Here is a 41,992-nt window from a genome sequence, read left to right on the forward strand (position 1 = left end):
CTCGTCAGTCAGCTCCTGCGACGGCCATCCGGGAACCCCAGGCGCCCGACTTGCAAGGAGCTGAGCTACTCAGCCGCCTTGGCTCCATTTTGCCAGCATTACCGCCAGCAGCAGTCAGCCCTGTATCTGATGCACTGAAGCAGCCGCAACTGCATCGCACTGGAGCACAGGCAGGGGAGGGAAGAGGGCCAGAGACTCCTGCTGCAGCTACCAAGTCTCTGGAACCCGTCTGTCCGTTTGTATTACGACTGAGTCCCACTGCTATGCAGGCCCTCGAAACGCGAGCTGCCGCTGACGGACGCACTATCACTAGCCTGATCGCTGAGGCCCTTCAGAGTGCTGGGTACGCCGTCGAAGGTTATGATTTGCGGGACCGTAGGAAGCGCCGAAACTACCAAGCAATGGCAGCAAGCCTCGGTGGCTGACGCGTATCATGTGCGAGGAGGAATTGCTTCCAACGCAAACTCCACAGCTTGACGTCAACAGATAGCTTAGATATCTGATACCTTAGTTAGCTTTGCTGAGAGCTAGAGTACTCCTGTACATGGCGCAGTGTTGCTGTCCTGCCGAAGGCAGTGATCCAGAATAGTGCTCTCAACTAACAAAGCTGATGCGGAGTGAATCAGACGGCCTTGCACTCGCATCGGGCCACGGCATGTCCTTTCCGTGCTGAACAGGATCGACGGGAGAAATCGAAGTGACCGGATCAGGTGTGCAGCCGGCTCGGAAGCGTACGCTGTGGGATTCGATGTCGGAGCAGCTGGATCAGATGTACCAACAGGGGAAGCTCGGCGAGCGAGGTCGGAACGGTGAATTCTACTCTGCCGTCTACCTGGACTCCCAGACGCTTGGTGCGCTGGATGCGATCGGAGGAGGGTCGAGCCGGAGTGAAACGGCCCGTGAGGTTGTCACCCGCTACACTGCTATGGCCACGGCGCTTCTGCCGGACCTCACGCCTGAAGAGTGGCTAGTCGTGCTGCACGCAACGGCGGGGCCGGTCAGAAGCTACGCCGGGCCGCGGGCAGCACTGCTTGGCTATTTCTACGACGAAGACGAGGAGCCCGGCCCGATTGTCCTGGCACTGGTGCGCAAGCTGTCGCGTCTCGGCGACGCTGAGGCAGCTGCAGTATTGCATTTCAATGACCGTTACTGGGCTGGCGATAAAGCGGCACGAGCCATAGTCCACCCGGTACCAACCGGGCTTCCTGAGGTCGTGGGCACCCTAGTAACCAACTGCGGGTACGACGCACTCATAATCACGGACATGGGCGGCTCGCGGCTACACACGATCAACAGCCCTGAGGCGTTCCGTGCCGCCCTTATGGTCGGAACCGAGCAGGACCTTGGTCGCTGGGACGGCAGGCTGATGAATGAGGCCTTCGATCCTCAACACGCCGGCAACGTTCTGGCCGTTAACGACGGAACCAAGCTAACCGTCGTCGATGAGGAGAAGCTGGCTGCTCGCCAAGCATTCTGGCGAGACTGGTGACAGCGTACATTGGGGGCGGCAGGAATCGAACCTGCGATGAGAGTGTTATGAGCACCCGGCCTTACCGCTTGGCGACACCCCCGTAGTCGTGCGGGTCAGCTTCTCCTGACCCGCAGCGTGTATCGATCCTTCACTATGCGGCCCTGCTTCCTTCACCGTCGACGTTCGGTGTCCGGGCCGACAGGGAAGGGGAAATTTCGAATTGGCGAGCCTGGTGCTCGAGTACCGCTTCGATGCGCCCAATCCCATCGCAGATCTGAGTGAGGAGGTCGTGGCAGGCGGCGTTCCTCGCCGCCGGCGAGGCATCAGCTCGTGTGCCGGGCCGCGGCAGCAGACCGGCAATCCCCTCCACAAGCGAACCCATCGCGAGCACCAGTTCGGAGACCGACTGACTTTGCTGAGCCTGCTCAGCGAGCAAGCGGTCGAGCTTGGCATGCACAGATATCATTGCGGCCTCACTGATGTTGAGCACCCTGAGAGGGCGGTGGAACCGCTACACGATAGCTACACTGCCACTTCATGTCGCGAGAAAACTTACACACATCGGTTATGTTTTCCTGCTACAATGAGTCTGTGCCAGGATCATCCCTGGATTCTGGGAGACGACGGTGGCCACACCGAAAGATGAGGAGCTGATCGAGCGAATAGCCAGGGCATCAGCCCAAGGGAAAGGCAGATCGCCGCTCTATCGATGGATGCGGGAGCACTACGATCGCCTGGTGCCGCTGCTGGATAGACCCGACTGGGAGGCCGTCGCCGCCGAGTTTCAGGCTGCCGGCATTACACACGGGGGATCTGGTGCGACGTTGAGCGCTACAACGACACGGCAAACATGGTGGAAAGTTAAGCGGGACCTGCGCAAGCTGGATGCGAGTGACAATGAAGGAGGAGGATCGTGATGGCGCGGCTGTGGACGATGTTGAGGTGGCTGGATGTCAGCTTCTTGCCGGTGGCAGCGCTGCTCTGGACCCTGATCGCTATGGCTGAGGCAGTTGGCCTAGCCGCGGTCGGGAGCGCCGTTCTGCCGCCTGCAGCTTCTCTGCCCTTGGCCCTTGCGGCCTTCGCTCTGACTGCAAGCGACGCACAAGGGCGCCTGGCGCGCCACAGCTGAGGAGACTGATCGTGGATCCAGTTACGCTTGGGCAGCACGCAGGCCCAATGATCATCACAGTCGGCCTGGCCATGCTCGCTGTAACGTTCGCCTGTGGCCTACGAGCAGCCGGTGCTGTGGCCACCCTGGTACTAGGGGGAGCCCTCGTCCGCGAAGCGCGGACCAACGCTCTGCGTGTCCTGGGCCAGTGCGTCCTCGCTTGGAGCATCTTTGCGGCGCTCGGCGTTGTGGCGATTTACGCTAGCGCCTAGGTCGTCTGCCCGCTGCCTGAGAAAACTGGCCCATAACTCTACGGGCGAAACTAAAAGTTACGGGTGCCCGGAGCACAATAGCTGCGGTTCCTCGTCGTCGGGCGAGAACCTCCGACGAGGAGGGGCGGCATGTTCAACAATATCCCTGGACTGCCGGCCTATGATCCGGCCAATCCTGAGCCGTTTTTGCTCTTCATCCGGGGACTGTTCAACTTCCCCTTGATCGGGCAGCTGGCCCTCTACCTGAATGCCGCCGCGCTCATGGCTTTCTCTCTCCTTGCCGTATACGCAACGGTAAGCGGTGTGATCTCCAGCGCGTCAAAAGGGCAGGTCCTTGGCGAGCAGGGGAGGGTGGCTTGGGTTCCAGTGCGCCTCCTGTTTGCGGCCGTGCTCCTCGTTCCCACTGGCAACGGGTGGTCGGTCGGCCAGGTGGCCGTGATCCAGGTCGCGGAGGAGGGAGTGCAGCTGGCTTCCCGTATTTGGGCAAAGCTCCAAATGCAGGTTCCTCGGCAGGTCGCCGCCAGTGCAGTCGGGCGGCTTTCAGATGACCAGGCGCGCCAGGTCGTGTGGGATGACCTCGAAAACGCAATCTGCCGGTACGAGTACGTCAAAATGACGCGGCGGTCGCTGCAGCTACAGACCACCGATCGCCGCTCCGCTTACTACTACCAGGAGCCCGGCGGCTGGTTTGCGTCCGGCACTACACGGTATCCGTGCGGCGAAGTGAATTTCCCCGTCGCTGATGCCACAACCGCACCGGGCCTACAGGTGCTCATAAATGCCCAGCGAGACACCTATTTTCGGTCTGTGGCAGGCCAGATCGACGCGATCGCCAAGGCGAGGGTCACGGGCGGAGATCCTGACAATCTGTTTAGCGCTGGTCCGCTCGACTACGCTGCCGTGGAGCAGGTCGTCCAAACTTACGCCGCAGCTTTGCGAGACCTAGTCCGGCTGGTGCCCGACAGCTCGCCCGTAACGACATCATGGACCCTGGCTGGGTCGCGCTGGAATGAGATGGCCCGATCCGCTGCGGCAATCCGCAATGGAGCCCTCTCCCTGCCGACGCATCGGCTCGTATCGTGGGACAAGCTAGCTGCGGAAACAGAGGCGCGCACGGCGGTGCGGGCGCCACTAATTTCGCGAGTTGAGGGACATCGCAAAGCTCTCGCGGATGGGCGTGCGATGGGTGCCGGAGCAACCGGCCAGGCCTCCACGATCATCATGTCCAGCCCGAGCTCGGCTGCGTCCGCTCCTGCTCAGCAGACAGAAACCGCAGAAGGCCTTCTGGACAAGGTGTTGGGCTGGGCCGCAGATCAGGTGAAAGCGGTGACCGACGTGTACCTGTCAATTCGGGCAAGCCTCCCTGACATGGCGCTGTCTGTCGTGGGTGCTGGTACGCCTGGCGCCAGCCCAGTTCAGGTCCTCGTTAACACCGGCCACACAATGCTGTTCGTTGGCCTGACAGGCGTAGCCCTCGCCGACGGCAGCGAGCACGGGCTGCTCTCATCCATTCCGGGCGTGGGCAATGCAATCGGCGCAATCTCCGGCGTCCTGAAACCCCTGATGTGGGCGATGACCACCACCGGGTTTACACTGGCGTACATTCTGCCGCTGACTCCATTCTCGGTCTGGATTACCTCTGTCGTCAGCTACCTGGTGCTAGTCTGGACAACGATTCTGGCCGTCCCTGTCGTCGCTCTCTCGCATGTAAAGCTCGAAGGGGATGGATGGATTCCAAGCGCTGCGGCCGCGGGATGGGTAGCAGTCCTGCGGATCGGCCTAACGCCAGTTATGATGCTGGTCTCCCTAATCGTGGGGTACACGGTCGTGGAGTTCTCTGCAGCGATTTTGCTTCAGGGCTTCATCCCGGTTTTCACGGATGTCAGTGCCGGGCAGCGGTTCGTTTTCATCGGCTGGATCATCGCCGGCATCGTGCTTACGTTTCTGCTGCTAAGCATTTTCTGGATGTGCTTCAGCCTGATCTCCTCGCTTAGTGAGAGCGTGCTGATGCTGGCCCTGGGCTCAGCAGGTAACATTAGGCCTGAGGGTCACGGGCAGAACACGCATTTGAGGCTGCCTAACTTGCCCGCCGTTGGCAGGCCTCTCACCAGGCCCGCTGGTAACTTCCCCAAGCGGCCCTCAATCTCCCCAGGTATTTCGCCTTCCGGCGGTGCTCCTGGCGCTTCTCAGCAGCGGCGGTAGGCCATGGCCCAGACTTCCTCTCTCACCATACCAGACCGCCTGCTGCCCTGGCGGGTGGCCCGGCGCCGGGTGCGTCAGCTCAGAGACGATGTTGCCGTTCTCGGTAGCGCTGTGCGCTCCATTGGCTCGCCCGGAACCTCTGGTGCTCCGATCATCGAGTCCGAAGAGTCGTTCGAGGCGGCCGTGGAGCGCCTCGGCTGGACGGACGCTGCTCTGGCCACCCGGGCTCGTACCCTCTGTCAGGCAGCGACGCTGATGCTCGGCGTATCGGTCGCGTTGGGCGTCTACACCGCTTGGCTGGCGCTCTCCGCAGTCGACGGCATTGGACTGCTGTCTGCAGCCGGCGCGGCCGTCCTGACCGTCTTGCTGGCTTGCAGAGGCCTGAAAGCGGGCTGGCAGCACCGCCAGCTGCGCGAGCGTCGTTGGATCCGGTTTCAGGACTACTTGAAGGAGTGGCGCGACATCGTCCCGTCGGGTTAGGGCGAGCTCGAGCCTTCCAGCCAAGCACCGCGGAGGTGCGCCCACTTGGCGCGCCACGTTTGGAGTAGGGGGTGCAGATCCTCGCGCCCGTGCTCGTGCACCGTCACTTCCAGGTCCTCGAGCGCAGAGAATGGATCCTGCTCTGGGTCGACGGACAGCTGCAGATGCAGGTCCCATTCCTCGGCTGTCATTTGTGTCCCCCTACCAGATCCTCGGGTGGCTAATTGCCGCGAGGAGCAAAGCACGCAAGTGGTCTCGGCAGTCGAGCACTTTGTGTTTCTGGTGATATTGACGCTTTCGGTGTTTCTGGTGCTTTTTATTTAACCGCGTAAAAATCTGAAGTTCAGCACCGAACGGCGTTGACGATATAGGGCCAACGGCCTTATATAACTATTACCAGCAAGGGCATCTTGCCCGGCCGGAGAGATAACAACCATGACCGACAAGACCCCGACGATGACGCTGGAAGAGGCTGCGGCCTTCATCGCGGCCGATGCCGACGCCTATTATGCGGACGGCCCCACAAACGGGGCGGAGGCGTGCGACGACGCGAAAGAGTTCGCGGAGTACTGGCTGGACGGTGTTGCCGGAGAGCTGGTGGAGAAGCTGGCGCGCGAACACGAGCTGGACGAAGACGAGTTGTCCGACGCGACCAAGGCCGCTTTGCGGGACGTTTACGACAGCGACCGCCACGGCCCGCGGATGACGCTGGAAGAGGCTGCGGCCTTCATTGTGGCCGAAGTGGATGCTGAGTATGCCGACGGCCCCCCGGACGACGCGGAGGATTGCGCCGACGCGGAGGAGTTTGCGGACCACTGGCTGGAAGGTTCTGCCGGAGAGCTGGTGGAGGAACTCGCCTGCAAGAACGACCTGGACGAAGACGAGCTGTCCGCCGCGACCAAGGCCGCTCTGCTCGAAATCTACGACCGTGACCGCCACGGCCTGCCGATGACGCTGGAGGAGGCTGCAGCGGTCATCGCCGCGCAGGTGGACGCCGGTTATGAGGACGGCCCAACGGAGGACGCAGAGGCTTGCGACGACGCGGAGGAGTTTGCGGACTACCACCTGGAGGGGTCTGCCGGGCAACTCGTGGAGAAGTTGGCACGCGAAAACGGGCTGAACGAAGACGAATTGTCCGACGCGACCGAGGTCGCTCTGCGAGACATTTACGACACCGACCGCCACGGCCCCCGCTGATTCCACGAAAACGCCGGAATATGACGACGCTGCATCGTGGGTGGATCTCACGCTGCAGCGGCACTTCCCTGCTAGCCGGCGGCGTTTGCGGAAAACCTCTTGATGGATTAGGGCCAATGGCCCTATATGATGCCTACCGACAAGGGCAATCACGCCCGGCCAGGAAGATACCGATCATGGTCGAACTCAAATTCCCCGATGTCACCGCCCCGGATGCGGTTTGCCTCCAGCGCGCCTCGTATTCTGAAGTATTGGCGCAGGCGTTCGCGGATGAAGCCAGGATTGCCGAACTCAACCGCCGCAGCTGTTACGCGGAGGATGAGGGCGATCCTGAGCAAGTGAATAAGGCCGCGTCCCAGCGCGATTGCATGGAGCTCGATGCACGGCGCGCCCACGCCAGCCAGGTCGCGCATGCCAAGCTGGCGGCGGCCTACCGCAATCTTGTGGCGGCGAGAGAGGGCGGCGACGCAGACCTGATCCGGACAGCCGAGGAGCGGGTGAAGGAGGCTCAGCAGGCCGTCGATCTCTCGAACGGCGCAACATGACACCCCAGGAGCTCAAGGCTGCGCGGAATGCCGTCGGCCTGAGTGCCGAAGGATTCGCGCGCTTGGTCCGCGTAGAGAGTGGCCGGACTGTCCGAAGGTGGGAGTCCGGGGAGCGTGAAATCCCCGGCCCCGTCGTCGTGCTCGTCGAGGCGCTGATGGCGAGCCGTGCGGTGCGGCAGTTTTTCGGCCTCGTCGTAGAGGGCGATCTCACACTGGCCGCCCCAGTCCATTCAGAAAAGAAAGGGATCTGACCATGCGCGTCACTTACGAAGTACCCTCCTACAACACCCGCCGGTACGGCCGCCCGTGGCTCGCCAAGGTCATGGCATGGCCTATCGGCGGTCATCTCCCACCTCGCGGCTGCCACCGCTCCCACCTTCGATAGCCATGCATTTTAGCCTGTGAAGATTGGAGGCGGACGACCTAGAGGGAAGGAGTGGATGGTGACACTGCAGGCGCCGAACGACGAGCCGAGGCCAGCAATCATGGCCTACGCTGAACGAAAGAGCGGAGGAGCAGTGCCACCAACCTCATCATCGCAGCGAATACTGAACAACTCCCGACTAGGTGCGTCAGCCTACACCTCAGCTCCTGTCGCCGCATTCCCACGCAATGTCGCGGGCCCGCTCCCGATCTTCCTCTTCTCTGACTCTCTGCACGGTGAGGCGGCACAATATGGGGAGTGGTCCTGGGGATCAACGTAGGTTCTAGACAATGAGCCGCATAACCCCGACATTTCGCGGGCGGGCTCTGCCATCTCGGCCTGGAAAACCGAGGACATGGCGGACAACCCGCACGAGGCGTGCCTTGATGTCGCGAGGGCGTGCGGAGGGCGGGCGGTGCCCGTAATCCGGTTAGTTTGGCCGCCGCCGGGTCGTTAGCGAATAGAGGTTCCACACGCTACTCAGGGGTGACGAAGGCCAAGAAGCCTCTGGGGCCGATAAGTCCTGCTAACGGCGGCAAATCCGTTCGTGGGGGCCAACACCGCAAACCCTCACCGGTGCGCGGCGCGTCGCGGCCGTGGAGACGACCCCAATGCGGGTAAATCTACGGGTTACGCTCAAGATCGACGTGGCGGCCGTGATCCTTGCGATCGCAGGTCTCATCAAGATCCTGACTTAACGGAGGCGGGGGCTGCTTCGGCAGCCCCCGTTTTTCTGGCGAAGCTAACCTCAGACGCCTGCCAGAACCGACATGGCCCTCTCTTCCATGTTCCCGAATCGTTCACGTCGGGCGTAGGCTGTCCCGCTTCTCCCAATGAAGCGTCAGTGAGGATTCGCGCGTGAGTTACGACCACCTGTACAAGCCCGCCCCCAGGGCCCCAGTTCGCGACCATCTCGACTGGTGGCTCATGATCCAGTGCGGGTGCGGATACCGAGTGGACTACCCTATCCGACTGCTCGCGAAGGAACGTGGACCGGACACCGATCTGAGCCGCATTGATGCACGGTTGCGCTGTGGCCGGTGCCGGCAGCGCCCTGCCTCTGTTTCTCTAGTAAACAGGCCTGACCGCGTGACTGGGGGATTCGGCGGAGGCCGGGGCGCGACAATCAAGCCCTTGCCGACATAGCTCGTCCGGTCAGCACATGAGGCCACAAACAAATGTCTGACACGTCTGCCACTCACAAACTACGTACGCTGAAGGCTGTCACCTCTGAAGGTGGCGGTCTCTACGAGTATCGTGGAGCCCAGCTCAGATCGAATGAAAAGCAGACCGTCTGGGGCTTTAGCCTCGAGGGATTTCCCCATGGACCTCAAGCGCATTGGGGCGGTATCGGAAATGTCGGGGAGATTATCCGTATCGTCGATAGCTGGCTTGACCACGGCAAGCTCCCGCCGCCCTACGTCCACAAACCCTCTTCAGACAACACGAGGTAGGATGCACCAGATCTCAACGTTTAACACGTCGACGGCATTCCCCTTGAGCGGGTGGTGAGTGGGGTGGGGGGAAGAAGGCGTGGACGAAGACGAAAGGCACGAGCAGTGGGTCGATAAACTGGTGGCCCTGCACCAGCACTGGACCACTGCTGAGGCGATCGGCGACCATCTGCGACGCTCGATGCTCCACAAGATCCGACATGGCCCCAGGGAGCTGACGCCCGAGGAATACTGGGCGGACACGACCTACCAGCGCTCTGTCATGCTCGCGGTCTGCGTCCATCACTCGCTGCTCTACGTGGTCATCGAGGGCTGGCGCGAGCTCGGCTGCGTGGATACCCGCGTGGACGAACTGTTGGCTCGGGAGGACATGACCTCCGCATTGAGGCTCTTCCGCAATAGCGTCTTTCACTTCCAGCCCGAGGTACACAGCCCGAAACAGGAGGCTTTTATGAAATCGGGCGGGTCGTACGAGTGGGTCCGCGCGCTGCGGGCTGCGCTGCGAGACTACTTCGATGCTCGCCTCAAGGTCACGATCGCCCCTAGACCGGGGACCGAGCCGCCGACGCGGCATTAGAGCACTTCAGTACGGCCCCGGGTCGCGACGCGCTCCAAGTCTCGGATCTGCCGACTCAGATTCTCAATGGTTACGGGCTCTCCAAGCCAGAGCTCATCGCGTGGCGTTGGGTGTCCTCCGTGAGCAAGGTGATGGTACAGCCGCCGCAGAGATGCCAAGCGCGCCAGAAGCGGATTGCCCAAGGATTCGGTAGGCGGCACTCGTACGTTCCTCTCCTGCTCAGGCTTTCGTCGTTTTGGTTCGCCTTGCAGAGGCAGCTAAACGCATTGCGCCAGTGGTGCCACCTGACCGCCTAATCCCAGTGACTTTCTCTTCTCCAGCCTTCTTTATGGCGCTGCGCTGCCCTAACGAGCGCTTCTTCACAACAGTCGCGGCCGATTTAGCAGGGGCTACGCTGCGTGATTTCGGCTCAGTTGTCGCATAGGGCACCGTTAGTAGGTCAAATGGTACGCGAAGCAATGCTGCCAGTGCGCGGAGCTGGTCCACATCCCGGATGCGGCGGCGAGCATTGAGCAGGTCTGCAACACGGGACGCTCCGCCGACGATCTCACCAATCTGTACGCGGGTAATGCCGTGCCGCTCCATTGCATACGCGATGGTCTCCGGTGGGCTCAGTGGCTCAATGGAGTAATGCTCTCGCTCAAACTCAGCCGCGATCCTAGCGAGCAGTCGAAGGCGCACACCGTTCGGAGAATCCCGGTTTGGCTCGTGGTCCATAAGAGCATCGATTTCAGCGAGGACTGCGTCATGCTCCAGATCGTTGGTGATGACGGGGATCACACGAAGAGCAGTGCGGTACTCGCTCACGGCTGTCGCGGTCATTTTCCCTGCCTCCTCTGCTTCTCGTTCCAAGCGTCGTACTCTGTGTGATCGAGGACTTCCTCGATTCGAACAATTTGGTTCTGGTATTCGATGCGAGCAACTATCCGGAACTTGTTACCGCCGATATCGAAGATCGCTCGACCTCTTGGCTGAAAATCTGTTTGCGGAAACGTGTTCTTGACCTCGATAGTTGTCTTCCACTCAGAGTGTTCAGCAATCCCAAACCAATCTCGAAGCGGCTTCTCAGCCTTCTCGTTGCCTTTTCGCTTCCAGTACTTCTCGAGCAGCTTGAACGAGAGGACTTCCACAACACTCGATTCCCAGATTGGGAATCTGAATATTCCCAATCTGGGAAGCAGTCAAGGGGATTCAAGCCCAAGCTCCCTAGGAGGGAAATTTTTATCGTGCCTAAGCATGACTGAGAGGGCGATTGCCATCCTAGGGCTGGCGCCCACCCGCCATCAACTGCTGTCAGCCGGCGGTCTGTCCCAATCTTTCAAACGTTCCTTTCAGATTGTGAATTTTGGCTTAACGGGGTATGGCGGCGGCATGAATGCGGCTGCATCCCCTCACTTCGTCGGCTACTACCGTGTCTCCACCGACAAGCAGGGACGCTCTGGCCTTGGCTTGGACGCTCAGCGCGAAGCCGTCGCCCAACACGCATCAAGGCACGGCGGCATCGTCGTCGCGACGTTCGAGGAGGTGGAGAGCGGCCGTCGAGGCGACCGCCCCCAATTGCGGCTGGCGCTCGCCGAGTGTCGACTTCGCCGATGCGTGTTGCTGATTGCCAAGCTTGACCGCCTCGCGCGCGACGCACACTTCCTCCTCGGGCTGGAGAAGGCTGGCGTCGAGTTCCTGGCCGCCGACATGCCCCACGCCAACCGTCTCACCATTGGCGTCATGGCGCTCGTTGCCGAGGAAGAGGCCCGCGCCACTTCGGCACGGACCAAGGCTGCCCTCGCCGCCGCCAAGGCACGCGGCGTGAAACTCGGTAACCCTCATTTACAGCCGGGAAGCAGCGCAACCGCGGCTGACGCTCGCAGCGCCTGGTCGGCCATTGCTAACCAACGCGCAGTCGAGGTGCGTCCCTATCTCGATGCAGCTCGCCGAGCCGGCGCCTCCACCCTACGGGACTTGGCTGGTGCACTCACTGCCCGCGGCGTGCCGCTTCCGAGCGGTCGTGTGGCTCCCTGGCATGCCGAGACTGTGCGCCGCGTCCTTGCCCGAATAGCAGCGTGACGTTCGCGCCTTATCTGGCACCTATCGAACTACGCAAGCACATCGAGGAAGGTCGAAATCATGCCGGGGCTCCAGCCACCACCTAGTACAGGCGCCATCCGCACTTGGCTCGCACAAGACAACAAACCGACGCGGGGTAGGGGAGGGCGAGGCCGTTTGGGCGACATCGCGCGCTTCTTGCGGCGCGAGGCTGTCGACGTGGACCACGGCCGCCGGGAGGAGGGGCTGACGTGGGACGATATTGCCCTGGCAGCATCCAGGGTGGGCGTCGCCCGGGAAGACGGTAGTCCGTACCCGGGAGCCTCCTTCAGCAAGCTGTGGCTGAGGCTGATTGAGCGTAAGCAGATCGTCTTAGCGGCAGCTGCTGCCGGCGACCTAGCCCCTCAACTGCCACAGCCGCAAGAGGCCGCCACTAGCATCCCAATTGGTGAAGTGGTGGAGCCTGCAGTGCAGGTAAGCGCACCTGCGCGCCGCTCTCGACGGTCAAATTCGTCGGAGAAGGTAATCTTTGGCATGAACGTGAGGAAAGCGCGGGAAGGGCGCGGGCTCACGCAAATAGAGTTGGCACGCCTAACCGGCATCGCTCAGTCGGATCTAAGTGCGGTCGAGCGAGGTGTCGCCAACAGCACCATCGATACAATGGCGCGGATCGCAGCGGCCGTTAGAGAACCTCTGCATCGCCTCCTGACTGAGTGATCCGCACTTCGGCAAGGCGCCCGCCGCTTCCTCAGCTCTCGCCAACAGGGACGCCTGCCTAAGCCAGTGACGTGATCGAGCCAAAAAGGGGCACCGGGCAGCGCCTAAGGGCCGCCCTGCAGGCGCGTCTTCGGGAAGGTATGCGGGGGTAATGCTGGGCACGCACGGCCATTTCTCCTTCCTACGGCCCTCCGGCGCCGTGCAGCACGAGCGAACGACATCTAGGCAGTTGCACAAGCGCCGCCGGGCGCCATATCTTGTAGTGCAAAATCTTGCGTGGGGATCAGAGTGACGATGGTGATCGAGAGGCCGCGGCGCCGGCGGGCGGAGCCCAGCCGCCCTCTGCAGCTTGAGGCGCAGATCTCATTCCGTGTTCCGGCGGACGTGCGTGACGCGGTTGAGCGGCGGTTCGCTGACAGGGGGCTTGGTTTGAGCGCCGGTTTGCGGCTGCTGCTCGCGGATGTGGTGGCGGGCCGCCTTAATTGGCCGCCCTCGGGCGAGGGTAAAAGGAAGTAGCTGTGGCTGATCCGGAACTCGAATCCTTTAAACGGGAAATTTGCTGCACGCGCGTTCTCGAACAGCACGGATACATCCGAGATGTCGGTGAAAGCACCGATGCGAGTGCCAAGTACCGGAAGGCTGATGATATCGTCGTAGTCCAGCTTGCCGACGGTCATGGGACTGGATGGATGTCCGTGCGAGGGGATGGTGGTCGGGGCGGGCGGTGCGGTGACGTCATTTCCCTCTGGCAGGATCTGACTGGCGACAGTCTCGGTCGTGCCCGTGTGGCACTGCGCCGCTGGACTGGCGGTGGTGCCGCGGTGAACCGCATCCGCCGGCCAGCCTCACCGCCGCGCCTGCGCCCAACGCCGACCGCCTTTGATCGTGGAGTCTGGGGCCGCCAAGCAAGGCTTTGCGAAGGATCCCTCGGATGGGCATACCTGACCGAAGCGCGAGGCCTTAATGAGGCGCTGATCAAGCGAGCTATAGAGCGGCTACGAGAGGGTCCCTATGGTACTGTGTGGTTCCTCCATGCCGACCCTCGCACTCCTGGTGTTCCGACCGGTTGGGAAAGGCGTGGCCCGAGTTTCGACGGGTATGCAAAGGGCGGTGGGAAAGCTCTCTTCTTCCCTTGGCAATCTTTAGGAGCTGGGCGCCTGGTACTTTGTGAGAGCGCGATCGACGCGCTGAGCTACGCTCAGGTGGACGGGTGCCGTGGGGATACCCTTTATGCCAGTCACGCGGGCGCAATTGCGGAGGAGACGTGGGGCATCCTGACCGATTTAGCCTCGGGTCTCGATCTCGTCTTGGCGTCAGACCGAGATGTCGCTGGCGACAACTTCGTCGCATCTCTAAGTGAACGTCTCGGATCAATCGCCCGCAGCATCACCGAAGATCGCGTTCCACCCTATGCTGGTTTTAAGGATTGGAACGAGTTCGTGAAAAACCAACGATTGCAGCAAATGCATGGGGAGCAACGAGATGCTCAGTGATCAGCACCCCGCTTCCGGCACCGATCCGTCTGAAACCACTGAGAAGGCTGGCCCGGCAGCGGTGGCCCGTCCCCGCGCCCGGCCGATCAGTTCGTATGCGCTCCTTGACAGACCTTTGAGCGGTCGAGGCGTATTCCGGATCGTTGACCCGCGCTTGAGACACAAGGACCAACTCGAAAGCTTGGTAACCGCACTGCGTGAAGGTGCATCAATCAGCAACCTAGAAGGCAAGGCGACCGGCACGACCAGCGTCGTCGAGATGAACGGATTCCGTTACTTCATTGAGCCGACCTACGCTCTTGGCGTTGAGGAGCTAACAACGCTCCTGGCACTGAGCGCCATCGCTAAGATGAATCATCGGAATGGCTACAAGTACGAGGCTACTAGGGCAGCCTCGGTGAGGCGGCTGCCCCAGCGCAGAATGCAGGCATCTCTGCTGAAAGAGATTTCCCGTGATGTGCTGCGCTCACGCCTGCAAGCCAAGGGGCCTGCATGGCAGTCGGGAGAATATCTGGAGGCGCGCGGGTCGATCTACGCGCTTATGACGGAATGCGGGCTAAGTCGCGGGCAGAAAAACTATGTGAGGACACTGGCGTCCCTACTGCGGCTTTCACGAGTTGGATACACAAATCTCGGCCGTAGCGGCAGTAACTCAATAAACCTGCAATCAGGAGAAAACCTGATTTATTTTGAGTATGATGGAGCAACCAATGACTTCATCGTTTGGCTGAATGCTAGGCTGACGTCCGCACTGATCAGCAGCCGTTTGTCGCTGGATGCTGGGGTCAGTGTCGATCTCGCAGAGTACCGGCAGCTCCGTGATGGCGCCAGGATCATTCACTGCCACCTCTCAGAAGCCCTACGGGCGTCATCGGACCCGCGGAAAGGGCCTACCAGATACTCACCAGAGGATCTGGCTGAAATGCTGTACGGGCCAGCGGCCGACGTAAAACCCGACACACGGGCTAGGCAGCGAAACCGCGCGATCACCGCTGCACTTCAACTCAACGTCCTCAAGCCTGCCTGGGAGGTGCTTGAGGTCCGCGACAAAGTTGCGGGACACAGAGAACCAGTTGTGGTGGCGGTCGACCTATACCACCGGGACGTCCGCAGCCCGGAAGCCAAGGGCAGCCCGGACAGGTAGTACACAAGTAAGGAATTCATTCGTAGGACAAGTAGCAATTTGGCTGGATGAGGCGTCTGAACAAGGCTTCCGTTTCAAGCCAAGACAGCTAGTACGAACAGCAACTCGTACTAGCTGTCTTAGAAAGTTTGCTGAAGTCGTACTACCTGTCCGGGCGAGTCGTACTAGCTGTCCATGGTTACTCGTAGGAGCTGTCCTGGAGTGACATGCATGACTCGTACTAGCTGTCCTTGCGTTTCGTACTAGCTGTCCGTGCAAACGGCAGCTAGGACAGCTAGTACGATGTGATACTCGTACTAGCTGTCCTGGAAGTTGGTAGAATGTTGTTTCTTAACAGCGGGGTAGCGGACGAAAGAGGCCCTAAAACTGCCTACTATAATTACAACTATATATATAAGAAAGAAAAGGCCCGTCCTGATCCGATGAAAAGCGGAGCGGCCTGCGGCCGCAATCTCTCTAGCGGCGCCGCAAGCGGCGCAAAGGGCCGTAGGAAGAGGCAAAGGCTGCAGCGCCCATCTCCCTGTGGCTATCATAGGCACACGTCTTGGGGGAGGTATCCGGGGTATGGCTGGGGCCGAAACGACGAAGGCTGCCCGAACGAAGGGGCGGCCTTCTCACCGTCTCAGGAGGCCCGCATCAGGCGCTCCAGGGTCTCGGTTATGATGTCGGCATAGGTTGGCAGGTTGCCCTCCTGGTGCCTCCGCTGCATGTGGGCCAGCACAGCCCGCGGGGGAGGGTGCTGGCCGTCTGCCGCAGACGACTGGCCCCAGGTGATGGCCTCCCTGAGCAGGGCCTCGATGCTGGCGACGGCGGCCAGGAGCTCCGCCTGCCGATCGGCGGCCTTCCTCTCGGCAGCGGCCTTCCGAGCGCGCCGCGCGGCTTGCTTGGCCTCGGCGTCCTGCGCCCGGAGAGCGGCAACGGGATCCCGCCCCTCCGGCTGCTCCCCGCGATGCTGGCGCAGGTGCGCATGCACCCGTGAGGCCGACGGCGTCACGCCCGAGTATTCCTTGAGCACGGCGGTGACGCCTCGGATCGTCAGCCGGTTGCCCTTGCGCTTCATGCTCTCGATCGTGGCGGTGATCTCATCGTCATTGAGCGGGCCGGGAGAGTGGTCGGCGCGCCGGACGATCTCGAGCTCGCGGTGCCGGCCGACGTCGCGACCCCACGCCAACACCGCGCCGCCCTCAATGCCGGTCACGTAGTCCTGCTCAAAATTGTTGGCCCACTCGTGCGTCGCGTCGCCCGTGGGATCGATGCGGCCGATCACATCCAGCAGGAAGTCCGCCCTGAGTTCGTCATCGGCCTCCTCCCAGCGAGCGATCAGATCCTCGGCCTCTTCCATGGTCAGCATGATGTTCGGTGTCCTGTCTCAGTGGGGGCGGCTTGCTTGCTGCCTCCGATGTCCAGACAGTATATGATACGGACATCCGTATCAAATGCAGGAACGATTAACGAAGATCACGTTTTCGGGTTGCTGAGGGTGAACCGGTGCAGCCAGCGGGGGGCCAGCGCGGGCACTCCGTGTGCCCATGGCGTGTGCATTCCGTGTGCCCATGGAAGGCCTACGGGAGGCCCACACTCGGGAGCTTGATCGCTCCACTCTCGGTCTTCTCGACCTTCGAAAATTCGGTTTCCCGAGAGGCAGAAAACCTGCCCGCTTCACCTGGAGGTCATTTCTTTTTGGCATCATGGCCTTAGCCAGCCGTGACCGTATCCGCGCGCCTCCGGCACGCTCCACGGTCAGCTGGCCAGGGGCTTCGCCCCGTGGACCCCAGCAGGTGGGGGGAACCCCCTCCTGCACCACCCCAGCCGCCGCTCTGCGCCGGCCTAAGAAGGAGTCCCGAACGTGCCGCGGCGACAGGGCACCGAGACGCGCAGGATGGCCGGCCAAGTGTTGGTACGGCTGCCGACCGGCACGGCTACCGCCCTCTCGGCCGCCGCGGCCTCCGTGGGCCTCTCCGACGCGGCCTGGGTCCGTGTGCTCCTGGTGGATGCCCTGGGCGCCGAGGCGGCCGACGCGGCCCCCGTGTCCAGGCGCGCACGCTCGCACGCCGCTCCCTCCGAGCTGGTCCAGGCGATTGCCGGCCTGCGCGAGGCCCTCGGCGAGGCGACCGGAGCCCTGACCAAATCGGCCGTATTCGCGCGCCTGGCCGGCTCCCAGGCTGAGACCCTCGCTCTCCTGGATGCGCTCGCGCTGAGGTACCGCGTCCACGCCCTTGAGATCGATGAGATCAAGGTGGCCCTGCTAGCCCTCGAGCGGGGCGCCCAATGATCGGCGGAGCGGTACGCGGCGCTGGTGGCCCTGCGCTTGCGCGCCACTTGCTCAATCCGCGGGACAACGATGAGGTGCGTGCCGGAGCGACCCGTGGCGTCGTCGCAGATACCCCCGCCGCGCAGATCCGCGAGCTGGAGCGCCTGGCATCCCATGCGATCAGCAAGCGGCCCCTCTATCACGTCCATGCGGACCCAGACTGTGCTTCTACATGGACCGAGGAGCAATGGGCTGACTACTGGGACCGCTTCGAGGCTGAGTACCACCTTGGAAGACAACCTTTTTTCGAGGTCATCCACGTCAAGCACAACCGCGAGCACAGGCATCGCGTCTACTCCCTGGCACTGACCTCAGGAGCATGCGTACGCCTCGGAAATGAACGCCGGAGGCGGGAGAAAATCCACCGCATTACCGAGGTACAGACCGGCGCGGCGATCACGAAAGGCGCGCACAACCTAGCGGTTCGGAACGCCCTGATCCGCGAGGCCCGGCACGACGTGGTCGCAGCAATGCAAGCCGCCGGCGCCCTAGATGGGAAGCGCGCCAGATCTCCACTCACCCCGCCTGAGCGCGCCCAGCAGGAGCGTACCGGCGTCAACCGCCGTGCCCTCGGTCTGGCGGCGCTAACCGGTTGGCGGGCGGCGGACAGCGGACCCGCCTTCGTGGCGGCCGTAGAGAGCCACGGCTTCAGCGTGGCGCATGGAACCGACGGCCTTGTCCTGATCGACTCATCCGGAGCGCCGCATGGCCTCCGGCGGCTCCTGGCTAATGCCGCCCGCGACGCCGGGGGAGAGCCGATCCGGGAGGCCGATGTGCGCGCGCGTCTAGGCGGGCTTAGCCTGCCCCAGGCAGCCGAAGCCGCAGCAGCGATGCGGCAGCGCGACCCAGCCGCCGCAGAGCCGCTGCCGGTCCTTGGCCCGGCAACCGACGCCCCGCGCTCGGCCGCTTCGGTGCCTATGGGTGAGCGGCAGCGGCGCCGGGCGATGCGCCGAGCCCAAAAGATTTTGCTGCGTGCGGATCCTCAGCACCTGGCGCAGGTCGCGGCCAAGGTAACAGCTGACCTCCAAGCCGCGGAGGCGATCGCCGCCTCGCCGACGCCCCCTCCATCTATACCTGCGGCTGGCGTGCCTACTGCGACCAATCCCGGGAGGGCAGGCCGCCTCTCAGGTCGCCGCGCTGAGCGCATCCTGGCAGGAGTCAACCCAGCCCGCCTTGCCGCTTTTGCAGAGCAAGCCGCCGAACGCCGAGGTTTGGCCAATGCGGCGTTGACGCCACCCGCAGCCGCTTCTGCTGACCTCGACGCCATGGGTGAGCGGCGTCGCCGCCAGGCGATGCGCCGGACAAAGAAAAGTCTGCTGCGCGCGGATCCCAAGCACGTGGCGCGGCTCACGGCTCAAGCTGGGGATGGCCGCCAGGCAGTCGAGGCGGCACGGACCGCCCCTGATCCTGGACGCCTCGCATCGCTGGTCGCCGATGCCGTGGACGCCCGCCGGCTGGCGAGCGCACCGCTGACGGCGACAGCCGTCCCCATGGCGCCACCTGCCGCACCCGAAACCCGGAGCCTCGCCCTGCGCGGGGCTGCGATCCAGCTCCGGGACCGCCTGTCTCACCCCAGCCGCGCGGCTCGTCTAGGCGCGTGGCTCAACACTGCGAAGGACGCAGCCGATGCCGCACGATCAGTCACCAGACCTGGACACGGTGGACCAGCTCAGGGGCAAGGAGCCCGAAGCCCAGTTCGAGACGCCGGAGCCATGGGAAACAGGGATCCCCGCGGAGGAGCCAGTAAATCAACTGCTACCGCCGGAGGATTCGATCATCCTCCGGCGAGCGGCCGAGGGCGTCGATCGCCTGCAGGCGTTGCTGGACGAGGAGGAGGGGGAGGGAGAGAGCCCCATCGACACGATGCTGCGGCTGCTCGAAGAGATGCTGGCCACACAGAAGGTGATCGTGGAAATAGCCCGGCTGCACCGAGAGGAGACCGCGGCGCTCGGGCTGAGACTCTCCGCACTCGAAGCGCGCTTGCCAAGCAAGACCGCCGCCGCACCCTCGACCGCCTCCAAGGCCTTGCCCGCAACGCCCGAGGAGCTGCCGTCGGACAGCTCAGAGGTCCACTAGCGGCACGCGCTGCATGGGTCGGCGTCGCCGTTGTGCGCTCAGCCGCGCCCACCGGCCGCCAGGCCTACAAGGTTGCCTTGCTCTCCGAGTTCTATGTGGGGCAGCTCGAGGGCGGCATCGCCACCGATCTGGCCCGGGTTCGTACCGCGGCAGACCATGTCGAGGCGACGTTGCATGATGGCACGTGCATTCGAGACAATGGAGCGCTGATCGAGGCATCCGACATGTCGGATGCCGCTGCCCGGACGATGATCGCGATGGCAGCCGCCCACGGATGGACGCGCATCGAGATCGCCGGCGACGAGGGGGCTAAGGCGGCGATGTGGTTGGCCGCCCAGAGGCGCGGGATCGAGGTAACTAACTGGCAGCCTCCAGATGCCGTCCAGGCGGCCTGGGAACGAGAAGAGGTAAAACGGAAGCGCAAGATCGACGGAGAAGTGGCCGTCAGAGACAAGCCGCGCCTTTCCCTGCGGCAGATATTGACGCGCGCACCCGTAGTGGAACGGCTAGATCCTCGCAACAGCGCGTCATCGGTTGCGCTTCCTGTAGCGCCGGTGCCGGGTGCATCACTCGACCAGCGCGATCCGAAGAGCAGCGACACTGGCCACAGCGAGCGACCGCACCACCTGCCGGTTATCGACGTGAGAGCTTTGGAGGTACTCGGACAGGCGCGCGCCGAGGAGCTGGCGCGACGGCGGAAGGGGCCCAGCACTCGCCGGATCCCATCTGCTCCAGGTAGGGACGCGGCACCGGCAGATCAGGCGGCGTGGGTCGGCGCGATGAACCGGCAGATCCGTGATGCTCGCGGACGTCTTGCGAAAATTGGGGCAGATGCCCCGCTGCAGACTCTGGAAGATGCGCGTGAGCGCTTAATCGCCGATGCCGATGCGACACTTGCGCAGGCAAAACACGAGGCGCGAGCAGCGTCGAGAACGCTTACAGAGCACCAGACTGCCCGCCCTGGGCGGATATTCAAGTGGCTCAGCTTGGCTGGTGCGGCTCAATGGCAACTGGAGGCCGAGGTACTCGCCCAACAGCACGGTACGGCGGCGGCTGCTCTGAATGATGCCACTTTGGCGCGTCGCGACCGGGCGCGGTACTTGGCGTCGCCGGCCGGCAAGGTGGAGATCCAGGCGGCACTCGATCGATCGCGCCTCACAACCGAACTCACCCAGCTTCGGAAGCGTGACCTTGCAACTGAAATCCGCGAGCTCGAGCACCGGGTCCAAGCGGCGCAACAGGATTGGGGAGCGCCCTCGCTCGATCTAAAACCGACGTCGCGTACGCCGCCGCGCGTACGGTGAACACTCATCGCTGCTGAGCGCCCTCACTTGGTACGGCGCTTAATACTTGCACCGCCGACCAGCGAAGCTCCAGGCACTAGAAAAAACTCGACTCCGGCACCTTCTAGAGCCTGAACGATACGCGCCATCTGTTCGGTTTTTAGGTTGGGCAGGGCAGGTCCTGCGCCCTCGGCCCTCTCGACGGTCGGTTTGCTGACGCCCGCGACCTCCGCAAAAGCTTTCTGCGAGTTGAAGCCCGCAAGGCGTCGCGCCGCAGCGATTTGATTTCCGGTCAGCATCGGGCCGCAGCCTTGGGCTGCCAAGGCCTTTCTGACAATGCCGTGCATCTTTGGAGATGTTCCTGCCATCTTCGGAGATTGCAAGATAAGCTCGGGAGAACTAACTTGTCCATCGCGAGCCACCTTTGGATCCGAACAGAATGTCGGAGCGCACTACCCCACCTCTCCCCATCAGCGAGCTCAGCCGGTGAGTGCGCTGACTGTTACGGCGTTCCTCGCCCTGGCCCCCGCCTGCGGGGTCGCCCCGGCCGAGGTGCCGATGCTGGCGGCCATCGTTGCGACCGAAAGCAGCTTTCATCCCTATTCGGTGCATGTGAATGAGGCGGGGCGCTCCGTCGCGTCCCGGCGCTTCGGCTCGGTGCAGGAGGCAACGGCCTACGTCGACGCGCTGATCGCCCAGGGCGTGACCAACATCGACATGGGCGCGACGCAGCTGAACTTGCGCGCCGGGCACCTTCAAAAGCGCGGCCTGCCGCCCAGCGCCGCCTTCGACCCGTGCACCGCGGCACGCATCGGCATCGAGGTCCTGGCCGAGTGCTTCGGCCGGGCGCCCGCCGTGCTGCCCGAGCAGGACCGGCTCGACGCCTCCCTGCATTGCTACAATTCCGGCCGCTTCACCCCGAACGGCTACGCCGACCGCGTGCGCGTCAACTTCGAGCGCCGGATCCTGCCCGCGCTCCGCGCCCGCAACACCCTCGCGACGGAGGAGGCCCCTAGCCTCCCCTCGCCCCCAGCCGCCACGGCGACCCCTACGCAGCGTCCGACAGCGACGGTTCTGCGCCCGGGCACCGGACGGGAACTCACCTTCAACCGCTAAGGAACAGTCCCCCCATGGGCCTTCTCACTGCCATCTCCACCTTCCTGCTCGGCCCCTTCGGAGTCGCGCTGATCGTCTGCGGCGTGGCTGCCTGCTTCCTCCTGGCTGCCGCGCAGATGCTGCCGCCGCGTGCGGGTTTCGTCAGCATGGCGTGTGGCGGCGGCGCCTTCATCGGCGCCTATCTCGTCCGCACCTACATCTCGCTCGGAATGAGCTGATCCATGTCCGGCGGGTTTGCGGGCGACACGCTCTACCTGGCCTGCACGCGGCCCGCCATGAAGAGGGGCGTGCCGATGGAGGGCTACTACACTAACTTCTTCGGCTCGTTCTTCTTCGGCCTTGTCATGAGCAGCCCCTTCTACTGGCTGATCTTCCTGCTGTTCCACCCGATCATGCGGGCGCTCGCCAACAAGAACCCGAACTTTTTCCGCGAGTGGCGCATGTGGCTCGACACCAAGGCGCGCGTCATCGGCCCGTGTCTCTACGCCCTGCCGCCCCAGAACGCCCGCAAGCCCGAGGACATGCCCAGCTATGTTTGACCGCCTGCGGATCAAAGCCGTCCCGCTGCTGAGCGATTGGGTGCCCTACGAGGACTTTCTGGCCGACAACGCCATGCTGCTCTCGGACGGCAGCGCCTACGCGATCTATGAGGTCGCGGGCATCCCGTCCGAGACGGGCGAGCCGGTCGATCTCGTCGGCAGCATGGACGAGATCAACGCCGTCATGCGGAACATCCACACGGATCGTCTCGTCCATGGCGTGCGCCTGTGCCGGGGCATCGTGGACCCTTCAACCATTCCCTTCGGGCAGACCGATCTCCCCTTCGTAGCGCCGATGCTCGCGCGCTACGAGGACGGGTTGGTGCACCAGAACCTCTACTTCAACCGCCTCTATATCACCCTGCAGTTCCGCCCGGCCCAGCCTGCCGGCGAGTGGATCGGCGACAAGGTGAACGAGGCCGCGGCGAAGACGGCGAAAGGCGAGGACAGCGCCGCCACCCGCCTGCACAACCTCAACCGGGCCTGCGCCCTGGTCGAGCAGCAGCTGCGCGGCTACGGCCTGCGGCGGCTCGGCGTGACCCTCCGCACGGTCCCCGGCTCCCTCCCACGCGTGAATGCGCCCTTCAACGAGATGGTGGAGGCGGAGGTCTTCGCATTGACCGGCGTGTGGCGGCCCGTGCCGATGACGACCGGCCGGATCGGCAACACCGCCTTCTGCGAGGATGTCGTCTTCCATCATGAGCACATCGAGATCAGGGGGCCGGGCTGGACGACCTTCGCCGCCCATCTCGGCTTCCGCGAGTACCCGGCCATCACCTATCCCGGCGTGCTGAACACGCTGCTCGCCGCCCCCTTCCGGTTCACGCTTCATCAAACCTTCCGCTACATGGAGCAGTCCGAAGGACAGGACGTCATCACCCGGAAACAGAACCGGATGGTGTGGGCCAATGACCGCGCCTTTAAGCAGCTAGCGGGCCTGGACGAGTTCGCGGCCGACCTTCAGGCCGGACGCTTCGTCATGGGCGACCACTACTTGACCCTTTGCGTCTTCGCGGATCGGGCGGTGGGTGGCGGCGCCATGTATGAGCGCTTGGCGCGGGCCTTCGGGCGCGTCGGCCTACCGACGGCCGTTACCAACGTCATCCGCGAGGTCCTGGATACCGTCGTCGGCCGGCCCGGCACCAACGCGCTGAACGATGTGGTGGACGACGCCTGGAAGCGCCTGGCGTCCTCGGCTGCCACCGTCGCGCGCGAGAACAAGGCCCTCATGGCAGCGTGGCTCTCCATGATGGGGGGCAACACGAAGTACCGGGTGCGCCCGGGCGCGATCAGCTCGCGGAACTTTGCGGGCCTCGCCCCGCTGCATAACTACGCTGGGGGCGCCGAGACGAGCCGCTGGGGCGGTCCGATCGCCATCCTCCGCAGCAGCGGCGGCACCCCTTACAAGTTCCACTGGCACGACGGCGAGGGGGACGCCGCGGTCGGCTCCACCTTCGTCTCGGGGGTGATGGGCTCGGGCAAGTCGGCAGGCGTCGGCTTCTTGATCGCCTGCACCCGCGCCCGCATGGCAAAGCTCGGGGGCCGGATCTTCGCCCTCGACCATAAGCGGGGTTGGCAGGCGCTTTGGTATGCTATGGGCGAACGGTACCGCGTGCTTGAGCAGGGCGAGCCCTGCTTCGCACCGATGAAGACCCTGCCCAACACCTCTGACGCCCGCACCATGATCTTCACCCTTCTTCACGGCTGCATCCTCTCGGATGGCCAAGGGCCGATCACGGCCGAGGAAGAGAACCGGCTGGCGCTAGGGATCGAGACGACGATGGAGAACGAGCCGGGCGACCGCTGGCTTGGCTCCGTCCTCGCCTTCCTGGGAGCCGGAGAGAACGGCGCCGGCGCCCGCTTCCGCAAGTGGTGCTGGGGCGAGGAACTCGGCTGGGTGCTGGACGCCCCGGAATGCGCGGTCGATCTCGGTCACGCCTGCCAAGCCTTCGACACGACCAAGCTACTCGACCATCCCCGCGCCCGCGGCCCGGCCATGACCTTCCTGTTCTTCGTGGCCGAGATGATGCTGGACGGACGCCCCCTGTTGATGCCGGTAGACGAAGGCTGGCGGGCGCTGGCCGATGAGGTGTTCCGAGCGAATATCATCACGTCCGGCCGCACGATCCGCTCCAAGAACGGGGCACTGATCTTCATCAGCCAGTCGCCGTCCGACGTCATCGCTGCCGGGGTGGTCGCCTCTCTGGTAGAGCAATGCCCGAACCAGATGCACTTCGCGAACCCCAGCGTGAGCCGGTCGGATTTCGTGGAAGGGCTAAAGCGGAGCGATGGCGAGTTCGAGGCACTGAAGACTATCGGTAAGGGCTCGGGCCGCTTCCTGCTGTGCAAGGGAAGCGAGAGCAGCATCCAGCAGCTTCCCCTAGCCGGGATGGGCGACGATCTCGCGATCCTCTCCACGTCCAACCACACGCTGCGGATCATCGACGCGATCCCCGACGATGTGCGCCGCGACCCTGTCCGGTTCGTCGCGGAGTACCACCGCCTGCGCAGCCTCGTTGCGGCGAAGCGCCAGGCGGATGCCCAGGAGCCGGCCTTTGGAGAAATGACGTCATGATGAGGCGAGCACTCGCCGTCACTGTGGTGGGGATGGGGCTGCTGACCAGCAGCGGCACTCAGCGGCCGGCGGCGGCCATCTTCTGCGCGAACTGCGCGCAGGAGATCACCCAGCAACTGAACTGGGGGCAGAACTGGATCGAGATGGGCAAGCAGCTTGAGCAGGCCCGCTCGATCTACACCGAGGTCCAGGGCACCTACACCCAGGCGCGGACGGTGTGGGAGGCGGCCACGCGGATCACCGATCTCGGGTCGGCGGTCAGCGCGCTCGGCGCCGTGGGGATCCAGAACCCGCTTCCGGTGAACCCCTACGTCCTGCAATCCCTGCTCAACGGCACGGGGGGCCTCCAGGGCTCCCTCGCATCCCTTGGCGGGCTGGTGAGCAGCACGGCGACCACCAATCAGGTCTATCGCGTCCAGGGCGGGAACTTCGCCCAGGACGAGATGATCCGGCGAGCGTCGTCCCTCTCCGGGGCGCAGGGCGTCGCGCTGCAGCTGCATGAAAGCGCCGCCCAGCGGTCGCCGCTTCTCGCGCAGTTGCAGGCGCGGCTCTCCACGGCGCGCGATCCGACGGAGCGGGAGGCGCTGATGGTGCGCCTTCAGGCCGAGACGGCGCAGATCCAGAACCAGCAGGTCCAGGCGCAGGCCGCCGCCAGCTATCAGGCGGCGCAGGCCCAGGTGGATCAACTGCGCCAGGAAGAGCGCCTTCAGAAGTCCATCGACGAGGCCCTGACCGTCCTCGACGGCCGGGCCGGGGCACCGGCTCAGGCGCCCGCAACCGCCGGCGTAGGGAGCTGATCATGCGTCGCGTTGGCCGCTTCATCCTCAGCGAGCTTTATCCCAGTCCCAGCATCTTCGGGGGCTTCCGCCTGCTGTTCCTGGTGGTGGTCCTCCTGATGATCCTAGGCGCGATCAAGGGGCACTCGGAGACGATGCCCCCGAGCGCGGAGTGGTATGCCGACCACCCCGCCGTTCGGGAGCGTGTCGTGGCCGCGTGCCGGGATAATCCGGGGGCGGCGCGGCGCAATGATCACTGTGCGGCGGCGAGCCAGGGCAACTTGATCGCCGCCGCGCGGGAGGCGTCCGCCCGGGCGCCTCTCGACCCCTTCGACAACACCCCGCCGTCCTCGCCGCGCTATTGGGCCGCGCGGCCCGAGGCCCGGCGCGAGTTCATGGAAATCTGCAGACGCGCCGAGCCGTCCTGGCGGGCACGCAATAACTGCCGTGCTGCAGGATACACCTAATGCCGACCTGGGCCCTCTTCGCCACGATCTACGACAACTTCGCGATCCCGCTGATTGCCCTGACCAATGGGCTCGTCAGCGCCCTGTCCGCGTGGACCCTGACGTGGATGCGGGACGCCATGATCGTGCTGCTCGTCGGCACAATGCTGTGGTCCGCGATCAAGGGCGGCGAAGACCCCATCTCCATCCTTCTGACCTCGCTGGTAAAGTTTTGGTTCGTCGGCCTGCTGCTCACGTCCACGCTCAACTTGGGGCCGCAACTGCGCGACCTGCTGCTGACCGGGATTGAGCGCGATGTCGGTGGCGCCCTTTCCGGCGCCAGCGGAGCCCGCATGGTAACGGGTGCGCTCTACGACTCTCTTTGGAACCGCGCCTTCGCGGGCGGGCTGCGCGTGATGCGCCAGCTTCCGTGGTCGGTCGCGGGCGTGATCCTGGGATGCGGCGTGCTGCTTTACTGGTTCGTGGCACTCGCCGCCTGCGTGATGGGCTTCCTGATCTGGATGAAGGCTTTCATCATGGTCGCCCTGCTCGTCGGCCTGTGGCCGCTCTTTGTCGCGATGTGGCTGTTCCCCTGGTTCCGCTTCCTGTTTTGGGGCTGGCTGCATAGCGTCTTCGCCAACGTCATCCTGAAGCTGCTCACCACCGTCCTGCTCTCGCTCGTCCTCAACGGCCTGGACCGGATGATCGTGACGCTGCTGGCGCAGACATCCAACGGCGGCAACGAATGGCTCGCGCTGCAAACCCTGCTCGGCGGCGCCGCCATGTTCGTCTCTGCGGCGTGGCTCACCTACCAGCTTCCCGGCACCGCCGCTGCCATCTCTGGTGGCTTCTCCGGCTATGGGCATCTGCCGGGCTTCCGCAATCCCTTCCAGAAGCGAGAGCAAGCTGGCGGGGCCGGTGGAAGCGGCGGACGCAGTGATTACAACCGTAACTACTCCGGGCCGGGCTCGGATGGGTCGCCTGCAAACGACTCAATCCCCGTGGTGCGAAACGCACCGCCTGGTCAGTCCCTCTCCAACCCCTGAGTAAGGACGCATTCTCCTCATGCGATCGCTTGCCCTCCTGCTGCTCTTAACCATCGCGGCCTGCGCCAGCGGCGGAAAGGAACTGCCGAAGCCTGACGGCCATGTTTTCCGCCTGAACCCGGAGCGTTGGGCTGAACGCGTCAGCGATGTGCGGGAGGCCCGCAAGTGAGGTCCCCGCTGCAGCTTGCCTCCCCGGCACGGCCGGCCGAAGCGCTCGATGGTGCCGCCGCCCGGCAGCATCTCGCGGCCGCGTCGACGCGCGCCGATCAGGTCATCACGCTCGGCCGCTCCTTTCGCACCGCCGGGTGGATCGTCGGCGGTACCGGCCTCTGCGTGGGACTTGTCGGCCTTGGCGTTGCCGCCCTGGTGATCGTTCGCGACGCGCCCGCCGTCCCGGTGTTCAACACGATCTCTTCCGAGGGGCGCATCGAGCGCGCCGTCACGGTGGAGGACGTGCCAATGAAGTTCACCGAGGTCACGTCGCGCCAGTACCTCCAACTGGCCGTGGAATACTGCGAGAGCTACCACTACCAGACGCGCGAGACGGACGCCCCGCGCTGCGGGCTCTTCCTGACCCCGGCGCAGCGGGCGCGCTTCGCGGAGTACTACGAGGGCGCGGAGGGGCCGCCCCGGCGTCTTGGCCAGCGCGGCGCGCTCGACGTAGTGCGCCCGACCTTCACGCCGACCGGGAAGGGCACCCAGAACACGGAGGCGTGGACCGTGCGCTTCACGAAGCGCGAGACGCCGCCGACCGGCGGTGCGGTGTGCGTGCCCTGGCAGCTCACCATCCAATTCCAGTGGCGCCCCGAACTGCGGATGACGCCCAGTGACCGAAACATCAACGCGGCCGGGATGCAGGCCTTCGTGTGGGAAGGCCAGCCCGACCCATCAGGCCGCCCGGGGAGCTGCTGACATGCGCCAGATCACCCTCGCCCTCTCCCTGCTCGCCTCGACGGCGTTGGCCGCCCCTGCGCTCGCCCAGGGCGCTCCTGCGCCCGTCTCCGAAGCGGCCTCCCCCGTCGCGCAGGCGAACATCCCCCGCCCCGATCTCGAAGACCAGAACATGCGGAGCCAGGATTACCGCCCCGGCGCCCGCACGCGCCTGGTGGTTGCCGTGGGTCGGTCCTTCGTCCTGACCTTCGGGCCGACGGAGCAGATCGTCCACATCATCATCGGCGACGGGAACAAGACGATCTCCCCGCCCGGCGCCGCCGTCGCGACCGACGGCCAGGCCGCCGCGCCCCAGGCGCCGCTCCGCAACAACCTCCCGATGTGGGTGGAGGCGCCGGGCTACACGACGCTTCAGGTGATTACCCAGGTCGCCGGGGGCCAGCAGCCGGATCGCGCCTATCAGTTCACGGTGCAGGCGAGGAACCTCCCCGCCTCCTGCGCCGACGAGGCGGTCTGCGAGGATAGCCAGTTCACCTATGGTTTGATCTTCCGCTACCCCGACGAGGACCGCCGCAAGCGGGAGGCCGAGGCCGCGGCCCGCCGCGAGGAAGCCTGGGCACGGGCCGCGGCCGCCGCGCCGCTGCGTGAGGAATCCCGCCGGCAGGCCCGCACGCAGATGGCCGCCGCGCGCCTTGCGGTCGATTACTTCGGAGCCGGGGCGGCCTGCCGGAACTGGCTCTACGAGGGCGAGGCGAACGAGGCGGGTCGCGTCTTCATTCCCGAGAAGGTGACGGACAACGGGCAGGAAACCGCATTCCTCTACCCCGGCGACCGCCCCCTCCCCGCCTTCTTCACAGTTAACCCGGACGGCTCCGAGGCAGCTGTCTTTCCGGTCATGAAGGCTCCCGACACGGCGGTGCTGCCCACCACAGCGCGCGAGATCCGGCTGCGCGCGGGTGACGCTGTGGTCCACATCTACAACCGCAACCCCGACTTCGGCCGAAACTGCGACCCCGGCACGGGGACCACCAGCCCCGACGTGGTGAGGGTTGTCCGGCGCATGGCGAGGCGCTCATGAGCGACCGTGAAGAGCCAGCCGTTGCTAAGAAGCCGGGTGGGCTGAGCGGTCCGCAGAAGACGACGCTCCTGGTCCTGGGGACGGCCGGCGTCCTAGCCTTCGTCTTCTGGCGGAACCCGCCGGGCCAGGAAGAGCCCCGCCCGACGGGCGGGCCGTCGGCCATCGAGGCAGCGATGATCAACTTCCGCAGCCCCGTCCCGGAGACGTCGGTGCCACCCCGTCCGCAGCCTGAGCAGGCGCAGGCGCAGATCCCGGCCGCACGTCCACAGCCAGGAAATCAGGGCAGTGGTCCGGCCGCTCCGCGCGGTCGGATGACCTCCTACGCGCCTGTTGAACCGTATGCCTACGCCAAGCCCGCCACCCCGGCAGCGGCGGCGCAGGCGGGGGTGAGCGGGATGCCCGTCTCCGCAGGCGTCGGGACACCGCAAGAGACCAGGGTGGCGTTCGCAGGGTCCACGATCCCTGGACGGCGTGTCGGCGCAGCAATGGATATGACCTTCGTACTCCGGCCCGGGGTTTATACCTGCGAACTGCAGACCGCCCTCAACAGCGAGAGGCCGGGGCCGTTCTTCTGCCTCACGGACAAGCCAATCCGCAGCCAAGCGGGCGTCCTCCTGATGGAGAAGGGGACGACGATCACCGGCACCTATGACAGCCAAGTCGGCCAAGGCCAGGAACGCATCAACGGCCTCAATGCCTTCGCCATCACCCCTTCGGGCATCCCTGTCCCGCTCGGCGCCCAGGCGGGCGACAGCCTCGGTCGCACCGGTATGGCGGGCAACGTGAACACCCATTGGAGAGAGCGGTTTGGGTCGGCCGCGCTGCTGCTGCTCTCACAGGGGGCAGTCAACATTGCCCAGGACGCTGTCCGCTCCGGACTCTCCGGCAGCGGGTCCACCAGCATCAACATCCAGGGCGCCGGACTGGATCGCGCCATCACTGATGCGCTCGGCGCCGGACGCACCATCCAGAACACGGTCACGAAGAACCAGGGAGAGCAAATCTCCTTCCTGGTTGTCGAGCCCGTGGACTTCTCCCCTGCGCTGTCTCTGGACGTTCGCTGATGCAGCCCGCCGAAATCACCCTGAATCGCCTCTTGGCGCCGCTCGCTAACGCTCTGGACGACCCAGACACCCGCGAGGTCGTTGTCCTCCGCCCCGGCGAGTTCGGGGTCGAGAATAGCAAGGGGTGGCATTGGTACGATGACCCCGCGCTGACCTACCCGCGCTGCCTCTCCCTCGCGATCCTGGCGGCGCACCGCACCGGGCAGCACTTCGGGGAGAACACGCTTGGCGTGAGCTCGCGCCTGCCCGGACGGCACCGGATCACGATGGCAGGCCCGCCCTCCACCCCGGCCGGCACGATCAACCTGACGATCCGCAAGCGCGCCACGTCCTTCACCCCCACCCCCGAGTGGCTGGCCGAGCGCGGCTACTTCGACTTTCTGCCCAAGGGGACCGACTGGGTGGCGTGGTGCCGCGAGCGCGTGCTGGCGAAGCGCACCTTCCTCCTGACCGGGGAGACTGGCAGCAGCAAAACGACCTTCGCCGAGGCGCTGATCCGCGAGATCCCGATGGATCAGCGCATCGTCACCATGGAGAGCGTGCCCGAGTGGGATCTGCCCCACCGGAACTGGGTGCCCATCGTCTATGCCCAGGCGGGTTCGGAGGCGCACGGCCTCCCCACGGCCACCCAGGCGCTCGAACTGGCGCTGCGCCAGCGGCCCGATCGGATCCTGTTCGGCGAGATGCGGACGGCCGAGTGCTGGGCCTACCTCCGCGCGCTGCAATCGGGCCACCCCGGCGGGATCACCACCGCCCACGCCATGCCCGGCGTGCGGCAGGCCCTGGCCGCACTGATGCTGATGATCCGGGAGAACCCGTCGGCCGCCAGCGCGACCGAGGACCTGATAACGCAGCTTCTCCGCACCAGCATCAACGTCGTCGCGCACTGCGAGAAGGTGCCCGGCGCCACCGTCCCCTATCGCGTCACCCATCTCGAAGAGATCGAGGCATGAAGAAACTCGCCAAGCCCGCCCTGCTGCTGGGCTATCTAGCGGCGATGCCCTTCCTCTGGGTCGGCCTAGCCTCCCTCGCCTTCCTGGCGGGCACGCAACTGTGGGGACATCCGGCGATCCCGCGCAACACCTACCTGTGGCAATGGCTCGAATACCGGCATGACTTCGGACGGAACATCGTCACAAGCCTTTGGTTGGCGATCAGCGCCGTGCTGGTCGCCCTGCTGCTGCTCGTCCCCTTCATCAGCATGTGGATGTCGCGAAGCTCCAAAAAAAAACTTTTCGGGATCACGTCCTGGCTGACGCGCGCTGAAGGGACGGCCGACGGCCTGCTCTGGTCGAAGGACCCGCCGGGGGATGCGGTGATCCTGGGGAAGGACGGGAGTGAATACGTCTGCCTGCCGGGCGAGGAACACGTCGCGTTGCAAGCGCGTACCCGCCGCGGCAAGGGCGTGTCGTTCGTTGTCCCGAACTGCCGGCGGTGGGGCGGCTCGCTGCTGTGCTTCAGCGTGAAGGATGACGTCGCCCGCACCGCAGCCGCCGAGCGCCGCGCACTCGGGGACGAGGTTTTCCTGTTCCACATCGGCTCCCCCAGTGGGAAGAGCCATCGTTGGAACCCGTTCAGTTTTGTGCGTGCGAACTCTCCCCTTGCCTTCTCCGACATCCAAAAGGTGATGTTTTCGGTCGTGCCTCCGACGAAATCCCCGAACCCGTTCTGGGACAATGCCGCGCGGCGCATGGGCACGGCCGTCGCAACCATCCTCTACGAGACGCCGGGCATCACGCTCAACATGAGCGCGGTGCTGCGGACGCTCGGGCGTCCCGACTGGCGCAAGCACATCTCAGAGCTGATCGACACGGCCCGCCGGGAGAAGCGCCCCTACCCCGCTTTCGCGGTCAACAACCTCATGGGCTGGATCGAGCACAAGGACGCCGAAACTGCCGACGGCGTGCAAGTGACGCTCACAACGTCCCTTTCGCTGTGGGACCTCCCTGAGATCGCTGCGATAACCGAGAGCAGCGACTTCGACCTCCGCGCGATCCGGCAGCGGCGCATGTCGATCTTCATCGTCGCGCAGCCGAGCGACATCGAGCGATACCAGCGTCTCTACCATATGTTCTTCGAGCAGTTCATCTCGATCAACATGCGGGAGGAATACCCCGTCACGCGGAAGGTGGTCGGGCACCTCAACCGCTTCTGGACCTGGTACTGCGGCCGTCCCTCGGAGACAGCGCCCGCGAGCACGCTAAAGCACAAGACGCTCGTGATGCTGGACGAGTTCTGGGCTCTTGGCAGCATCAAGGCGCTGTCCAACGCCGTCTCCTATACGGCCAGCTACGGTTTCCGCCTCGCCTACGTCGTCCAGTCGAAGGCCCAGACGGTCGAAGCCTTCGGCAAGGACGCCGCCGCGAACCTCTTCCTGAACCTTGGCGCCGAACTCGTCTTCAGCGGCACGGACGCGGAGACGGCCAAGGAAATTTCCGAGCGGATGGGCAACAACACGGAGACGGAGAAGACCAAGAACGCCCCGCGCTTCCTCGCTTGGTTCAAGCCGTCCCGGCAGACGGAGAGCGAAGCCCTTCGGCAGCGCGCCCTCATGCTGCCGCAGGAGATCACGCGCATGAACTCCCAGGAGATGATCATCCTCCGGCCGGGGCTCATGCCGGCGAAGTGCAACCGAATCCTCTGGTACGAGGACCCTCTGTTTGCCGATAGCGGGATGCCCGCCCCTTCCTGGCCGACCCTGGACATTGTGGTCGAGCGCGACGCCAAGGAGGCGAGCAAGGCGGCCGAGGACCTGCGGGAGCAGGCCGAGGCGCTGAGCGGCGCCCTTGCCGGGGCCGTGGCGCAAGCCGAGGCCGAAACCGCCGCACTCGAGGACGAGGCCAAGGCCGCTGCCGCCCGTGCGGCAGCGGCGGCCGAGGTCGTCACCATGGCCGAGCTCGACGCCACCGAGGCGGCGCAGGAGGCAGCCGAAGCCGCCGAAGCCCTGCGGGTCGCCAAGCAGGACGCCAACGAGGCCCGCGCCGCGGCGAAGGCCAAGGACCTGGCACCGGACGCGCAGGAGGTGGCCAACGCGGCGGCCGACACCACCGCCATCCGGGCAAAGGACGCGGCACGTGAGGCGGCTGCAGCGCAGCAGAAGGCCTCGAATGCCAAGGCGGAGCTGAGCCGAGCCCGGCGTGAGGCGCAGCGGCTCGGCCGCCGCGCGGAGGCATTGGAGCGCGCCGTTGCACGCCGGAAGGGGACGGATAAGTGAGCGAGAACATGACACCGAAGCCGGGCAGCGTGGCGGCCTTCAAGCAGCGCGCCGAGGCCTACCGCATGACGCGCGAGCTTCCCGGCGGCCAGGAGTATGCCGGGATGATGTGGAGCGTCGGCCGTCCGAGGGACGCGGCCGAAGAGATCGGCGCCCATGTGGACAGCATCCGCGCGAACCCCGTGGCAGTCGCCATGGTCGAGAAGGCCCATCCGGGCCTGCTCGCCTTGGCCGAGGCGGATCGGAAGCAATACGCGACCGAGGCCAAGGAGCAGATCGACATCGTGAAGATGGGTCAGTGGTCGTCCACGATGGATGGCTCCTACGAAACCCGGATCCTGGTGGGGAAGTCAGACCGCGGCTTTCACCCTGCCGTGGAGAAGTCCTTCCAGGGCGGCGACAGCAACGGCGTCGCCTGGGGGAAGCCGATGCCGTCGCAGCAAAGCGCCGAGATGATGGCGACCCGCGCCGAGACCATCTGGCACAACCGGTATGAGGGGATCGCCTTCAGCATGAAGGCCGGGAAGGAAGAAGCCTTGGTGGCGCGGCCCCTCGCCATGGCGCAGGCGAAGGCACCGCGCCAGCGCCTCTAGCGGCGCATCCGGGGCCCCTGGCGGCCCTGGGTTCTGGGGAGGGCATTGGGAGGCGGCGTCCGAGAGGGCGCCGCCTTTTGCGTGCGCGCCGCGGGAGCAGAGGACGGCGCGCGGCCGACGATCTCGGCCGGGCGGGACGGCTCGGAGAGCCCCATGCGCTGCGTCACGGTTGCCCGGGTGACGTCGGCCCCATACTTCACCCGGAAATCGTTCCAATCCGTCCCCTTGTCGCGCGCATGGCGCTCCTGATCGAGCGGCGGCGCGATGACCGTGGCCCGGCCGACGGCATCGGCGGCGTCATTGGCCTTGGTCAGCCCTGCATTCGGCAGCGGCGGGGTGCGGTCGGGGAGATGGTGGTCGTTGTCCGCGAAGAAGACGATGGGACGCTCGGGGCTGGCCGTGCGGATCGCCGTCGCCACCGCCTTCAGGTTGGACGTGTCCAGCGCCATCGCCACTGGCAGGCCGCTCGCGCGGCGCGCGTCCCAGGCCGTCGCGAGCCCTTCCGCGATGCCGATCGGACCCTCGCCAGCGGACGAGCCGATCATGAAGAAGACCCCGTTCTTGCGGGCGCCGGCCAGGTAGAGCTTCGTCCCGTCGGGCTTGATCGTTTGCAGGTTCAGCAGCGCGCCATCGAGCGAGCGCAGCGGGACGAGCAGATTGCCCCGCGCGTCCTCGCGCAGCCCGTCGGGGACTTCGGTGATCCCCTTGGCTGCGAGATAGGCGTTCTGCGCCGTCGCGGGGCGGCCCCTCCCGTAGAGGTCGGCCGCCTTCTGCGCCCCGGCCTTCTCGCTCTGCTGCTGCGCGAACTGGTTGGCGGCCTGGGTCGCGGCCGACCGCTCTGCCAGGCGGCGGGCTTCCTCCGCGCTCATCGGGACGTAGGTGCCGGTCGCCTTCCACGTTGAGCGCGTGCCCGCCTTGTAGTTCCAGATGATCCCGTTCGGCACGCCTTCGTCATAGAACGCCTTGTAGGCACCCGACTTGCGAGCGCCCTTGTCGCCATCGACCTTTGACGGGTGCCGCACGCCATCCATGATCGGCAGACCCTCGACCAGAAGACCCGCCTGCTGCATGGCGTCGGCGAACTGCTGCTGCGCCTCGACCTGGGACACCTGAACGCGCATCCGGGGGCCGCGCGCCGCCGGACGGGGCGCCTGTCGGGGGCGCGCGGGGGCAGGGGGCGGCGAGGCAGGAGGCGTCAGCCCGGCCGCCTCGATCACGTCGCCCTGCCGGTGCAGGGTGATTTGAAGCTGCTCGACCACCGGCTCCAAGGCGCGTTCCTGGCGGGTGATCTCCTGCTGCTGGCGCACCGTCGTCTCGGCGAGCCCGCCGTGCTTGCGGGCCTGCCGGCGGATCATGCCTCCCTGGAAAGCCTCGCGCGCCTTGTTGAAGGTCGCGGTCGCGCCCGCCATCAGCTTCAGCACGGACGCCTTGATCGGCTCGCGCTTCAGATTGGCGACAAGGTTCTTCCACACAGCGGCTTCCAGCTCCTGCGCGGTCAATTCGGGGGCATTCAGCGGGCGCTTGGCCGACACTTGTTCGACCTCCGCGCCGAAGCTGCCAATCAGGTCGGCGCTGACGGTTTGGCGCGAGAGGCCGACGTGCAGCATGAAAAGGTTCACACCCCGCGAGCCCGAGGGCATCGACATGATGGTGTGATCGCGGGTCGCGCCCTGGTCGGAGTTGATGGTGCGGACGTCGCCATAGGTCAGCTTGATCCGGCCCGTGTCCTCGTCCGTCAGTTGGCCCCACGGGATGAAGGCGGCCTTGTTGCCGGGCGTCTCCACCACGATCCCGCTGCGGCCGGGAAGCTCGGATTGGCGCACTTCCAGGACCGTCAGGACGCTCCCGTTGTCTCCCACGAAGGCTTCGATGCTGCGGCCGTTCTTCGTCTCGAACTGCCCGCGCGTGCGCTCGAAGAGGCGCACCCGGTCGCCGGGCGCCAGGTTCAGCGTCCACTCGCCGCCGCGCCCATCGGTCCCGTCTAGGCTGATCGCGTCCCGGCCGACCTCGCCGCGGCTCTGCCTGATCTCCCGGATCGCCCTGCTGATCGCCAGCGCGTTCGCGTTCGTGTCAGTCGCCACGCCGACCCGAAAGCCCGGCTGATCCTTGTATTGCTCGACCTTCTCGGCCCACCGCTGGGCCGTGGCCTTCACCACGTCTTCATACTCGCCGTGGACCAGCCAGGCCTCGCCCTTGTCGCGCTTGATGTCGAGCGCGCCCTGGACGTCGCCGTGGCGGATCATCGCCACCAGCTTCTGCTCTTCCTCCGACTTCTGCCGGATCGCCTTGAGGACCTGGGGGATGTGATCGGCGCCAAGAGCCGCTTCGAGGACGTCCATGACGTTCCCTGCGGCTATGCTCTGGCATTGGCGGGCATCGCCGACCATGACGATCTTGAAGCCGATCTTCTCGCGCAGCTCCATCAGCTGCAGCATCTGCCGCGTGCCGATCAGCGCGAACTCGTCCAGCACCACCACCGAGCGGCGGTTGAGCAGGCCGGGGTTCTCGGTGACGCGGGAGAGGAAGGGGTCGAGCGCCCACACGCGCTGCCCCTTCACGCCGGCATCGAGCAGGGCGTTCGCCTGCCGCCATGCCTGCGCGACGCCCCAAACCTCCTGCTTGTTCTCCGTCCAGGCGGCGACCATCGGGGTCAGCAGCGTCGTCTTCCCGACCCCGGCGCCGCCAATCGCCACCGCCACCCGGCCCTCGCCGCCGAGCTTGTAATAGGCCGCGGTCTGGCCCTCGTTGAGCGCGGCGGGGCCGGGGCGCCCGAGCAGCTTCCCCAGGCGCGCGGGTTCGAGCATCGCGTCCAGGCGGTCGCGGGAGAGCCCGCCGCCCATCTCGGGCCGGGCGGCGTTGCGGATCAGGGCGACAAGGCGCTGCTCCTGATCGCGGTGCAGGGCCGTCGTGACCATGGTGTTTTGCGGGCGCAGGCGGTCGCCGCCGAGGGGCATCAGGAGCCGCGTGCGCTGCCCGTCCTGATCCACGCCGTCGCGGACGAGCATCTTGGCGACCACGCTCACGTCGTCGGTGTGGGTGAGGGCGCCGGCGGCCATGAGGCCCTGCGCCGCCGCCATGCGGACCTGCGAGCCGGTGAGAACGGCATCCGTCTCGAACATGGCCGCGAGGATCGGCCGCGCCGCCTCCGCGCCCGCCAGCTGCCGTTCCTCATGGGAGAGGGAAGGGGCGGGGGGCTCCATCGTCATCAGGCTCGACGGCTTCCACCCCATCGCTTCGGCCTGGCGCAGCCAGTCCTCGACCGAGGCGAGGTCGTCGCCCTTGCCCTCCCGGCCTTCCTTGATCGCGGCCTTGAGGATGGCGACGCGCTGGTCCCCGCCGAGGGCCTGCCAGTCCAAGCCGAGGGTGCGAGCGTAGGAGCGCGCGGCCTCCTGGCCGTTCATCGTGCGCTTGGAGAACTCCTTGGCGACCGCATCGGGGATGCCCGGCAGATCCACGGTCAGGGTGTCGGGGTCCATGCGGGTCGGGACGCCGAGGCCCCGAAGCTCGCGCTCGAGGACGGCTTGATAGACCGCCCCGAACTCCTTCACCCGCTTGGCGAAGCGCGTCGTGTCGATGGACACCACCCGCCCGCTCTCCGTCAGCATGACGTTCATGAGCAGGCTGTGGGTGTGAACCTGGGGGTCCCCGCGCGTCAGGGGGACCGTGTAAATCTCGTCCGTGACAACCCCCGTGGTGGGGTCGCGCCGCGTCACGCGGGCGGTTGGGCGGGCCGTGAAGTGGTCGATCTGGACGAAGCCGAGGCGGCCCTTTTCCAGCCCGTTCCCCTCGTCCTTGCCGTGCCCGAAGGTCGCGAAAGCGATCTCCTTCTCGACGTAGGCCAGCATCTCGGCCGTCGCCGTGCGGTGCGCCTGTAGGTAGGCGTTCCTTTCCGCGTCGGTCGCCGCGGTGAACCACGCGAGCGATACCTTCTTCGGCACCGACGTCGTGAGGTCCATCCAGGCCGTGCGGAAACGCTCGCCGCCGTCCTTGTGCTTGTAGGTGCGGACGTCGCGCTGGGAGCCGGGGAGGGGGGTGCCGTCGGCCCGCAGCCCGCCGAGCAGGTTGCCCAATTCCTCCCGCGTGAGGGGGCGCGAAGTATCCACCGCGAGAATAGCGGCGATGTCCGGCGGCATTCCCTCGATGGCGCGCGGGATCGAGCCCATGCCGCTGTTGAGGGCGTCGTCTGTCCCCGAGCGGCGGGCGTAGTAGTCCGCGACCCGCATCTGATCGGGGGTCAGGGTTTGCTCCAACAGGTGTCGGACGTAGGCCTTAGCCTGCTCCACACCGCCGGGCGTCCCCTGCCGGAAGGTCAGCATGGGGAGGCTACTTCCGCGCCGCCATCAGCTTCGCCACGTCGGCCAGGACCGCCGTGTTCTGGGCGAGCCCGTCGGCGATCCGGCGCAGCTCGGCGGCGATGTCGGACGGCGGCGGCTCGGCGCTGACGGCTGCGGAAAGGGCCTTCATCTCTTCGATCAGGGTCAGCAGCGCCTCCTGCCACTTCGTCATTGCCCCCGTCTGGGCCTCCACCGCCTCGATGATGTCCTGATCCCGCTGCGCCGATTCGAGCGTCAGGGCGAGCAGGCGATCCAGTTTGCTGCCGTCTTCCATGAGTGTCCCCGTTGTCTCCTCTTGTGACCCTCTTATCACCCGAAGGGTGGAATGGTCTGTAGAAATCTGGCCATCGCGATACCCCGTCAGGATAGTGCTTGACTGACCCCGCAAAGGAAACGCAAATGACCCCGATAAAGGCAGCGTGAGAGAGTGCGGCCGCGCCCCCGGTCTAGCGTGCCCCTGGAGACGATGCAGAGAGGCCTTGGATGGCATGACGGTGGAGAACAAAGGACCTCAGGATCCGCTCCGGGCTGACCTTGCCCGGGCGGTGGGAGCCTCACGGGCGAGGTCGAAGCTGGGCGCTTGGTTTCGGGACCCCGAGAACCAGGCCTTTTTCGCGGAGCTATCCCAACGTGGCCTGGGGTGGCGGCGCGTCTCCTCGGTCCTGGTGAAGCACGGCCTCATCACAGTGAAGCCTGCGTTCCACGAGCCGGGGCCGGAGGGGGAGAAGGAGCGCGACCGCGTGGCGGCCTATGCCAAGCGCTTGTGGTTTCGGGTGCGGCCGAGGGACGCCGTGCCCCAGCAACTCCCCGCGCCGGCCGAGCTGGCCGCCAGCGCGGTGAGGCAACCGAGGGTGCGCCCGGTGGTCGCGGAAAACCCGCCCCCCGCCGCCCAGGGTGAAGCCGACCCGAGCAACGCACTTGCGCGCCTCGATAGGCAGTTGAGGCAACGAAGCGGAAGAGGGAAAGCCTGATGGCTCGAGCGAAAGACGAACAGGATCCGGCGACCGTCGTGCCGGCGGAGGCATGGCCGCGCCTAGTGGTGCGCCGCGGGCGCGGCAGGCTAGGCGGCACCACCGCCCTGGATGCGTCGATCCAGCTTGCGCTAGCAGCGGGGCGGAATCCGATCATCGCGGACAGCGCGCGCAATCCGACGCTCTCCTCCCTCTACGGGGCGGCCGCCACCAAGCCGGCATCGGACAGCATCACCGACGTCAACGAATGGCTGATGCGGGACGTGCTTAACACGGCCGTGGAGGAGCGGCGCCCCGTCGCGCTCGACATGGGCGGCGGCCAGGATCAGACCCTAGATGACTTCACCCAGCACCTCGACCTGGTGGCCTTCTGCAAGGATGCCCAGCTCGATCCGGTGGCACTCTACCCACTGGGCCCGGATATGGACGACTTCGAGCACGCCTTGAAGCTCCGCGATGCCGGCTATTTCTCGCCGGAGAAGGTGCTCCTGGTGATGAATGAGGGGGTGCTCCGCCGCGGCGAGGATCCGCATGGCGCCTTTGGCCAGATCCGCCAGCATCCGGAGTTCCTGAGCTGGGTGAAGGCCGGCGCCAAGCCGATTTACATGCGGTCCCTGGCGGCGCTGCCCGATATCCGGAAGCTGGGTCTTTCGCTCAATGAGGCGGCGAAGGACCAGCCCGCGCCCGACGGCCGCAAGCTGGGTTACGCCAAGGCCTGGATGACGCGCGCATGGCTCCGCGACTTCGAGGCGGGCATTGCCGAGGCCGGAGCGGTGGATTGGCTTCTGTGAGCCCAGCGAAGGCAGAGGAGGGCCCGGCCGCCGGACGGGCGGGCCCTGCGGAGACGGAGATGCGCCGGTATTGCGATGACGTCTTGAAGATGGAGGCTGACGAGCCGCTCCGATACGGCTTCCTGATGCAGGGCCGGAGCATCGATCAGCTTAATGAGGTGATCGCGGACCTCAAGCGGGAGATGGGCGACCGCGCCGCTGCGACCATGGCCCAGGTGCTCCGCGAGAAGCACGGCATCACCCTGGCATCCATCGGCCGCACCCGCCTGGCGCTCCTCGCCCTGGGCGCCCTCCTCCTCATGGGCGTGACGTGGGAGATCCGCAGCGCCATGCCGATGTCCACTGCGGTGGGCGCGATCCCGCCAGCACTGGCTACGGCTCTGGCCGCCACTGACTTGAAAGCAGCTTGGGAGCGGCGACTGCCTCAGCCGGCGGTGAACGGAAGGTCATGGTCCCTTGTGCCATTGTTCGATGAAGCTGGAGCACCGCGCCCGCGCCAGTAGAAGGACGTTGGTTGGGCAGTGCCGACAAGCCCTTCGATGAGGTCATTAGATATCTAAGACATCTTGGCTAAATAGGGTATCTGATAGCCTGGACATACATGATAGTACAAAGTGGTTGTACGGCTTGGCAGCAGAGATGAGGATGGTTTGCATGGGTACCATCGTGACTGTCGCCAGTGGCAAGGGTGGCGTTGGGAAGACGACCGTGGTGATCCTTTTGGCAACCACCCTTGCCAAGCGGATGCGGGTCGCTGTGATCGACGCCGACCCAAACCGTAGGTTCACAGAGTGGGCTGGTCTGTATGAGGGCCCCGCGATAACCGTCCGGCCTGAAACTGACACCGCGCGGCTTGCGAGCCTCCCCCGCAAACTTGCTGCCGAACACGACGTCGTCCTGCTCGACATCGCCGGCTTCGGCTCGCAAGCCTTGGTGGTCGCGGTCGCTGCCGCAAATGGCGTTCTGATACCAACCAAGTCCGACCGTGGATCCGTTCTGGAAGCAGCCGCGACGGCGGAACTGACGGGCGGCATGGCCTCCACAATTGGCCGAGAGATTCCATGCCGGATCATTACAGTCGCGTTCGACGAGCGACTAAGGGCCGACGCGTATGCCTTGGACCAGATTAGGGATCTTGGGCTCACTCGTGCACAGAGCGGCTTGCGGAACCGGACTGGCTATAAAGGCGTGACTTGGTCAGGTTCCGTCCCCAGTCTGGGGCCTATTGCAGTTGAAGGCGAAAGCCTTGCTGACGAGTTGATCTCGTTGGGCTGGGTTCCCGCGCGCTCTGGGACAGACTATCAACCCGTCCTTCAACAGCCGATATCGTAGATATCTAAGGTATATGATATCCTCAATTCTTACGCCGTAGCACTCTAAGCACCGTGATGCCGGCGAGTTTAGACATCAGATATCTAGGATACCTGGAAGGATCATCATGAGTAAGGCTCCTGCCTTCAAACCGGCTCGTCAGTCAGCTCCTGCGACGGCCATCCGGGAACCCCAGGCGCCCGACTTGCAAGGAGCTGAGCTACTCAGCCGCCTTGGCTCCATTTTGCCAGCATTACCGCCAGCAGCAGTCAGCCCTGTATCTGATGCACTGAAGCAGCCGCAACTGCATCGCACTGGAGCACAGGCAGGGGAGGGAAGAGGGCCAGAGACTCCTGCTGCAGCTACCAAGTCTCTGGAACCCGTCTGTCCGTTTGTATTACGACTGAGTCCCACTGCTATGCAGGCCCTCGAAACGCGAGCTGCCGCTGACGG

40 protein-coding genes and 1 tRNA gene are annotated in these 41,992 nt (G+C 65.1%); 32 read left to right on the forward strand and 9 right to left on the reverse strand.

The features are described from left to right. Positions 1-748: 748 nt before the first annotated feature. Complete coding sequence (locus tag EAH89_RS25595; RefSeq protein WP_140886538.1) at positions 749-1,489, forward strand: hypothetical protein; 741 nt, start codon at positions 749-751, stop codon at positions 1,487-1,489. Positions 1,490-1,499: 10 nt separating this feature from the next. Here EAH89_RS25595 and EAH89_RS25600 read toward each other — a convergent pair. Both EAH89_RS25600 and EAH89_RS25605 read right to left on the reverse strand, forming a co-directional pair. After that, positions 1,500-1,571: transfer RNA gene (locus EAH89_RS25600), tRNA-Ile, on the reverse strand. Between the two features lie 51 nt (positions 1,572-1,622). Beyond that, complete coding sequence (locus EAH89_RS25605) at positions 1,623-1,928, reverse strand: hypothetical protein (RefSeq protein ID WP_140886539.1); 306 nt, start codon at positions 1,926-1,928, stop codon at positions 1,623-1,625. A 169-nt stretch (positions 1,929-2,097) separates the two neighbouring features. Between EAH89_RS25605 and EAH89_RS25610 the strand changes: the two genes are divergently transcribed. The 7 genes from EAH89_RS25610 to EAH89_RS25640 all read left to right on the forward strand — a co-directional run bounded on the left by EAH89_RS25610 (position 2,098) and on the right by EAH89_RS25640 (position 9,730). Next, positions 2,098-2,388: a hypothetical protein gene (locus EAH89_RS25610; RefSeq protein WP_140886540.1), complete on the forward strand. Its 291-nt coding sequence runs from the start codon at positions 2,098-2,100 to the stop codon at positions 2,386-2,388. 592 nt (positions 2,389-2,980) lie between these two features. Beyond that, positions 2,981-5,053, forward strand: coding sequence for a DotA/TraY family protein (locus tag EAH89_RS25615; RefSeq protein ID WP_140886541.1), 2,073 nt, complete (start codon positions 2,981-2,983; stop codon positions 5,051-5,053). 3 nt (positions 5,054-5,056) lie between these two features. Further along, a complete protein-coding gene (locus EAH89_RS25620; RefSeq protein ID WP_140886542.1) occupies positions 5,057-5,533 on the forward strand; it encodes a hypothetical protein in 477 nt (158 codons plus the stop codon). A 435-nt stretch (positions 5,534-5,968) separates the two neighbouring features. Next, positions 5,969-6,730: a hypothetical protein gene (locus tag EAH89_RS25625; protein ID WP_140886543.1), complete on the forward strand. Its 762-nt coding sequence runs from the start codon at positions 5,969-5,971 to the stop codon at positions 6,728-6,730. A 176-nt stretch (positions 6,731-6,906) separates the two neighbouring features. After that, entirely contained in the window at positions 6,907-7,275 is a 369-nt protein-coding gene (locus EAH89_RS25630) for a hypothetical protein (RefSeq protein ID WP_140886544.1), read from the forward strand. Beyond that, the gene (locus EAH89_RS25635) at positions 7,272-7,526 is read left to right on the forward strand and encodes a helix-turn-helix domain-containing protein (RefSeq protein ID WP_140886545.1); all 255 of its coding nucleotides are present in this window, start codon (positions 7,272-7,274) and stop codon (positions 7,524-7,526) included. Before EAH89_RS25630 ends, EAH89_RS25635 begins: the two co-directional genes overlap by 4 nt. Before the next feature lie 1,706 nt (positions 7,527-9,232). Further along, on the forward strand, positions 9,233-9,730 hold the full coding sequence (locus EAH89_RS25640) for a hypothetical protein (protein WP_140886546.1): 498 nt from the start codon (positions 9,233-9,235) through the stop codon (positions 9,728-9,730). A gap of 219 nt (positions 9,731-9,949) precedes the next feature. On the opposite strand, the gene EAH89_RS25645 is transcribed toward EAH89_RS25640, so the two are convergent. Together EAH89_RS25645 and EAH89_RS25650 are read right to left on the reverse strand one after the other, a co-directional pair. Then, positions 9,950-10,552, reverse strand: a complete 603-nt coding sequence (locus EAH89_RS25645; RefSeq protein ID WP_140886547.1) for a helix-turn-helix domain-containing protein — start codon at positions 10,550-10,552, stop codon at positions 9,950-9,952. Next, a complete protein-coding gene (locus EAH89_RS25650) occupies positions 10,549-10,860 on the reverse strand; it encodes a type II toxin-antitoxin system HigB family toxin (protein ID WP_161993755.1) in 312 nt (103 codons plus the stop codon). The genes EAH89_RS25645 and EAH89_RS25650 overlap by 4 nt, the downstream gene beginning before the upstream one ends. Before the next feature lie 106 nt (positions 10,861-10,966). Between EAH89_RS25650 and EAH89_RS25655 the strand changes: the two genes are divergently transcribed. The 4 genes from EAH89_RS25655 to EAH89_RS25670 all read left to right on the forward strand — a co-directional run bounded on the left by EAH89_RS25655 (position 10,967) and on the right by EAH89_RS25670 (position 15,124). Beyond that, entirely contained in the window at positions 10,967-11,791 is an 825-nt protein-coding gene (locus EAH89_RS25655; RefSeq protein ID WP_241667211.1) for a recombinase family protein, read from the forward strand. Positions 11,792-11,947: 156 nt separating this feature from the next. After that, entirely contained in the window at positions 11,948-12,487 is a 540-nt protein-coding gene (locus EAH89_RS25660) for a helix-turn-helix domain-containing protein (RefSeq protein ID WP_206667681.1), read from the forward strand. Between the two features lie 518 nt (positions 12,488-13,005). After that, positions 13,006-13,980 carry a DUF3991 and TOPRIM domain-containing protein gene (locus EAH89_RS25665; protein ID WP_140886550.1) on the forward strand — a complete coding sequence of 325 codons (975 nt, stop codon included), beginning with the start codon at positions 13,006-13,008 and terminating at the stop codon, positions 13,978-13,980. Further along, entirely contained in the window at positions 13,970-15,124 is a 1,155-nt protein-coding gene (locus tag EAH89_RS25670; RefSeq protein ID WP_161993756.1) for a replication protein C, IncQ-type, read from the forward strand. Before EAH89_RS25665 ends, EAH89_RS25670 begins: the two co-directional genes overlap by 11 nt. A 622-nt stretch (positions 15,125-15,746) precedes the next feature. On the opposite strand, the gene EAH89_RS25675 is transcribed toward EAH89_RS25670, so the two are convergent. Then, positions 15,747-16,475, reverse strand: coding sequence for a hypothetical protein (locus EAH89_RS25675; protein ID WP_140886552.1), 729 nt, complete (start codon positions 16,473-16,475; stop codon positions 15,747-15,749). Positions 16,476-16,970: 495 nt separating this feature from the next. Here EAH89_RS25675 and EAH89_RS25680 point away from each other — a divergent pair, with 495 nt between their 5' ends. Continuing rightward, positions 16,971-17,396, forward strand: a complete 426-nt coding sequence (locus EAH89_RS25680) for a hypothetical protein (protein WP_140886553.1) — start codon at positions 16,971-16,973, stop codon at positions 17,394-17,396. Between the two features lie 1,163 nt (positions 17,397-18,559). Here EAH89_RS25680 and EAH89_RS25685 read toward each other — a convergent pair. Then, complete coding sequence (locus EAH89_RS25685) at positions 18,560-18,772, reverse strand: hypothetical protein (RefSeq protein ID WP_140886554.1); 213 nt, start codon at positions 18,770-18,772, stop codon at positions 18,560-18,562. Between the two features lie 289 nt (positions 18,773-19,061). Between EAH89_RS25685 and EAH89_RS25690 the strand changes: the two genes are divergently transcribed. Together EAH89_RS25690 and EAH89_RS25695 are read left to right on the forward strand one after the other, a co-directional pair. Continuing rightward, complete coding sequence (locus EAH89_RS25690; protein WP_140886555.1) at positions 19,062-19,511, forward strand: hypothetical protein; 450 nt, start codon at positions 19,062-19,064, stop codon at positions 19,509-19,511. Positions 19,512-19,588: 77 nt separating this feature from the next. Further along, positions 19,589-20,815, forward strand: a complete 1,227-nt coding sequence (locus EAH89_RS25695) for an LPD7 domain-containing protein (protein WP_140886556.1) — start codon at positions 19,589-19,591, stop codon at positions 20,813-20,815. A gap of 23 nt (positions 20,816-20,838) precedes the next feature. On the opposite strand, the gene EAH89_RS25700 is transcribed toward EAH89_RS25695, so the two are convergent. Continuing rightward, complete coding sequence (locus EAH89_RS25700; protein ID WP_140886557.1) at positions 20,839-21,141, reverse strand: helix-turn-helix domain-containing protein; 303 nt, start codon at positions 21,139-21,141, stop codon at positions 20,839-20,841. A 139-nt stretch (positions 21,142-21,280) separates the two neighbouring features. On the opposite strand from EAH89_RS25700, the gene EAH89_RS25705 reads away from it, so the two are divergent. The 14 genes from EAH89_RS25705 to EAH89_RS25765 are packed head-to-tail and all read left to right on the forward strand — an operon-like array spanning position 21,281 to position 34,132. Continuing rightward, complete coding sequence (locus tag EAH89_RS25705) at positions 21,281-21,910, forward strand: transglycosylase SLT domain-containing protein (RefSeq protein WP_161993757.1); 630 nt, start codon at positions 21,281-21,283, stop codon at positions 21,908-21,910. A 14-nt stretch (positions 21,911-21,924) separates the two neighbouring features. Continuing rightward, positions 21,925-22,128, forward strand: a complete 204-nt coding sequence (locus EAH89_RS25710; protein WP_140886559.1) for a hypothetical protein — start codon at positions 21,925-21,927, stop codon at positions 22,126-22,128. 3 nt (positions 22,129-22,131) lie between these two features. After that, on the forward strand, positions 22,132-22,449 hold the full coding sequence (locus EAH89_RS25715; protein WP_140886560.1) for a VirB3 family type IV secretion system protein: 318 nt from the start codon (positions 22,132-22,134) through the stop codon (positions 22,447-22,449). Beyond that, positions 22,442-25,024: a VirB4 family type IV secretion/conjugal transfer ATPase gene (locus EAH89_RS25720; protein ID WP_140886561.1), complete on the forward strand. Its 2,583-nt coding sequence runs from the start codon at positions 22,442-22,444 to the stop codon at positions 25,022-25,024. The genes EAH89_RS25715 and EAH89_RS25720 overlap by 8 nt, the downstream gene beginning before the upstream one ends. A 32-nt stretch (positions 25,025-25,056) precedes the next feature. After that, positions 25,057-25,821: a type IV secretion system protein gene (locus EAH89_RS25725; RefSeq protein ID WP_161993758.1), complete on the forward strand. Its 765-nt coding sequence runs from the start codon at positions 25,057-25,059 to the stop codon at positions 25,819-25,821. Positions 25,822-25,823: 2 nt separating this feature from the next. Then, entirely contained in the window at positions 25,824-26,267 is a 444-nt protein-coding gene (locus EAH89_RS25730; RefSeq protein ID WP_140886563.1) for an EexN family lipoprotein, read from the forward strand. Beyond that, positions 26,267-27,292 carry a type IV secretion system protein gene (locus tag EAH89_RS25735; protein ID WP_140886564.1) on the forward strand — a complete coding sequence of 342 codons (1,026 nt, stop codon included), beginning with the start codon at positions 26,267-26,269 and terminating at the stop codon, positions 27,290-27,292. The genes EAH89_RS25730 and EAH89_RS25735 overlap by 1 nt, the downstream gene beginning before the upstream one ends. Before the next feature lie 19 nt (positions 27,293-27,311). After that, positions 27,312-27,461 (forward strand): hypothetical protein, encoded by a 150-nt coding sequence (locus tag EAH89_RS31545; RefSeq protein WP_161993759.1) that lies wholly within the window; start codon positions 27,312-27,314, stop codon positions 27,459-27,461. Then, entirely contained in the window at positions 27,458-28,204 is a 747-nt protein-coding gene (locus tag EAH89_RS25740) for a type IV secretion system protein (RefSeq protein WP_140886565.1), read from the forward strand. The genes EAH89_RS31545 and EAH89_RS25740 overlap by 4 nt, the downstream gene beginning before the upstream one ends. 1 nt (position 28,205) lies before the next feature. Next, on the forward strand, positions 28,206-29,261 hold the full coding sequence (locus EAH89_RS25745) for a TrbG/VirB9 family P-type conjugative transfer protein (RefSeq protein ID WP_140886566.1): 1,056 nt from the start codon (positions 28,206-28,208) through the stop codon (positions 29,259-29,261). Then, a complete protein-coding gene (locus EAH89_RS25750; RefSeq protein WP_140886567.1) occupies positions 29,258-30,325 on the forward strand; it encodes a TrbI/VirB10 family protein in 1,068 nt (355 codons plus the stop codon). The genes EAH89_RS25745 and EAH89_RS25750 overlap by 4 nt, the downstream gene beginning before the upstream one ends. After that, positions 30,325-31,278, forward strand: coding sequence for an ATPase, T2SS/T4P/T4SS family (locus tag EAH89_RS25755; protein WP_140886568.1), 954 nt, complete (start codon positions 30,325-30,327; stop codon positions 31,276-31,278). Before EAH89_RS25750 ends, EAH89_RS25755 begins: the two co-directional genes overlap by 1 nt. Further along, positions 31,275-33,539 carry a type IV secretory system conjugative DNA transfer family protein gene (locus EAH89_RS25760; protein ID WP_140886569.1) on the forward strand — a complete coding sequence of 755 codons (2,265 nt, stop codon included), beginning with the start codon at positions 31,275-31,277 and terminating at the stop codon, positions 33,537-33,539. Before EAH89_RS25755 ends, EAH89_RS25760 begins: the two co-directional genes overlap by 4 nt. Continuing rightward, the gene (locus EAH89_RS25765; RefSeq protein ID WP_140886570.1) at positions 33,536-34,132 is read left to right on the forward strand and encodes a hypothetical protein; all 597 of its coding nucleotides are present in this window, start codon (positions 33,536-33,538) and stop codon (positions 34,130-34,132) included. Before EAH89_RS25760 ends, EAH89_RS25765 begins: the two co-directional genes overlap by 4 nt. On the opposite strand, the gene mobF is transcribed toward EAH89_RS25765, so the two are convergent. Together mobF and EAH89_RS25775 are read right to left on the reverse strand one after the other, a co-directional pair. Then, positions 34,129-38,448, reverse strand: a complete 4,320-nt coding sequence (mobF, locus tag EAH89_RS25770) for a MobF family relaxase (RefSeq protein WP_140886571.1) — start codon at positions 38,446-38,448, stop codon at positions 34,129-34,131. The genes EAH89_RS25765 and mobF overlap by 4 nt on opposite strands. A 7-nt stretch (positions 38,449-38,455) precedes the next feature. Further along, positions 38,456-38,740: a hypothetical protein gene (locus EAH89_RS25775; RefSeq protein WP_140886572.1), complete on the reverse strand. Its 285-nt coding sequence runs from the start codon at positions 38,738-38,740 to the stop codon at positions 38,456-38,458. A gap of 696 nt (positions 38,741-39,436) precedes the next feature. Between EAH89_RS25775 and EAH89_RS25780 the strand changes: the two genes are divergently transcribed. The 3 genes from EAH89_RS25780 to EAH89_RS25790 all read left to right on the forward strand — a co-directional run bounded on the left by EAH89_RS25780 (position 39,437) and on the right by EAH89_RS25790 (position 41,560). Beyond that, a complete protein-coding gene (locus EAH89_RS25780) occupies positions 39,437-40,228 on the forward strand; it encodes a hypothetical protein (protein WP_140886573.1) in 792 nt (263 codons plus the stop codon). A gap of 89 nt (positions 40,229-40,317) precedes the next feature. Next, a complete protein-coding gene (locus tag EAH89_RS25785; protein WP_140886574.1) occupies positions 40,318-40,731 on the forward strand; it encodes a hypothetical protein in 414 nt (137 codons plus the stop codon). Positions 40,732-40,882: 151 nt separating this feature from the next. Continuing rightward, positions 40,883-41,560, forward strand: coding sequence for a ParA family protein (locus EAH89_RS25790; RefSeq protein ID WP_161993760.1), 678 nt, complete (start codon positions 40,883-40,885; stop codon positions 41,558-41,560). Positions 41,561-41,992: the final 432 nt, after the last annotated feature.

This window comes from Muricoccus nepalensis (assembly GCF_006438825.1).
In the GTDB taxonomy this organism is placed as follows: domain Bacteria; phylum Pseudomonadota; class Alphaproteobacteria; order Acetobacterales; family Acetobacteraceae; genus Roseomonas; species Roseomonas nepalensis.

Excerpts from the sequence above, each read along its gene's own strand:
- EAH89_RS25595 (WP_140886538.1), top strand. The coding sequence starts at position 749 with ATGTCGGAGCAGCTGGATCAGATGTACCAACAGGGGAAGCTCGGCGAG.
- EAH89_RS25615 (WP_140886541.1), top strand. The coding sequence starts at position 2,981 with ATGTTCAACAATATCCCTGGACTGCCGGCCTATGATCCGGCCAATCCT.
- EAH89_RS25620 (WP_140886542.1), top strand. The coding sequence starts at position 5,057 with ATGGCCCAGACTTCCTCTCTCACCATACCAGACCGCCTGCTGCCCTGG.
- EAH89_RS25625 (WP_140886543.1), top strand. The coding sequence starts at position 5,969 with ATGACCGACAAGACCCCGACGATGACGCTGGAAGAGGCTGCGGCCTTC.
- EAH89_RS25630 (WP_140886544.1), top strand. The coding sequence starts at position 6,907 with ATGGTCGAACTCAAATTCCCCGATGTCACCGCCCCGGATGCGGTTTGC.
- EAH89_RS25635 (WP_140886545.1), top strand. The coding sequence starts at position 7,272 with ATGACACCCCAGGAGCTCAAGGCTGCGCGGAATGCCGTCGGCCTGAGT.
- EAH89_RS25645 (WP_140886547.1), bottom strand. The coding sequence starts at position 10,552 with ATGACCGCGACAGCCGTGAGCGAGTACCGCACTGCTCTTCGTGTGATC.
- EAH89_RS25655 (WP_241667211.1), top strand. The coding sequence starts at position 10,967 with ATGACTGAGAGGGCGATTGCCATCCTAGGGCTGGCGCCCACCCGCCAT.
- EAH89_RS25670 (WP_161993756.1), top strand. The coding sequence starts at position 13,970 with ATGCTCAGTGATCAGCACCCCGCTTCCGGCACCGATCCGTCTGAAACC.
- EAH89_RS25675 (WP_140886552.1), bottom strand. The coding sequence starts at position 16,475 with ATGCTGACCATGGAAGAGGCCGAGGATCTGATCGCTCGCTGGGAGGAG.
- EAH89_RS25690 (WP_140886555.1), top strand. The coding sequence starts at position 19,062 with ATGCCGCACGATCAGTCACCAGACCTGGACACGGTGGACCAGCTCAGG.
- EAH89_RS25700 (WP_140886557.1), bottom strand. The coding sequence starts at position 21,141 with ATGCACGGCATTGTCAGAAAGGCCTTGGCAGCCCAAGGCTGCGGCCCG.
- EAH89_RS25710 (WP_140886559.1), top strand. The coding sequence starts at position 21,925 with ATGGGCCTTCTCACTGCCATCTCCACCTTCCTGCTCGGCCCCTTCGGA.
- EAH89_RS25715 (WP_140886560.1), top strand. The coding sequence starts at position 22,132 with ATGTCCGGCGGGTTTGCGGGCGACACGCTCTACCTGGCCTGCACGCGG.
- EAH89_RS25720 (WP_140886561.1), top strand. The coding sequence starts at position 22,442 with ATGTTTGACCGCCTGCGGATCAAAGCCGTCCCGCTGCTGAGCGATTGG.
- EAH89_RS25725 (WP_161993758.1), top strand. The coding sequence starts at position 25,057 with ATGGGGCTGCTGACCAGCAGCGGCACTCAGCGGCCGGCGGCGGCCATC.
- EAH89_RS25730 (WP_140886563.1), top strand. The coding sequence starts at position 25,824 with ATGCGTCGCGTTGGCCGCTTCATCCTCAGCGAGCTTTATCCCAGTCCC.
- EAH89_RS25735 (WP_140886564.1), top strand. The coding sequence starts at position 26,267 with ATGCCGACCTGGGCCCTCTTCGCCACGATCTACGACAACTTCGCGATC.
- EAH89_RS31545 (WP_161993759.1), top strand. The coding sequence starts at position 27,312 with ATGCGATCGCTTGCCCTCCTGCTGCTCTTAACCATCGCGGCCTGCGCC.
- EAH89_RS25745 (WP_140886566.1), top strand. The coding sequence starts at position 28,206 with ATGCGCCAGATCACCCTCGCCCTCTCCCTGCTCGCCTCGACGGCGTTG.
- EAH89_RS25750 (WP_140886567.1), top strand. The coding sequence starts at position 29,258 with ATGAGCGACCGTGAAGAGCCAGCCGTTGCTAAGAAGCCGGGTGGGCTG.
- EAH89_RS25755 (WP_140886568.1), top strand. The coding sequence starts at position 30,325 with ATGCAGCCCGCCGAAATCACCCTGAATCGCCTCTTGGCGCCGCTCGCT.
- EAH89_RS25760 (WP_140886569.1), top strand. The coding sequence starts at position 31,275 with ATGAAGAAACTCGCCAAGCCCGCCCTGCTGCTGGGCTATCTAGCGGCG.
- mobF (WP_140886571.1), bottom strand. The coding sequence starts at position 38,448 with ATGCTGACCTTCCGGCAGGGGACGCCCGGCGGTGTGGAGCAGGCTAAG.
- EAH89_RS25775 (WP_140886572.1), bottom strand. The coding sequence starts at position 38,740 with ATGGAAGACGGCAGCAAACTGGATCGCCTGCTCGCCCTGACGCTCGAA.
- EAH89_RS25780 (WP_140886573.1), top strand. The coding sequence starts at position 39,437 with ATGGCTCGAGCGAAAGACGAACAGGATCCGGCGACCGTCGTGCCGGCG.
- EAH89_RS25785 (WP_140886574.1), top strand. The coding sequence starts at position 40,318 with ATGGAGGCTGACGAGCCGCTCCGATACGGCTTCCTGATGCAGGGCCGG.
- EAH89_RS25790 (WP_161993760.1), top strand. The coding sequence starts at position 40,883 with ATGGGTACCATCGTGACTGTCGCCAGTGGCAAGGGTGGCGTTGGGAAG.